This is a genomic window from Ruegeria sp. BF10 (assembly GCF_056538725.1).
The window spans coordinates 164,396-220,387 of sequence record NZ_JBQFTR010000001.1 but is presented as its reverse complement, the minus strand read 5'-3'; the positions used below and the strand labels follow the sequence as shown (position 1 = coordinate 220,387).

Genomic DNA, 55,992 nt, shown 5'->3' with positions numbered 1-55,992 from the left:
CAGCAGGTAAAGCGGCTGTCCGGGGCCGAAATTGGCCAGCAGCCAAGACATGACGGGCCCGTTCGCGGCACCTGACGAGAAGGTCGAGATCGTGACCGGCAGCAGCAGCAGCGAGCTGGCGAAGATCGCCGGAATGACACCTGCGGGGTTGACCTTGACCGGCAGGTGGCTTGAGCCGCCTTCGTAGATTTTCATACCGGCCTGACGGCGCGGATACTGAATGTGGATCTTGCGCAATGCACGTTCCATGAACACCACGAAAGTGATGACCGCGATCACCATGACGATCACGCCAACGATGACGGCAGGGCTGATTGCACCGCTGCGGCCGCTTGCAAAGAACTGCGCCAGAGCAGCCGGAACCTCGGCAATGATGCCGACAAAGATGATCAGAGAGATGCCGTTGCCGATACCGCGCGCGGTGATCTGCTCTCCCAGCCACATCAGGAACATGGTGCCGCCAACCAGCGTTATCATGGTCGACATCCGGAAATAGAGACCCGGATCAGTCGCCAGATCGCCCGATTCCAACGAAACGGCCAGGCCATAAGCCTGAACGGTGGCTAGAGCCACGGTGCCGAACCGGGTGTACTGGTTGATCTTCTTGCGCCCTTGCTCGCCCTCTTTCTTGAGTTGCTCGAGCGCGGGAACCATCGATGTCAGCAGCTGAACGATGATCGAGGCCGAGATGTAGGGCATGATGCCGAGGGCAAAGATACCCATCCGCCCCAGCGCCCCGCCGGTGAACATCGAAATCATGCCGCCGATGCCCTGCCCCGCCTGCTCCATGAATTCGCGCAAAGCTGCTCCGTCGATCCCCGGCACCGGAATGAATGTGCCCAGACGATAGACGATCAGCAAACCCAGCGTGAACAGGATGCGGTTGCGCAGATCGGTGGCCTTGCCCAGAGCAGCCCAGCTTGTGTTGGCTGCCATTTGTTCTGCTGCTGATACCATAAATCGGTCTCTCTTATGCAAACGCCGCCCGGAACCGTTTTCCGGCTCGGACGGCGTCTTGGAAAACTCTGAGGTCTATGTAAGCGGGTCTTTGCCCGCTCACAAGCGATTACTCTGCCGCAGCAGCTTTTGTGACCTTCAGTGAACCGCCCGCTTTCTCGACTGCCTCGACGGCAGATTTCGAAGCACCGGTCACTTCCAGGTTCACCTTGGCGCTGATTTCGCCTTTGGCCAGAACGCGGATACCGTCCAGCTTGCGGCGAACCAGACCGGACGCAACCAGAGCGTCTTCGGTGATCGCAGCCGAAGCGTCCAGCTTGCCCGCTTCGACGAATTTCTGGATCAGACCCAGGTTGACAACGGCGAATTCCTTGCGGTTCGGCTTGTTGAAGCCACGCTTGGGAAGACGCTGGTACAATGGCATCTGACCGCCTTCATAGCCATTGATGGCCACACCCGAACGGGATTTCTGGCCTTTGATACCACGGCCACCCATTTTACCTTTGCCGGAACCCGGACCACGGCCAACGCGGGTGCGTTTCGGGCTGGCGCCGGGATTGTCGCGCAATTCGTTCAGTTTCATGTCGCTTCTCCTAAGCCGGATATGACCCCGAAGCGTGATGGGCCAAACACGGCATTTCTTGGTTTTGATTCTCGTGGCGGAAAGCCACCGCAGGCGTATAGGCCCGATAAACGCACTTGACAAGCCTGTAGATTGCCCTGCGCCCTGAAGTTCCGGCATGGGGACCCGAGCCAAGTGTTACGCAAAGGGCACCTCTGCCGGCCCTTGACCGAAAAGTGACCGTAAAATGCAGCGACTTTTACAAAAACCGCTTGCTATGTCGGGGTGGTCGTCTATCCGGTGGCCTGCAAACACTTGACTGGCAGGCGTATGACTGAACCCTCTCCCTCGCACCGGGTAAAGCCGGAGACCACCGCCGCACGTGACTGGGTAACAACGCTTGCCAGATATCGCGAACCGGACCAAATGCGCAGCTCTTTTGAGCTGGGCATAAGCATTATCCCCTTTTTCGCGCTGTGGGCTTTGTCCTGGATGTCACTGTCGGTCAGCTATTGGCTGGCCTTTGCGCTTTCCGTCCTCAATGCGGCCTTTCTGCTTCGCTTGTTTGCCATCCAGCATGATTGCGGGCACGGCGCGTTCTTCAAGAATCGGACCGTCAGTGACTGGATCGGGCGCGGCATCGGTGTTCTGACACTGACCCCATATGATGTCTGGCGCCGCACGCACTCCGCACACCACAACAGTTCAGGCAACCTGGATAAGCGCGGGATGGGCGATATCCATACCCTGACCGTGGCCGAATATCGGGCCAAAACACCACTGAACAGGTTCTGGTATCGCGTGTACCGGAACCCGATCACTTTGTTCGTACTTGGCCCTGGCTATCTGTTTTTGTTTCAAAACCGCCTTCCGCTGGGCCTGACAGACAGCGTCAGGTTCTGGGTCAGCGCGATGGCGACCAATCTTGCCATTCTGATTGCACTGGTGGCCATCTACTATTTTGGCGGGCTGATGCCGATGTTGCTGATCTTTCTGCCGTCGACACTGATTGCCGCAACGGCCGGAGTGTGGCTGTTTTATGTACAACACCAGTTCGAGAACACGCATTGGGACGCCGATGCAGACTGGCAACTGCATGAAGCGGCGCTGCACGGAAGTTCACACTATATACTGCCCTCGGTGTTGCAGTGGTTCAGTGCCAATATCGGCATCCACCATGTACACCACCTCTACAGCCGCATTCCGTTCTACCGCCTGACCGAAGTGCTGCGCGATCATGAAGAACTGGCGAACAGCAACCGGATGACCATTCGGGAAAGTCTTGCCAATGCGCGGCTTCACCTGTGGGACGAGAAGAACCGTCGTCTGCTGTCCTTCGCCGAGGCCCGCGCACTTTACAAGTAACGGGCATGCCTGCCAGCTTGTTGCCTGAAATCGCAGCGTGTCCCTTGCGCCGACGACAGGGGCGTGTGGCGCGGGATTCTCTCCATCCATCGCGACCTGCATTGCTGCGAAAAGGGCGCGTGACCATCTGCCGACATGAACACCACTCTGCACGGTTTCTGTTATGACCAAATGCAGCCGTTCAACCTGTTCGTCGATTCTGGGCAAGGCTGCGGCACCTTGAAAGAATACGCGGCCCCCGGGCATGTGGGCACGGCGGAAATCGCTCATACCCATGTACAAATCCAACAAAATCTCTTGTCACACCCCCGCCCCGATGCCATATGAAAAGAGCTTACGTTTATCTATTCGACCTACTGTCTCCTTCATCGGCAGTCAGTCTATCGATACAGACCGACGACGCCAGGCTGCCGCAACTCCGTGGGCAGCACTCAAACAGGAGACACGGATATGCCTACAGGCACCGTAAAATGGTTTAACACCACCAAAGGCTTCGGCTTCATCGCACCGGAAGAGGGCGGCAAAGATGTATTCGTGCACATCTCGGCTGTCGAGCGTTCGGGCCTGACCGGTCTGGCCGACAACCAGAAAGTCACGTACGAGCTGCGTGCCGGCCGTGACGGCCGCGAAAGCGCCGACAGCATCCAGCTGGCCTGAGCTTGAGATCGGGTGAGGGGATCCCCCCTCGCCCCTTTCCCGCCGCGACCTTCCGGTGGCAGGCAGGACACATCACGACCACGTGATGTCTGCCCTAGAATTGACCAAATATCATATCATGATGAAATTGGTTTTAGTTTCATTGGTCATTCGACGAGGGTTTCGATGTTTACACGCCGTATTTTTCTGGCCGCAACAGCAGCCAGCATGTTGCCGGGCATCGCCAGCGCCAAAAAGGCGGTCGAGTATGATCCGGCACCGCAATTCGTGCGCATCAAAAAACAGTTTGTACCAGGTCAGCTGCTGGTCGCGCCCCGGTCGTTCTATCTCTATTTCGTCACTGAACCTCGCAAGGCGATCCGCTATGGCTGCGGAGTCGGCAAGGCGGGGCTGGAGTTTACCGGCACAGCCACCATCGATGTGAAAAAGGAATGGCCGACCTGGCGTCCGACCGATGAGATGATCGAACGTGATCCCGTCGCTTACGCTAAATTCAAGGACAATGACTATGTCCAACCCGGTGGCGGAGACAACCCGCTGGGCGCGCGGGCGCTGTATCTGTTCCAGAACGGTGTCGATACCTATTTCCGTATCCACGGCACGACACAGCCGCAAACCATCGGTCGGGCAGTGTCCAACGGTTGCATACGAATGCTGAACGAGCATGTGATCGATTTGTACAACCGGGTGCCGATCGGAACTGTCGTTACAGTCGTCTGAGTGCGCATGGATGGGCGCCTATTCCGCTCGATCTGCCTGATCAACCAGCTTCAGAACGGACGGCCCCAGTGATTCAACGATCTTTGCCACCCCGTCCGCGTTTGGATGTATTCCGTCAGGCTGCATGAACTGCGATACCGCACCGGGGTCGCCCTCGGCCGCAAGCCCTTCAAAGAAACTGGCGGCGAAGAGGACATCGAACTCCTGTGCCAGGTCAGGGTACATCCCGTCAAAAGCTTGCTTGTAATCGGCCCCATAGTTGCCCGGAGCCTGCATGCCGATCAGCAGAACCGGTACATTCGCGCCCCGCGCCACGTCCAGGATCTTGCGCAGATTGGCCTTTGAGACGGCCGGATCGATCCCCCGCAACAGATCGTTCCCACCCAAGGCCACGATCATCCCGTCCACATCCGGGGTCAGGGTCCAATCCACGCGCGCGGCCCCGCCCGCCGTGGTATCGCCCGAGACCCCGGCGTTGATTACCCTGACATCCGCCCCCTGCGCGTGCAGCCAACGGTCAAGCTGCGGAACAAACCCGTTCTCCTCCACCAGCCCATAGCCCTGAGTCAGCGAGTCTCCCAAAGCCGCAATCACCACTTGTTCGGCTGTGGCCGCAAAACCGCACCACGTGAAAAGGCCTGCCATCAAAGCCTTGCGCAACGTAGTGATCGCTCCATATCCCAAAAGACCGCTCCTTTTTCGGGTAGACCCATGACGACTGCTGTTCTCGCCCTCCAAAATGCCGCTTTGTCACTGGATGGCAATGCCGGGCGGGTCGATATTCTGCATGACATTACGTTGACCGTGAACAAGGGCGAGACGCTGGGGCTTATCGGGCCTTCGGGCTCGGGCAAGTCTTCGCTGCTGATGTTGATGGGCGGGTTGGAACAGGCCACGCGTGGTCAAATCGTGGCGCTGGGTCAGGACCTGACCGACATGGATGAGGACGCACTGGCCCGGTTTCGGCGCGACAGTATGGGGGTGGTGTTTCAGAACTTCCACCTGATCCCAACAATGACGGCGCTTGAAAACGTGGCGACCCCACTGGAACTGGCGGGGCACAAGGATGCGTTCGACCGGGCCGAGCAAGAGCTGGACGCCGTGGGCCTATCGCACCGTCGCGACCATTACCCGGCGCAACTGTCGGGCGGAGAACAACAGCGTGTTGCCTTGGCACGAGCATCTGCGCCGCGCCCCAAAATCCTGTTGGCTGATGAACCGACCGGGAACCTGGACGAAACCAACGGGGCCGCAATTGTTGATCTGCTGTTTGGTCTGCGTCGGAAATACGACGCAACCCTGGTTTTGGTGACACACAGCCATTCATTGGCCGAAAGATGTGATCGGGTCGTTCGGTTGCGTGACGGCAGGATCGCCGAAGAGACCCGGCAGGAGGCCGCTGAATGAGCCTGCGGATGGCCGGGCGGCTCGCCCGCCGCGAGCTACGCGGAGGCCTGAGTGGTTTTCGGATCTTTCTGGCCTGTTTGGCGTTGGGGGTCGCGGCCATCGCAGCCGTCGGTTCGGTCCGTACAGCCATCCAGACGGGACTGGCTCAGGAAGGAGCCTCGCTGCTGGGGGGCGATGCCGAGCTTGAGTTCACCTATCGATTTGCCGACCCGGCCGAGCGCGACTGGATGCAACAGACGTCCGCGGGCGTTTCCGAGATTGTCGATTTCCGCTCGATGGCCGTCGTGCCCGGCGCGACAGGTCCGGAACGAGCGCTGACTCAGGTCAAGTCGGTCGACGCCGCGTACCCACTTGTCGGCTCGGTACGGCTGGAACCCGAGATCCCGCTGGAAGACGCCCTGAACGGCAGTTCCGGCTTGCCCGGGGCGGTGATGGAACCTGTGCTGATGGACCGGCTTGGGGTGTCCGTCGGTGATCGGTTTTCACTTGGGACGCAAGAGTTCATCCTGACGGCTGCCTTGCTGGACGAGCCCGACAGCGCGGCGGATGGGTTTGGCCTTGGGCCGCGCACTCTGGTACGAACCGAGGCGTTGCAGGCGTCCGGTCTGCTGGAACCCGGAACGCTGTTTTCGACCAAGTACAGGATGACCCTTCCCCGGAACGCAGATCTTTCGGATGTATCCGCAAAGGCTGATGCGGCATTCGAAGGCACCGGGATGCGTTGGACGGACGCGCGCAACGGTGCCCCCGGGATATCCGAGTTCGTCAATCGCCTGAGTGCCTTTCTTGTCCTTGTCGGGCTGTCGGGGCTTGCCGTCGGCGGCATCGGCGTGTCTGCCGCCGTGCGTGCTTATCTGACGCAGAAGACGGAAACCGTTGCGACGCTGCGCACCTTGGGGGCCGATCGCGCCACCATTTTTCAAACCTACATGATTCAAATTGGCGTTCTGTCCGTCTTCGGGATCGTGATCGGCCTGACGCTGGGTGGGTTGGCGCCGCTTGTTCTGGCCCCGCTGCTGGAAAGCCAATTGCCGGTTCCCGCAGTGTTTTCCCTGTATCCACAGCCGCTGATCGAGGCAGCAATATACGGTCTGCTCACAGCGTTCCTGTTCACCCTCTGGCCTCTGGCCCGCACCGAGGATGTGCGCGCCGCGACGTTGTTTCGCGACGCGTTAAGCTCGGCCCGCCCCTTTCCGCGTCTGATTTACGTCGTGGCAACGGGTGTCGGGCTGTTGTTGCTGATCGCCCTGGCGTCATGGTTCAGTGGCTCGACGCGGCTTACTGTCTGGACCGGTGGCGGGCTTGTCGGTGCACTGGCGCTGTTGGCCCTCGCCGCTTATGCCATTCGCAAACTGGCCCGGGCTGGGGCTTCGTTGGCCCGCGGGCGGCCCACCGTCAGATGGGCGTTGTCGGCCATCTCGGACCCACGCGAGGGCGCAGGGTCTGTGGTTCTGTCACTGGGGCTGGGCCTGTCGGTGCTGGCAGCGGTCGGGCAGATCGACGGCACCCTGCGCAACGCCATTTCGGGCAACCTGCCGGATGTGGCGCCGTCGTACTTCTTTGTAGACATCCAGAAAGATCAAATGCCCGGCTTCACCGAACGCCTGCAAAGCGACCCCGCAGTCAGCCGCATTGAAAGCGCGCCGATGTTGCGCGGGATCATCACGCAGATCAACGGCCGGCCCGCTCGGGACGTGGCCGGAGATCACTGGGTTCTGGAAGGGGATCGTGGCGTGACCTATTCGGTTCAACCGCCGCCGAACGCACGCCTGACCGCAGGGGAATGGTGGGCCGAAGACTACGCGGGTGCGCCTCAGGTCAGTTTCGCCGCGGAAGAAGCTGAAGAGATGGGCCTGAACCTGGGCGACCAACTGACCGTCAATATCCTGGGGCGTGACATCACGGCAGAGCTGACGTCCCTGCGCGAGGTGGATTTCTCTACCGCGGGAATGGGCTTTGTCATGTCGATGAACCCCTCTGCGCTGGCCGGTGCGCCGCACAGCTTTATCGCGACGGTCTATGCCGAAGAACAGGCCGAGGCAGCCATCCTGCGGGATCTTGCAGGCCAGTTCCCCAATATCACGGCCATCCGGGTGCGCGACGCCATTGATCGCGTCTCGGGCCTGCTGGCAGGCATCGCCGCAGCAACCTCGTATGGCGCGGGAGTATCCCTGCTGACCGGATTTCTGGTGCTGATCGGTGCAGCGGCGGCGGGCGAACCTGCCCGCAGGTACGAAGCAGCAATCCTCAGGACACTGGGTGCAGACCGCGGCCATATCCTGCGCAGCTTTGGCCTGCGATCTGTTCTGCTTGGGGCCGCCGCGGGTTGCGTCGCGCTGTTCGTTGGTATCCTGGGCGGCTGGGCCGTTGCCACCTACATCTTCGACACAGAGTTCACGGTCATCTGGTCATCGGCCTTCGGCATCGTTCTGGCCGGGATAGGTGTCACGTTATGTGCCGGGCTGGTTTTTGCCCTGCGTCCACTTTCGATGCGTCCGGCGCGCATATTGCGCGCAAGCGATTGAAATCAGCGCACGCAGGCCACAGGCTGCAAGAGCCTCAGCAGCGGATCATTGTCACATACCAGCGCATCCAGGGTAACATCGTCCAGGGACGCATAGAACACCTCTGCCGCGTCCTGAAGCGCAAGCCTCAGCCGGCAGGCATCCGTGAGCGGGCACGTGTTGTCAGCGTCGGCGAAACACTCGGCAATAGGCAAAGCCCCTTCAACATGCCGGAACACCGCACCGATGCGGATCTGATCCGCGGGGCGCGCCAGCGACATGCCACCGTTACGACCGCGCTGCGTGCTCAGATAGTTCAGCTGGCTCAACTGATTGATCACCTGCGCCAGATGGTTTTCGGAAATGTTGCACACTTCGGCGATTTCGGATTTCGTCACCAGCCTGTCCGGGTGAGCTGCGCAATACATCAACAGGCGCACAGCGATATTCGTCCGTTTGGTAATCCGCATGAGGGCCTCCCTAAAATCAAGATGCAACCTTATTGCATGTCCGGGAAAAAAGCGGTTTGACATACATCAATCGACCCAAAGGACACTTCTCGGATGGCCGACCCCTATTTCTTTGGCTATGGCAGCCTCGTGAACCTCGCGACGCATGATTTCCCCGATCCGCGCCCCGCGCGACTGAAAGGTTGGCGGCGGGCCTGGCGGCATACCGATCTGCGACCCGTGGCGTTTCTGACTGCCGTGCCCGCCCCCGAGTCAGAGATCGAAGGCATGATTGCGCATGTTCCAAAAAATGACTGGGCCGCGCTGGATGAACGGGAATGGGCGTATGACCGAATTCCTGCAACGCAGTCGGTTTCGCATCCCCTGACGCACGATGTCGAAATAGCTGTCTACGCCGTCCCTCAGGATCGGCACAGCGAGCCCAGCAATCACCATCCGTTGCTGCTCAGCTATATCGACGTTGTCGTGCAGGGTTACTTGCGGGCATTCGGCGAGGACGGCGCGGATCGATTCTTTGAGACGACAACCGGATGGAATGCCCCGATCCTGAATGATCGCGCCGAACCGCGTTATCCACGCCACCAGCAACTCAAACCTGTCGAACGTGATTTTGTCGATGACCGCCTGACCAGTTTGTCGGTTCGATTTGTGCAACCAGCGTAAACAAAAAAGGGCCACGCCGATGACGTGGCCCAGAATTCTGGTGTGCCACCACGTTAGCCGCGCGCGCGGATCACCTGTAGCAACGGCATCAGCGCTGCCATTTCCGGGCCGCGCTCCTTGCCGGTCAGCGCTTTGCGCAGCGGCATGAACAGACCTTTGCCCTTGCGACCGGTTGCCTCTTTCACGGCTTTGGTCCAGGTGCTCCAGGTCTCACCGTCGAACGGACCTTCGGGCAGCAAAGCCATCGCCTGGGCAATGAATTCCTGATCTTCATCGGCGATCAGGGGATCTGCCCCGTCACGGCACAGTTCCCACCAGCCCTTGAGATCGGCCAGGGTGGTGATGTTTTCACGGGCCATGGCCCAGAAAGGTTCTGCCAATTCATCGGGAACACCGGCATCCGCAACGGCACCGGCCACATCGGACAGCGGCAGCGATTGCAAATACCTGGCGGTCAGCGGGAACAGGTCCTGTACATCGAACTTGGTCGGCGCGGCGCCAAACCGGTTCACATCAAATCCGTCGATCAGCTCGGCCATTTCCGAGCGCAGCTCAACCGGATCAGACGAGCCCAGACGCGCCATCAGGCTCAGCAACGCCATCGGTTGCACACCCTGTTCGCGAAGATCGCGCAAAGCCAGCGTGCCCAGCCGTTTCGACAATGCCTCGCCCTGCGGACCAGTCAGCAGAGAATGGTGGGCAAAACGCGGACAACGCCCGCCCAGCGCCTCGATGATCTGGATCTGCGTCGCCGTGTTGGTCACATGGTCCGAACCCCGTACGACATCAGTTACGCCCATTTCAGTATCATCCACAACCGACGCAATCGTATAGAGAACCTGACCATCGCCACGGATCAGAACCGGATCGGAAACCGAAGCCGCATCAATCGAGATGTCGCCAAGAATGCCGTCATTCCATTCGATACGTTCATGATCCAGCTTGAAGCGCCAGACGCCGTTGCCACGTTCGGCGCGCAAGGTTTCTTTTTCGGCCTCCGACAGGTTCAGCGCAGCGCGGTCATAGACCGGCGGCTTGCCCATGTTCAGTTGCTTCTTGCGTTTCAGATCCAGTTCGGTCGGCGTTTCGAACGCTTCGTACAAACGACCCATCGCGCGCAGCTTGTCGGCCGCTTCGGCATAGCGGTCCAGACGGTCCGACTGACGCTCGACCCGGTCCCAATGCAAACCCAGCCATTCCAGGTCCTGCTTGATGGCATCGACATATTCTTCTTTCGACCGTTCGGGGTCGGTATCATCGATGCGCAGGATGAACGTACCGCCTGCCTTGCGGGCAATCAGATAGTTCATCAGGGCGGTGCGCAGGTTGCCCACATGGATGTAACCGGTGGGCGACGGGGCGAAACGGGTGGTTGTCATGGGTGTCTCCTGTTGGCGCGGCTCTTGTCACATGGGGGCGTTTTTGTCCAGCCGCCGCTTGATCCATCAGGTGATTCAGAATGGTTTCACCGGCCACACCCTGTCGAGGTCGTCCAATCCGGCGCGAATGAGTTCGCCCAAAACGCCCGTATCGATATCCGCCAGTTTGTTGACGTAAAGGCAGGACTTGCCCAGTTTGTGTTTTCCCAATCTGGCCATGAGATCCGCAAAATCTGCGTAACCCGGCATGATGTAAATCACCAAAGCTGATTTGCGCGGCGAAAAACCGGTTGCCAGAAAGTCCCCTTCCCGACCCGATTTATAGCGATAGTGGTAGCGGCCATACCCGACGATCGACGGACCCCACATGAGCGGTTCAAACCCGGTGGTGGCGCGGAACAGCTTGTCAAGCTGGTGCGCGTCTTCGGCACGGCGCGCAGGTTGAACCGTTGTCAGGAAATGCTCGACGCTTTGATCCGTCGGAACTGTCTTGTTGTCTGATCGCGCCATGAACAAAAATTAACACGTAATATTCATCCATGCACCCCATCTGAATGGCGTATACACTGGCAACAGACTCTCGACGCCCTAACTGCAACAATGATGTCCTGACAGGGAGAACGAAGATGACAATGAAACTCACGCGCCGCGCCGCTTTGGGAACTGCCGCCGCCTTGCCGTTTGCAACCGCAGCCGCACCGGTTCTGGCCGCAAGCCCGGAAACCAAAGCAAACTCGACCATCGCCAAGTCATTTCATGTTGGCGACTTCACGGTCACGACCCTGCTGGATGGCAGCTTTCCACGCGACGGAGCCAAAGAGATTTTTGGGGGCGGCGCGACGGACGAAGAATTCGCCAAGGTTTCGGCTGAGAACTTCATTCCCGCAGACGTCGCACAGTTTTTCTTTACCCCCTCGCTGGTCAATACAGGCTCAGAGCTGGTTCTGTTTGATACCGGTCTGGGGCAAGGTGGCATACAGGCCGCGCTGGCAGATGCGGGTGTAACCCCGGATCAGATCGATGTGGTCGTGATAACGCATATGCACCCTGACCATATCGGTGGCATGACCACCGAAGGCGCGCCCACCTTCGCCAATGCGCGCTACGTGACGGCTTCTCCGGAATATGATTTCTGGGCTGCGCAGGACGCAGGCAATCGCGTGGGCGATCTGGTCGCCGAAAAAGTCACACCACTGGCCGAGAAAATGACCTTTGTCGAAGACGGGGGCGAGGTCGCCTCGGGCATTACCGCGGTTGCCGCTTATGGCCATACACCGGGCCACACGGTCTATCATCTGGAAAGCAACGGGCAACGTCTGGTGCTGACGGCGGATCTGGCCAACCACTATGTCTGGTCTTTCGCTCATCCCGAATGGGAAGTCCGGTTTGACATGGACAAGGCCGCAGCAACTGCCGCGCGCCGCAATGTCCTTGGCATGCTGGCTGCCGACAAAGTGCCCATGGTCGGCTATCACATGCCTTTCCCCGGTGCAGGCTATGTTGAGGCACGCGGAGAAGGCTTCCGCTTTGTCCCGGTCAGCTACCAGATGATGGGTTAGGCTGTCAGTACCCCGGATCCGGTCGCACTTTTGAACCGTCGCTGAACCGCGACAGGCGAAAGGCAGCCGGGTCCACGCAAGGCACTGTTTCTGAAACCAGATCAGCCATCAGCCGCCCCGCCCCGGGTCCGATCCCAAAACCATGGCCTGAAAACCCGGTGGCGATGTACATTCCCGGCAGGTCATCCACACCCGAGATGACGGGAATGGCATCCGGCGTCACATCGATCATACCTGCCCAGCTTTGTACGATCTCGCCCGTTTGCACAGCGGGATATCCCTTGCATGCACTGGCCCAGGCGCGTCGCAACGTTTTTTGCGACGGCTCAGGGTCCAGGATCCGGCACTTTTCGAATGGTGTCACATCGGTTGGCAGCCATCTCCGGTCCTGTTTTGCTTCGATCGTCCAGCGTTTGGACAGGCGAAAGCGCAGAGATTTCCACTCCTGCACAAATGCCGGCAGGAACTGCATCGCCAATCGAAAACTGTCCGGCACGATGTCAACGGTATTCTCATGACCGGACGCAATTGTGTAACCGCCATCGGCCCGTTTTCGGATCGCAAAGTCATCCGACCACAACGCCGCCTCAGGCCCCTCTGCGATGGGGGATGTGCGCAGGACCGTATTCAGAACTTTCAGCTGCGGCAGTTCGATCCCCGCATTGCCTGCAAACAGGCGCGACCACGCGCCCCCGGCCAGAACGACGCGCCCGCTGGCAACTCTGCCGCGTTCGGTGAAGACACCGGCGATACGCCCAGCCTGAACGTCCACGCTGCGCACGGCGCAATTCGTCATGATCACCGCGCCCCGAGCCCGCGCAGCTTCGGCAATGGCGGGGGCTGTCCACTGTGGTTCGGCACGACCATCCTGCGGCATGTACAGCGCTGTTTCAAAGCCCGTTTGGTTGCCGCGCAAAAGGTCTGCCAGCTCACCGCCCGAAACCATCCGCGCGCCGGTCTGCAATCCGTCGACATGGTGCAGCCAACGCTCCATGTTCCCCGCATCCCGCTTGCCCGATGCACCAAAAAGAATACCGGATCGGGTGAAACCTGTCTTGCGGTCCAGCCGGTCATCGAGCGTTTGCCAGATGCGCAACGATTCCTGCATCAGGGGAATTTCCCTTGGGTCCCGCATCCCAAGACGGACCCACCCCCAATTGCGAGAACTCTGTTCGGCGGCAATCTGCCCTTTTTCGCACAAAAGAACCGAGGCACCCCGCTCGGCCAGTTCCAACGCGGTTGAAACGCCGATGATTCCGCCGCCGATGACCACGACATCAACGGTTTTAGGCAGGGCAAGATCAGGTTCTACAGGAGTCGGTTTGGGCGCGGTCATCGATAGGCCTTACTCTGTCGCTTGGACCGCTATGGAGACCAAGAGGCAAAGCATAGGCAATACAAACCGTCACCGCGACCACGCGAATTTTGGCATCTGTGACCCAGACGCCTGAGGCTATGAATGCGGGCCGAAGGTTACGCTGCGCCGGACAGTTCCGCCCATTTCTGGCGCAAGATCGAGGACAACCGTTTTTCTTTCAGCGCCGCTTGCGCAGACACATCTTCCTGTGGCAGCAATTGCGGAAACTCTGGCCGCAACATCGCCACTCTCTGATCTTCCGACTGCCGCTGCTCATTCAACAGATCGGCAATTGCTGCATCCAGCTTTTCTTCGTCCAATTCTTGCGGCGGAGATTCCATCGTACGCCACTTCAAAGGCGCATGAAGCGATCTTTCATAATCCTCGTACATTTTAACACCAAACCATTCACTCAGACATTCAACCCCGGATACGCCGCGTTCACCAAAATCAGCTTTGCAACTTCAACAAACAATACGTCGCATCCGCCCCACATTGGGCAACTTCCAAGCAAAAATGTGTCAGAAAAATGTCATCCAAACAAGTCTGGGGTGGCCTTTTTTGCCCCATTTAACAGGCAACACCCCCCGATCTGGGAACAAAGCGCGTAAAGGAAACGTCACTGTTTCCGATCTTGCAGAACTGGCTTCGATTTCAGCGACGTTCGCGCCAGCGATTCACGATCGGGTACCGCCGGTCCAGCCAGAATGCCCGCTTGCTCAAGCGCGTGCCCGGAGCGGACTGGAACCGCTTGTACTCGCTGATATAGATCAGATGTTCGACCCTTCTCGCATCCGCCTCGTCAAATCCGGCGGCGACGCAATCCGCGATGGATCCGTCCTGATCGACCAGAATATCAAGTATCCCATCCAGTACCGGATAGTCCGGCAGGCTGTCGCTGTCCTTCTGATCCTCGCGCAGTTCGGCGCTGGGGGGTTTGTCGATGACGGACGGGCGAATGACCTCTCCGTCAGGCCCCATCATCCAGTCTCGATGATTGGCGTTGCGCCAGCGGCAGGTTTCGAACACGCGGGTCTTGTACAGATCCTTGATCGGGTTGTAGCCGCCATTCATGTCGCCATAGATCGTGGCATAACCCACAGCGACCTCGGATTTGTTGCCGGTGGTCAAAAGCATTTCACCGAATTTGTTCGAGATCGCCATCAGCAAAAGCCCGCGCAGGCGGGACTGGATGTTTTCCTCGGTCAACCCTTCGTCCAACCCCGCAAACAGCGGAGCGAGCGTATTGGTGACGGCAGCCCGGCTTTCAGAAATCGGCACATGGTCATAGTGCACACCCAGCGCCTTGGCGACGGCCTCGGCATCGTCCAATGAGGCTTGGCTGGTATATTCCGACGGCAACATCACACAGCGAACGTTGTCGGCCCCGATAGCGTCCACCGCGATAGTTGCCACCAACGCGGAATCGATCCCTCCGGACAATCCCAGCACTGCTTTTTTGAAACCGGTCTTGCCCATATAGTCCCGCAGGGACTGCACCATCGCGCGATAGTCCTGCTCCCACACATCCGGCTGGGGCACGATCTCAGCCGGCACAATGCGCCAGCCATCATCGCCGCGCTCAAGATCCACCTGCGCAATCACTTCGTCGAATACCGGCATCCGGAAGGCCAGTTCTCCGCCCGGGTTGAGACCGAAGCTGGCGCCGTCAAAGACCTGATCATCCTGCCCGCCAACCATGTTCAAATAGATCAGCGGCAGGCCCGTTTCGACCACGCGCGCGACCATATGGTTCAGACGTACATCGTATTTGTTCCGGAAATAGGGCGATCCATTGGGAATCAGTAGAAACTCGGCCCCGGATTCCTCAAGCGTTTCGGCGACGTCCGGGTGCCAGCCATCCTCGCAGATGGGGCTGCCGATCCGGAAGTTGCCAACCGAATACGGACCGCCCAGAGGACCCGCATCATATAGGCGCACTTCGTCGAAAACAGTCTCATTCGGCAGGTGGTGCTTCAGAACCTTGCTGGTGATCCGCCCCCCCTTCAGGATCAGATAGGCGTTGTACAGCTTTCCGTCATCGACCCACGGACCACCCAGGGCAATCGCGGGCCCTTCGGCGCATTTCTCGGCCAGAGACTCGACCGCATCCATGGCCGCGCGATGAAACACCGGCTTCAGCACCAGATCCTGCGTGTTGTAGCCGGTGATGAACATCTCGGGGAACGCCACCAGATCGGCCCCCGCCGCCTTGCCGTGTTCCCACGCGGCAACGACCTTGGCCGCATTGCCGTCGATATCCCCTACGGTCGGGTTCAGTTGCGCCAGAGTGATGCGGAAACGGTCGGCCATGCTGCCCTCTTGCCTCGTCAGTCCTACTGCCATTTAGCAGATCACCGCGCGAGTAAAAGGCCAATGCGGCAAAACCCGTTGCCCTGCCCTCGACGGTACCCTAGTTTTGCGCACAGGGATGCAACCAACGATGATCCGGCAGGCAGGACCAAAATGAACGTGATCCGAAACTCAATTGGGGCTGTGGCCATGAGCCTGGCAGCAGCGACCGCTTTTGCGCAGGACGGTACGGTTATCGTCAAGGATGACGAAGTGGGCGGCGTCTACGAGGGCACCTATGAAAACGGCCTGCGCCACGGGACGGGTACGTATCGGCTGCCCAACGGGTTCGAATACACCGGCCAGTGGGTGGAAGGCGAAATTCAAGGTCAGGGCGTCACCAAGTACCCGGATGGATCGGTTTACGAAGGCGCGTTCGCCAAAGGTCAGCCGGAAGGGCGCGGCAAGATCGTCTATGCCAATGGCAGCAGCTATGACGGTGAGTGGTCCAACGGATCCATCAACGGCACGGGCGTCGCTGAATTTGCCAATGGCTCGCGCTATGAGGGTGAGTTCAGGAACGCTCAGCGGCACGGCAAGGGCAAACTGACCTTTCCCGACGGATATGTCTACGATGGCGATTGGGTGGACGGCCAGCGACAAGGCAAGGCCACGATCACCTATGCCGATGGCAGCGTCTACGAAGGCGATGTCAATGCCGGCTTGCGCGATGGCACAGGCACCCAGACGATGCCTGACGGAATGATATACGAGGGCGAATGGACACAGGACCAGATCACCGGGACGGGTCGTCTGACCTATGCCAATGGCGATGTGTATGAAGGCGCGCTTGTGGAAGGGCGCCGCCAAGGCAAGGGCAAAGTAACTCACGCGTCAGGGGACGTCTACGAGGGTGACTTTGTCGATGATCGCCGCCATGGCAAGGGCACGTTCACCGGAACCGATGGTTTTGTGTACACCGGCGACTGGAACCAGGGTCAGATAGAAGGACTGGGAGAGCTGACCTATCCCGACGGTTCGGTCTATGTGGGCGATTTCGTGGCCGATCTGGCGGAAGGAAACGGCCGCATCACCTATCCCGACGGCTCCACCTACGAGGGTGAGTGGATCGCGGGCGTCATCGAAGGTCAGGGTACGGCGACCTATGCCACCGGCATGATCTACAAGGGTCAGTTCAAAAACGCGCAAAGCCACGGCAAGGGTGTGATGACCCGCGCGGACGGTTCGATCTATGACGGGGATTGGGTCAACGGGGTCCGTCAGGGAAAAGGCAAGGCGACCTACTCTGACGGCACCGTTTACACCGGAGATTTCATGAACGGAAAACGTCACGGCAAAGGAGAAATCGTGACCCCTGCCGGGTTCAAGTATGTCGGCGACTGGTCCGAGGGCAAAATCAACGGCGAAGGCATAGCGACCTACTCGAACGGCGACGTCTATGAGGGCAACTTTGTCGACAACAAGAGGCAGGGCAGCGGGACCATGCGTTACGCCAACGGGCAAGAAGAAACCGGTATCTGGGAAAACGGTGTGCTGCCGAATCAAACCCCGGATCAACAGGGCGGCGCAGACACTCCGGCACAGCAGACAGACCCGGAGTCAGAGACGGTACAACCAGATCCGTCTAGCGAATGATCGCTCACCAGGGAACAGGTTTTCCGGCCCAGTCAAAGAACCCACCGGTATCTGCCGGGCTTAAACCGCCGATCACGGACAACAGATTGCGCGCGGCTTCCACGGGTTCAACGGCGGGATGCCGGTCCAGGTATTTCCGGGTAAATTCTGTCTTGACCGTACCCGGATGCAGCGCAACACATATCGCCTGTTTATGGGTCCGGGCCAATTCTATCGCCGAAGTATGGACGATTTGATTGACCGCTGCTTTGGCCGCGCGGTAGCTGATCCAGCCGCCCATCCGGTTATCTCCTATTGAACCGACCCGCGCGGACAAAACAGCAAACACCGAACGCCGCTGTCGCGGCAACAATTGATGGGCCCGGCTTAGCACCAGCGCCGGACCAACGGCATTCAGAGCAAACTGGTCCATCATTGCCCTTGCCGAAACAGATCGAATGGTCTTTTCGGGCGCATTGCCTGAAATTTCCAGCGCCCCGGAAGCGACAAGAACAAGATCGAACGGGCCTGAAAGGCGATCAAGCATCCGACTCGCTTGGTCCGGTTCCATCAGATCGAACCCCTCGACAGAGCGCGAAAGGCACGTCACCGCAACACCCTGTGCCTCCAATTGCTCGCGTACGGCCGCACCGATCCCGCCGGACGCACCAATGATCAAAGCAGTATCCATCTGCGACCAGCTAGCGGCATGGACGGATCAATCAAGGGGCGGGAATTTCGACCCCCCTACGCCGCAACTTGTCGAAAATTGGTTCTTTTCATTCCCGGCGGCGTCTGTATAACCTCACACCCATGATCAACTGCGCAGATATCCCTTTTGCCAAAGCCGCCCCTCGCGGCGCGGTTCTGCGTGGCCTACTGATCCTAATCCGCCTCTGAGCGTGCCATCCGGCGCGCCCGCTCAGAGGAGGACGCCAGCGCGCCAACAGGCTTTAGGACAGACAAGAAAGAGATTCCCATGACCAACGTGACCGACCAAGACCGTGTCTTGATCTTCGATACCACTTTGCGCGACGGCGAGCAGAGCCCAGGCGCGACCATGACCCATGACGAAAAGCTCGAGATTGCCGAGCTGCTGGATGACATGGGCGTCGACATCATCGAAGCCGGTTTTCCGATCGCATCCGAAGGTGACTTCAAAGCGGTATCCGAGATCGCCAAGAACGCCAAGAACGCCCGTATCTGTGGTCTGGCCCGCGCCAATTTCGCCGATATCGATCGCTGCTGGGAGGCGGTCAGACACGCGGAACAGAACCGCATTCACACCTTCATCGGCACCTCTCCGCTGCACCGCGCCATTCCGAACCTGACACAGGACGAGATGGCTGACAAAATTCACGAAACGGTCAGCCACGCGCGCAACCTGTGCGAAAACGTGCAGTGGTCGCCGATGGACGCGACCCGGACCGAATGGGATTACCTGTGCCGCGTCATCGAAATCGCGATCAAGGCCGGGGCGACCACCATCAACATCCCCGACACCGTGGGGTATACTGCGCCGCTGGAATCCGCGGACCTGATCAAACGCCTGATCGAAACGGTTCCGGGCGCAGATGAGGTGATCTTTGCCACCCATTGTCATAACGACCTCGGCATGGCGACCGCGAATTCGCTGGCGGCGGTCATCGGTGGTGCGCGCCAGATCGAATGCACCATCAACGGCCTGGGCGAACGCGCCGGCAACACCGCCCTGGAAGAGGTCGTGATGGCAATGCGCACGCGCAATGACATCATGCCCTTCCACACCGGGATCGACACGACCAAGATCATGCATATCTCGCGCCGGGTCGCTACGGTGTCGGGCTTCAACGTGCAGTTCAACAAGGCCATCGTCGGCAAGAACGCTTTTGCCCACGAAAGCGGCATCCATCAGGACGGCATGCTCAAGAACCGCGACAATTTCGAGATCATGCGCCCCGAGGATATCGGCCTGTCGGGCACATCCCTGCCTCTGGGCAAACACTCGGGCCGCGCGGCACTGCGCGACAAACTGGAAACGCTGGGCTTTGAAGTTGGCGACAATCAACTCAAAGACATCTTCGTGCGGTTCAAGGATTTGGCGGATCGCAAGAAAGAAGTGTTCGACGACGATCTCATTGCGCTGATGACCCTGGATGAGGCGGACGACTATCTGCAACTGGTGTCGATGAAAGTCACCTGCGGCACCGGCGGGCAGGCGGAATCGACGGTCGAGCTGGAAGTCGACGGCAAGGACGTCATCGCAACTGAACACGGTGACGGGCCGGTAGACGCGACCTTCAAGGCAATCCGTGCGATTTACCCCAACACGGCCCGCTTGCAGCTGTATCAGGTTCATGCGGTGACCGAAGGCACCGATGCGCAGGCCACGGTTTCGGTCAGGTTGGAAGAAGATGGCATGATCGCCACGGGTCAATCAGCGAACACGGATACCGTCGTGGCTTCGGCCAAAGCCTATATCCACGCGCTGAACCGCCTGATCGTGCGCCGGGAAAAGACCGGCCCGGGCGCCGATGCCCGCGAAATCAGCTACAAAGACCTGACCTGATCCGAATTGGCGCGGCGAGGGGCTCCCGCACCTGCGGTTGCCCGGCTGCGCCGAGCACCCTTGCAGCTTTGGGCCCGGCAGCGCGCCTGCGGCGCGCTGCCGGGCCCAACATGTTTGACGGCATCTCTGATGCGGGCAAACAGGGCGGGAGCATCGGTTGCATTTCTTTTGGCTGACCTCAGAGACCTGCGAATAGCTGCGACAGACGTGTCGTTTCTTCCTCGATGCCGAATGGTGCGTTCAGAATGAACATCCCTGATCCCACCATCCGATGCCCCTCGCGCACCGGTGGGAATGTCACCTCATGACAAATGGCCTTGGGGAAGTTTTGCGCTTCAAGCGTCGCGATCATCCGGGCGTGGCGTTTGTCCGTCAGAACAGGGTACCACAGCGCGACCACCCCGACATTCCATTTCCGGTGCAGTTTGGCAATCACGCCGGGCAGTCGATCGTAATCAGTCTTCACCTCATAGCTTGGGTCAATCAGCAACATTCCCCGTCGCGGCGTCGGAGGCAGCAGGGATTGCGCCAGTTCAAACCCGTCCTGCTGATACACCCTCGCCCCGAACGGCGACATCGCCAAAGACAGCGCGGCATGTTCCTGAGGGTGCAGCTCTGCAAAATGCAGACTGTCCTGATCCCTCAACAGACTTGCTGCAATCATCGGTGACCCCGGATAGGCCGCGTCACCGTGCCGGGCCTGTACGTTTTCCAGAACCCGCGCCATCGGATGTCCGGGTCCGAACCACCCTTCTCGTTTCGCGCGCGCGATCCCTGCCGCTGCCTCGCCCGTCCGCATGGATTCGTCTGCGTCCAACTGGTACAGCCCCCGTCCGGAATGCGTTTCGATATAGCTGAGCGGCTTGTCCTTGCGCGTCAAATAATCCAGCACCCAGGCCAGCAATGCGTGCTTTTGGACATCAGCCAGATTCCCGGCGTGGTAAATGTGTTGATAAGAGAGCATTTTGCCTTCTAAAGTCCCATTCAATAAGGCGGAAAGGTGCTGATTGTCGCGGAATCAGCCCTTTTACCGGGCGTGATGGCACCCTATAAGTCATCCGTCCCGGAACCGTCGAGTCGCGGGCAGTAGAAAAACCGACATACAGGATCAGGGGAAACATGGGGATCTTTGGCAATCTGGGCGGCCTGTTCACAGCGGACATGGCCATCGACCTTGGAACGGCGAACACGCTGGTTTACGTCAAGGGGCGCGGTGTAATCCTGTCTGAGCCTTCGGTCGTAGCCTATCACGTCAAGGACGGCGTGAAGAAAGTTCTGGCTGTCGGCGAAGATGCCAAGCTGATGCTGGGGCGAACGCCCGGTTCGATCGAAGCCATCCGCCCCATGCGCGAAGGCGTGATTGCTGACTTCGATACAGCCGAAGAAATGATCAAGCACTTCATCCGCAAGGTGCACAAGCGTTCGACTTTCTCGAAGCCCAAGATCATTGTCTGCGTCCCCCATGGCGCGACACCCGTTGAAAAGCGTGCGATCCGTCAGTCGGTTCTGTCCGCTGGCGCCCGCCGCGCCGGCCTGATCGCCGAACCGATCGCCGCCGCGATTGGCGCGGGCATGCCGATCACCGACCCGACCGGCAACATGGTCGTCGACATCGGTGGTGGTACAACCGAAGTGGCGGTTCTGTCGCTGGGTGACATCGTCTATGCCCGCTCGGTCCGCGTCGGTGGTGACCGCATGGATGAAGCCATTATCTCGTACCTGCGTCGTCAGCAGAACCTGCTGGTCGGTGAATCCACCGCCGAGCGGATCAAGACGACAATCGGCACGGCCCGGATGCCCGATGATGGCCGCGGCCAGTCGATGCATATCCGGGGTCGTGACCTGTTGAATGGCGTTCCCAAGGAAATCGAGATCAGCCAGGCCCAGGTCGCCGAGGCGCTGTCGGAACCTGTCCAGCAGATCTGCGAGGCTGTGATGACCGCTCTGGAAACCACTCCGCCCGATCTGGCCGCCGATATCGTGGACCGGGGCGTCATGCTGACCGGTGGTGGTGCATTGCTGGGCGATCTTGATCTTGCCCTGCGCGAACAGACCGGCCTGGCCGTGTCCATTGCGGACGAAAGCCTGAATTGTGTGGCTTTGGGCACGGGCAAGGCGCTAGAATACGAAAAACAGCTGCGCCACGCGATTGACTACGAAAGCTAAGGCGCGCACCTTCTAGGGACAGGCTTAATTCGGCACGAGCAGCACGGGAAGGTAACCTGTGGCAAAAGACCGATCACAGCGCGATGACTACACGACCCCTCTGCGCCGCTTGTTGCTGGGGATCGTCATTCTGTGCTTGCTGGGCATCTTTCTGGTCTGGCGGATCGACAGCCCCCGAGTCGAGCGGTTCCGCGCGCAGGTGGTGGACGCGGTCGTACCGTCGATGGATTGGGCCATGGTGCCCGTGACTGCCGCTGTGAACCTTGTGCGCGATTTCCAAAGCTACCAGCGCCTGAGCGAGCAGAACCGCGAGTTGCGCAGCGAACTGCGCCTGATGCGTGCCTGGAAAGAGGCCGCACTGCAATTGGAGCAGGAAAATGCACGGCTGTTGGATCTGAACAATGTCCGCCTCGACCCGCGCCTGACATACATCACGGGTGTCGTGATGGCCGACAGCGGGTCACCCTTCCGGCAGTCCGTCCTGTTGAATGTGGGGGAGCGCGACGGGATCGTCGATGGATGGGCCACGATGGACGGGATCGGGCTGGTTGGCCGCATTTCCGGAGTCGGGCCGGACACGGCTCGGGTGATCCTGGTGACGGACGCGACCAGCGCCATTCCGGCAACGATCCAGCCTTCTGGCCAGACCGCACTGATCAAAGGAGATAACACCCCGGCCCCAGTGGTCGAGTTCCTGGAAAACCGAGAGCTGGTCCGTCCCGGTGATCGAGTGATCACATCCGGCGACGGTGGCGTTTTTCCGGCAGGTCTGCTGATCGGCCAGATCGCCGCGGATCCGGGCGGCCGCCTGCGCGTTCGCCTTTCGGCGGATTTTGAACGGCTCGAGTTTCTTCGTGTTCTGCGCTTCCATTCGCCCCCCCCGATTCAGGATCCGGGTGGGATCGTCGGACCAACGCGACCCGAAACAGCGCTTGTACCGGATGAGGTAAGTGATGGATAGGCCCGCCTCATACAACTGGGCCATGCGCGGCCTTTACGCAGCGCTGGCTTTTGTCGTGCTGTTCCTGCATTTGCTGCCGCTTGACGCGCAACCGGATCGCTGGCCCTTTCCCGATGTGCTGATTGCGCTGACCTTTGCCTGGGTGTTGCGGCGCCCCGATTATGTGCCCACCCTGTTGGTCGCGTTTGTCATGCTGATGGCGGATCTGCTGCTGCAACGCCCGCCCGGCCTTCTGGCCGCGCTGGTGGTGTTCGGCGCAGCCTATCTGCGCGCTGCCGCCCCGGGTATGAAGGACACCGGATTTGTCGGAGAATGGATGTCGGTCGGTGTGGTGATTGCCATGGTGTTTTTGATGAACCGAGTCGTCCTGTCGATCTTGTCGGTCCAGCAGGCCGCCTTGTGGCCAGTGGTGATTCAACTTGTGCTGACAATCGCCTTCTACCCGGTCATCGTGCTGCTGACCCAAAGCGTATTTGGCGTCCACCGCCTGTCTGCTGCGGATGCCGGAGCCGTAGGAGGCAGGGCATGAAGCAACGCAAACCCAAGTCGCCGGGCCTTGCCTATAAACGCCTGCCACGCCGGGCGCTGCTGCTGGGCGGTTTGCAGGCGGCTTTTATCGGCGGGCTGGCCGCACGGATGCGTTTCATGCAGGTGGATCAGGCCGACGAATATCGCCTGCTGGCCGAAGAAAACCGCATCAACATTCGACTGATCCCGCCAACCCGTGGACGTATCTATGACCGCAACGGGCAGATCATCGGTCAGAACTCACCATCCTATCGCATCGTCATCGTGCGTGAAGACGCAGGTGACGTCGACAAGGTGATTGCCAAATTGTCGGAACTCATCCCGCTGAACGATGATGAGATCGAGCGCGCCCGGACCGAAATGCGCCGATCAGCGCCGTTCCTGCCAGTGACTCTGGCGGATCAGGTCACTTGGGAAGACATCTCGAAAGTCGCGGTCAATGCCCCGGCCCTGCCGGGTGTGACGCCCGAGGTCGGCCTGACGCGACAATACCCACGCTATGAGGATTTCGCCCATATCGTCGGCTATGTCGGCCCGGTCAGCGACTATGATCTCAGCAAGCTCGAAGACCCCGAGCCGGTTTTGCGGATTCCCCGGTTCCAGATCGGCAAGGTCGGGTTGGAGGCCAAACAGGAAATTGCCTTGCGTGGCAAAGCCGGCGCAAAGCGTGTCGAAGTCAACGCCACCGGGCGCGTCATGCGCGAACTGGACCGGCAGGAAGGTCAGCCCGGTGCGGACCTGCAATTGACGATCGATGCCGACCTGCAACAATACGCGCAAGCGCGGCTGGCAGGTGAAAGCGCGGCTGCCATTGTTCTGGATTGCGAAACCGGGGATCTGCGCGCCGTCAGCTCTACACCCAGTTTCGATCCAAATCTGTTTGTGCGCGGTATCTCGGTCGCTGATTATCGGGCGTTGACGCAGGACAAGTATCGCCCCCTGGCCAACAAGTCCGTGCAAGGCACTTATCCCCCGGGGTCGACGTTCAAGATGGTCACTGCATTGGCCGCGCTGGAGGCTGGCGTGATAGGTCCCGGCAACACAGTGTATTGCCCCGGGCACCTGAAGGTCGGCAGCCGCCGGTTCCACTGCTGGAAGCGCGGCGGGCATGGCACGGTTGATCTGAACCTGTCGCTGAAACGCAGCTGCGACGTCTATTACTACGACGTGGCCTTGCGGGTGGGCATCGACAAGATATCCGAGATGGCCCGTACATTGGGGCTGGGCGTCAAGCACGATATTCCGATGTCGGCGGTTGCCGCTGGACTTGCCCCCAATCAGGAATGGAAGCAGCGGACACACGGTCAGGATTGGCTGGTGGGCGACACGGCCAACGCGTCCATCGGGCAAGGGTTCATGCTGGCCTCACCGCTGCAACTGGCCGTAATGACGGCTCGTATCGCCACCGGCCGATCTGTGACACCGCGGCTTGTGCGTTCGATCGACGGTATCGAACAGACTTCGGGCGCGGGGGAACCGCTGGACATCAATTCCTACAATCTGGAACAGGTGCGCAAGGCCATGTATTCGGTCTCGAACGACCGGCGGGGGACTGCCTATCGCAGCCGCATCATCGCGGACGAGTTCCGCATGGCCGGCAAAACCGGCACCAGTCAGGTTCGAAACATCACCAAGGCCGAACGTGCCGCCGGCGTGATCCGCAACGAAGACCTGCCATGGGAACGTCGCGACCACGCGTTGTTCGTCTGCTTCGCGCCCTATGACAATCCGAAATACGCGGTTGCCGTGGTCGTTGAACATGGCGGCGGCGGGTCCAAGGCGGCGGCACCGGTGGCCCGCGATATCATGCTTCAGGCGCTCTACAACGGTACTCCGCCGCTTGAGGCATATCCGGTTGCCGACCGCGAGCGCATCAAGGAACAGCAAAAACGGCTCGAGGGCGACCGTCGCCCCAAAGCGCGTCCAGACGGAAAGGACCGCGCATGAGCTATCTAGAATATGCCGTGAAATCCACGCCGTCGGGGTTTCGGAAGTTCCTGTACATGAACTGGCCGCTGACCCTGCTGCTGATCAGCACCGCCAGCGCAGGGTTCCTGATGCTGTATTCGGTCGCAGGCGGGTCGTGGACACCCTGGGCCGAGCCGCAGATGGAGAGGTTCGGGCTTGGCCTGATCGCGATGTTCATCATTGCTCTGGTTCCGATCTGGTTCTGGCGCAACATGTCCGTTCTGGCCTATCTCGGGTCGGTCGCATTGCTGGTATTCGTGGAATTGTTCGGCACCATCGGCATGGGCGCACAGCGCTGGATCGACCTTGGGTTCATGCGCCTTCAGCCCTCAGAGGTCATGAAGGTGGCCCTGGTCATGGTTCTGGCGGCGTATTACGACTGGCTTCCATCGCACAAGACGTCCCGCCCTCTTTGGGTCTTCATCCCCGTGGCCCTGATTGTTCTGCCCACCTTGCTTGTTCTGAAGCAACCGGATCTCGGCACGTCGATCCTGCTGTTGGCCGCCGGTGGCGGGCTGATGTTTCTTGCAGGTGTCCACTGGGCTTACTTTGCAGCCGTCATTGCCGCCGTCGTGGGTCTGATCGCCGCCGTGTTCAACAGTCGCGGGACCGAATGGCAGTTGCTCAAGGATTATCAGTTCCGCCGGATCGACACGTTTCTTGACCCCTCTACCGATCCTCTGGGTGCCGGGTATCACATCACGCAATCCAAGATCGCCCTTGGATCGGGGGGCTGGAACGGGCGTGGTTTCATGCAGGGTACACAATCCCGGCTGAACTTCCTGCCCGAGAAACACACCGATTTCATCTTCACCACCCTCGCCGAGGAGTTCGGCTTTGTCGGGGGCATCACGCTCTTGGTTCTCTATGCCCTGATCCTTGTGTTCTGCATGGCGACCGCGCTGGCCACCAAGGATCGGTTCTCCTCTCTGGTTACTCTGGGCATCGCGCTGAACTTCTTCTTGTTCTTTGCCGTCAACATGTCGATGGTGATGGGCATGGCACCGGTCGTGGGCGTCCCACTGCCAATGGTCAGCTATGGCGGATCGGCCATGCTGGTGCTGATGGCCGCGTTCGGCATCGTCCAAAGCGCTCATATCCATCGCCCCCGCTGATCTGAAAGGCCCCCGATGCCCGTAAACGTTCTGTTTTCCGCGCGCCCTGCCCTGTGGCCCGTGTATGAACCGCTGCTCACTCGATACCTTGCAGAAGCTGGCGTAGAGGCGGAGATCAGTACGGAATTTGACCCGGATCAGGTTGATTACGTTGTCTACGCTCCGAATGGCGGGTTACTGGATTTTTTGCCCTTTTTGCGCCTGAAGGCGGTTCTGAGCCTTTGGGCCGGTGTCGAAAAGATCGCGGACAATGACACGCTGAGCGTCCCATTGGCACGGATGGTGGATCACGGGCTGACGCAGGGAATGACCGAATGGGTGGTGGGCCATGTGCTGCGCTATCATCTGGGAATGGATCGCCACATCACCATCCAGGATGGCGTCTGGGCCCCGGATGCCCCACCTTTGGCGCAGCAGCGCAACCTGTGCATTCTGGGCCTCGGCGCGTTGGGTGAAGCCGCGGCCCGCGCCCTGGCCTCGCTGAATTTCACGGTCACTGGCTGGAGCCGCACCGCCAAGGACATCCCCGGCGTAACCTGTCTGCACGGTCCTGACGGGCTGCGTGATGCGCTTTCCCGGGCCGAGATACTGGTTCTGCTACTGCCTGACACCGCTGCCACGGAAAACGCGTTGAATGCTGAAACGCTGGCCCTGCTGCCCAAAGGCGCGCGGATCATCAACCCGGGTCGCGGGCCCCTGATTGATGACGAAGCGCTGCTGGATGCCTTGAACTCGGGTCAGGTCGGTCACGCGACGCTGGATGTGTTCCGGGTCGAGCCCCTGCCCCCCGACCACCCGTATTGGTCACATCCGAACGTGACCGTGACCCCTCATATCGCGTCCGAGACCCGCCCGGTCACAGCCGCGCAGGTCATTTGCGAAAACATCCGGCGTGGCGAAGCCGGAGAGCCCTTCGTGCACCTGGTGGATCGCACATTGGGCTACTGATTTCAGGCCGCGATCAGACCGCGGCCTTTCAACAGGGCGTCAACCCCCGGCAGTCTTCCCCGGAACGCCAGATACAGGTCTTCTGCCTCGCGCGAACCGCCAGTGGACAGGATGTTGTCCTCCAGCGCCTTGGCGCGTTCCGGATCAAAGGCACCACCCGCCTCTTCAAAGGCGGCAAAGGCGTCGGCATCCATCACTTCGGACCACATATAGCTGTAATAGCCCGAGCTGTAGCCGTCGCCTGCGAAGACATGCGCGAAATGCGGAGTGGCATGGCGCATTCCAATGGCCTTCGGCATCCCCAACCCGGCCAGAACTTCCGACTGTTTCGCCATCGGATCTGCCGGTGCCTCGCCATCGTGGAAGGCCAGATCGACAAGGGCCGAGGCGACATATTCCACCGTCTGGAATCCCTGATCGAAATTGGCCGCTTTCAGCACCTTTTGCAGCATTTCCTGCGGCATCGGCTCGCCCGTTTCGGCATGGGTCGCAAATTCGGCAAGGACCTCTGGCACTTCCAGCCAGTGTTCGTAAAGCTGGCTGGGCAATTCGACGAAATCGCGCGCCACGGACGTGCCCGAGATGCTTTCATATGTCACGTTGGACAGCATCTGGTGTAGGGCATGGCCGAATTCATGAAACAGGGTCCGCGCGTCATCATAGGACAGCAAGGCGGGATCCCCCTTGGCGAAGTTGCAGACATTGATGACAACCGGTGTCTGTTTCTTTGGGAATTTGGCCTGCGCCCTCATCGCGCTGCACCAGGCACCTGACCGCTTGGACCCTCGCGCAAAGTAGTCTCCGATAAACACGGCAATATGCTGCCCGTCGCGGGTAACGTCCCAAGCCCGGCAATCCGGGTGATAGAGGGGTACGTCCAACGGTTTGAATTCCAGCCCGAAAAGCCGGTTGGCGCAGGCAAACGAAGCCTCGATCATGCGATCCAGTTGCAGATAGGGTTTCAACGCGGCCTCATCCAGATCGTGTTCCGCCTTGCGCCGCTTTTCAGCGTAGTACCGCCAATCCCAGGCTTCCAGCGGGCCATTGATGCCGTCTTCCTGCATCATCTGCGTCAGAACACCTGCGTCGGCATCTGCGCGGGACTTGGCCGGTTCCCATACCTGCATCAAAAGCTCACGCACGCGATCCGGCGTGCGCGCCATCTCGGTTTCCAGCTTGTAGTCGGCGAACGTGTCATAGCCCAGAAGCTTGGCGCGCTCTTCGCGCAAGGCCAGGATCTCGGCCGCGATGTCTCGGTTGTCGGTCTCGCCCCCATTGGCACCGCGCGCGGCCCAGGCACGATAGGCTTTTTCGCGCAGGTCCCGGCGGGGCGAAAACTGTAGGAATGGCACGATCAGCGACCGTGACAAGGTGACCACTGGTCCCTTGGCTTTCTTCTCCTGCCCCGCGGCACGTGCCGCGTCCACGACGAAATCCGGCAGGCCGTTCAGATCCTCTTCGGTCAGATCCATGAACCAGTCCCGTTCATCCGCCAGCAGGTTCTGGGTAAACGCCGTGCCCAGCGACGCGAGGCGCGACTTGATCTCTTGCATACGGGCGTCTTCGTCCCCCTCCAAGGCCGCGCCGGCACGCACAAAGCCCCGGTGGGTCAACATCAGCACACGCGCCTGCTCCTCGGTCAGGTCAAGATCATCGCGCCGTGCCCATAGGTCGGCAACACGCTTGAACAGCGATTTGTTTGAAGAAATGCCCGAAAAATGCGCTGAAAGCCTGGGGGAAAACGCGCGTTGCAGTTCTTCCCGCTTTGGGTTGCTGTCCGCGCCCGCAATCGTGAAGAAGACTGACAGGACCTTGTCCAGTTGCCCGCCCGCAGCCTCGAGCGCCTCGATCGTGTTGGCGAATGTGGGGGTATCCGGATTTGCAGCTATCGCATCAATCTCGGCGTTATGCTCTTTCATCGCCTGCTCCAGTGCGGGCGAGAAATCATCATCCGAGATATCGGAAAAAGGGGCGATTTCAAACGGTGTGGTCCAATTGGACAGGATCGGGTTGGTCATGCGGATCTCCTTTGATCCCATAGCTATGTCGCCATGGCCGGGTGTTCCAGAACACCCACCCCGTGTAAAGAAAGGTTAATCGTTTCTCATGCCACAAACAGGGCAATCGTCCCGGCGGGTCAGAACAATCTTGCGGCTTTCGCCATACAGCGCGTCATAGATCAGCATCTCGCCGCGCAGCGCCATGCCGGCGCCCGTTATTACCTTGATCGCCTCGACCGCCATCATCGACCCAACCACGCCCGGCAGCGGGCCGATCACTCCGGCCTCGGAACAGGAAGGGGCCAGACCGGGGGCCGGGGCCTCTGGGAAGATACACTGATAGCAGGGGCTGCCATTGGCCGGGTCAAACACACTCAGTTGACCTTCCCACTGTGACAAAGCCCCCGATATCAGCGGTTTGCCCAGCGCGACGGCGGTTCGGTTGGCCAGATACCGGGTCTCGAAATTGTCGGTCCCGTCAAGGATCAGATCGAAATCTGCAAACAGATCGGTGGCGATTTCCTCGCTCAAACGGCGGTGGTAGGGCAGAACAACGACGTTCGGGTTCTGCGCCTGCATCGCCTGCTGGGCCGAAAAGACCTTGGGCATTCCAATATCCGCGTCGCGGTGAATGACCTGCCGTTGCAGGTTGGCATTCTCGACGACGTCATCGTCGATGATACCAATCGTGCCGACGCCTGCTGCCGCCAGATATTGCAGCGCAGGGGCACCCAGACCACCAGCGCCGATCACCAGAACGCGGGCTTTTTTTAGCTTTTTCTGACCAGGTCCACCCAGTTCACGCAAAACGATGTGGCGGGCATAGCGGTCCAGCTCGGTCTCGGTAAATCGGTCGGACGGCATGTCGGGCTCCGGGTCCGCAGATGAAACTGCACGGTTGCGCAAGGCTTTGAGTACTCTGCCATACAGCAAAGCCAGCGCCACGAAACCCACGAGGATCAGCCACAGCGCCGCAGACCCGCCGGTTGCTTCGCGAAGAGGGTGCCCATCCGGCAAGATCAGATGGGACAGTATGACGCCGGCCAGCAGCACACTCACGGAAACCATGCGCGCTTTTTTCGACGTGCCGGCGATATAACCGACACCCCAAAGCCCCGCAGCCAGGATGAAAACCAACAGCATCAGCCGCGCCCGGTCGAGCCGAAACCGCCAGCCCCGCGATCGGTTTCGCCCAGCGCCTGAGCCAGTTCAAACCTGGCCTGCACCACCGGCGCGACCACAAGCTGCGCGATACGATCGCCGTGGGCGATCTCGAACCGTTCCTGGCCCGCATTCATCACGATCACGCCCAACGGCCCACGATAGTCGCTGTCGATGGTGCCCGGCGTGTTGGGCAGTGTAATCCCATGTTTCAACGCAAGGCCCGAGCGGGGCCGAACCTGAACCTCATACCCTTGCGGGATTTCAATGCGCAGGCCGGTCGGCACCAGCACCCGCTGACCGGGGTCCAGCGTAATCGGCGCGCCGCCGGGCAGATTGGCACGCACGTCCGCGCCGGCCGCCCCCGAGGTTTCGTAAGAGGGAAGCGCCACGGCGGGGTCTGCCCCGTCTTCGCGGATCACCCGGATTGCAACCATGCCCTTGCCTTTCCTTCAGCCTGCCAACGCATCCGCGATTTTCGCCGCCAGACGCCGGGCAACTTCGTCTTTGCCCATGCGGGGCCATTCCTCGGCCCCGTTGTCCGAAATCAGTATGACCGCATTTTCTGACCCGCCCATAATGCCTGTTGCAGGGCTGACATCGTTGGCGACGATCCAGTCGCAGCCTTTGCGCAGGCGCTTGGCCGTGGCGTGTTCGACCACATTGTCGGTCTCGGCCGCAAAACCGACAACCAACGGCGGACGGTTCGCTTCCATCCTGGAAACACGTTTCAGAATGTCCGGGTTTTCGGCGAATTCCAGTACCGGCAGGCCATCGCGGCTTTTCTTCAGCTTCTTGTCCGACGCGCTGGCGACACGCCAATCCGCGACCGCAGCCGCGAATATTCCGGCGTCGACGGGCAGAGCCGCATCAACCGCATCAGACATCTGTTGCGCGGTTTCGACAGGTACGACCCGCACGCCCGCCGGGGGGGGCACATCTGCCGGGCCGGTCACAAAGGTCACCTCGGCCCCCAAATCCGCCAGCGCCCGCGCCACGGCCGCACCCTGAGCCCCGGACGACCGGTTGGCGATATACCGGACCGGATCTATCGGTTCATGCGTCGGGCCGGACGTCACCAGCACTCGCCTGCCCGCCAAAGGCCCCGCAGACAACTGAGCCTCAACTGCCGCAACAATTTCCATCGGCTCGGACATGCGCCCCGGGCCGTATTCACCACAGGCCATGTCGCCTTCGTTCGGGCCCACAAAGCGCACGCCATCCGCTTGCAACTGCTTCAGGTTTCGCTGTGTTGCCGGGTGGGTCCACATCCGCACATTCATCGCGGGCGCACACAGAACGGGCGTGTCCGTGGCCATCAGAAGGGTCGAGGCCAGATCGTTGGCCAGCCCTGCGGCCATCTTGCCCATCAGATCCGCCGTTGCGGGGGCCACAACAATCACATCCGCAGAGCGGGACAGTTGAATATGCCCCATCTCGGCCTCATCGGTGAGGTCAAACAGATCGCGAAAGCCTTTTTCACCTGCCAGAGCCGATACCGACAGCGGCGTCACGAACTCTTCCGCGGCGCGCGTCAATACAGGGGTCACGTCCGCGCCACGCTCGCGCAACCTGCGGATCAGGTCCAGCGACTTGTAGGCCGCGATTCCGCCACCGATAATCAGCAGAATGCGTTTGGATGACAGCATGTTCAGCCCTTCCTGTCCCGGTCGGCCCCGACATTAGGCAAGGCCCGCAGGTAGTTCCAGCGATTAATTCTGAACCTGAAAGGCCGCACAGGGGTCTTCGCGCTCGGCTGTAGGGCTGTCAATCACGATATCGAATTCTCCTTCGATCGCTCCATCTTCGGATTGTCCGACGGCCACGACTTTCCAACCTGGCTTGAGGCGCGCAAGATAGGTCGGTATGCCCCGATCCTTTCGCGCATGACCGTTTCCGGTGATCACGGCAACCGGACCCCCGGTTTCGTCCATCGCACGCACAACCGCACGGGCCAGCACAGCATCGCGCAGGCGCTGGATCGCAACCATCTGGGGCAGAATTTCAGCCGGAAGCGCATCGCAATGCGCCGCCAACTGGTCGGCCTCGCGCGCGGCCTGTTCCTCGGGCGAGAGAGGCACCGTCAGGCCATAACGCGCCGCGTCTGCACCCAACGCCGTGGCGGCCCCGCGTTCCATCGCGGCACGCGCGGCAGCACGCGGAACCATGGCCCCGTAAACCGGCGCGCCTGACGCCTCGAACACCGGATAATACATGCTGAGCGGAGGCCAGCCACTTTCAGCCCATTTCAGAATGCGGCTCAGCTCCTCTGGGTTGGACACAGCTTTCTGCGCGAGCCTTTGCGCGCCCTCTTCGGTGACCATCTCCCAGACGACGGCCGAGGGTGAAACAGCCTCGAGAGCTTCGGCCTGCACCAGATGATGCGTCGGGTTGTCGTGAACTTCTCCCAATATCACGACATCAGCATCCCGCATCACGGACATTGCATCAGCGGGAACAAGTCTTTCTGCCAGCCCCGGTCGCGTTGCCGCAACCGTAAGACCAAGAACACACGCAAGAATCGCAAACTGTTTCATGCGAGGAAGTGTTGCACCTCGCGCGACTGGGCTTCAAGGTTCTTGCGCATCTTCGCAAAGGCTGCGGCCTCAAGCTGTCGCACACGTTCTTTGGACAGGCCCAGCTCTGTTCCAAGGCTTTCCAGGGTTCGAGCGGGGTCTCGCAGCTTGCGCTCGCGCACAATGAAACGCTCGCGATCATTCAAGGCACTCATCGCCGTCAACAACCACTTGCGCAATTGTTCGGTATCGTGGCTGTGCTCAACGGCCTCGGCTGCCTGTTCGCGGTCATCTTCCAGGGCATCGATCCACTCGCGCCCATCCTCATCAGCGGACTGAACCGCATTCAGCGAAAAATCAGAGCCGGACAGGCGGCCTTCCATCATCTCAACGTCGCGCAGCGGCACGCCGATTTCCGTGGCGATCATCTGATGCAACTGATGACGGTCCAGTTCCTGACCTTCGGTGGCGGCTTCGCGTTCCAGCCGGGCCTGAACACGGCGCATATTGAAGAACAGCGATTTCTGAGATGAGGTTGACCCGGTCCGAACCATCGACCAGTTCCGCATCACGTAATCCTGAATGCTTGCCTTGATCCACCAAACGGCATAGGTCGAAAAACGCACGCCGCGATCCGGATCGAACTTGTCCGCGGCCTTCATAAGGCCAAGGCCCGCTTCCTGAATGAGATCATTCATCGGCGCGCCATAGCGCTTGAACTTGGCCGCCATCGAAATCGCCAGACGCATGTAGGCGGTGATCAGACGGTGCAACGCCTTTTCATCACGCTCATCACGCCAGGCATAAGCCAGTTTCAGTTCAGTTTCCGCATCCAGCAACTCGGCCTTCATTGCTTGCCGGGACATCGAAAAGTCCGTCGCATTATCCAGTGCCATAAACCTCTCCCCTGTTTGCAGGTACTGGTCAGACTTGCCTTGCCGACCTATGACCTTTACGCAAAACAGCACCAATCGGATCAACTATAGGTAAGTATTGTGTCGCCGGATTTAACCTTGGTTCTGGGCGGGGCCGCGTCGGGCAAGTCGGTTTTCGCCGAAGAACTGGTTGTTTCTCGGGGGAAAAGCCAAGTTTACCTTGCGACATCACAAGTGTTTGATGACGAGATGCGCCAGAAGGTCGAGCGCCATCTCGCGCAACGCGGCGACGGTTGGACCACGATTGAAGAGCCCTTCGATCCGGGGCCGGTTCTGGCCACGTTGTCGCCCGATCAGATTTGCCTGATTGACTGCGCCACCATGTGGCTGAGCAACCACCTGTTGGCCGAAACCGATCTGGAAGCCGCACAAACCGCCCTGCTTGAAGCATTGCGCGCATGCCCGGCGCAAATCGTGATGGTCTCGAACGAAGTTGGCCACGGCATTGTCCCGGACAACGCCCTGGCCCGGCGGTTTCGCGAAGCCCAGGGGCGGCTGAACATCGCGCTTGCAGCGCAGGCCGATCTGGTGGTGCAGATCACCGCCGGGTTGCCTTTGGTTCTGAAAGGGCAATTGCCGTGACGCGTCTTCACCTTGTCCGACACGGGCCGACACATGCGAAAACCATGGTCGGCTGGTCCGACCTGCCCGCTGACCTGAGCGATACAGCCGCACTGAACCGACTGCACGACCATTTGCCGCCCGAGGCCTTTGTGATCTCGTCCGATCTGTCACGGGCAGTTGACACGGCAACGGCCATCCAAGGCCAACGTCAACGTCTTCCTCATCACCCGGGCTTGCGGGAAATCCATTTTGGTCGCTGGGAGTTGCGCGGGTTTGCCGAAATCGAAGCCGAAGACCCGGAACTGGCCTTTGCCTATTGGGACAACCCCGGCGATGTCCGCCCGCCGCTAGGTGAAAGCTGGAACGAGGTCCGCAATCGGGTCGACGCGGCGATCGACACGCTTGTTTCAGCACATTCAGGCCGCGATCTGGTCATCGTTGCGCATTTCGGCGTTATCCTCACCCAGGTACAGCGCGCCCTTGATCTGGATGGACAACAGACCTTTTCACACCGAATCGACAACCTGTCGGTGACGGATATCCTGATCGACGCAGGCAGGTGGTCCGTCGGTACAATCAATCACCTTCCGTGAACAGACCCCGCACAAATCACTGTTTTACCGGGCTGTGAACCTGCGGCATCGTCTGCGTATGACGTATGATTTGTATATCGGCGACCGCCTCTTCTCCAGCTGGTCAATGCGTGGCTGGCTGATGCTTGAGAAATTCAACCTGCCCCATAGAAGCCACATGATTGGCCTGTATTCGGGCACCATGGCACAGGATATGGCTTCCCTGGCTCCAGCGCGACTTGTACCTGCCCTGCGCCTGCCGGATGGAACTGTGGTCGGCGAAAGCCTGGCCATGGCTGAAACCCTGGCCGAGCACCACCCTGATGCCGGGTTGTGGCCATCAGATCCCGCCGCCCGGGCAACCGCCCGCTGGCTGTGCGCCGAGATGGTGGCAGGGTTCGGTGCCCTACGAGGCGAATGCCCGATGCAATTGCTGCATGTCTGGCAGGGTTTCGACCCATCGGATGAAACACTGGCAAATCTGGCTCGTATCGAAACACTCTGGGACCATGCGCGCACAGTGTCCGGTGCGGAACAAGGCCCGTTGTTTGGCACGTATTCGCTGGCGGACGTGTTTTACACACCTGTCGCAGCGCGGATCATCGGATATGGACTGCCAGTTTCAAGGGCCAACCGAACCTATTGCCTGGACCTGTTGTCAGACCCCGCCGTCAGACAATGGCGCGCAATGGGCCTGACCGTCAGATACGACCCTTTTCCCTATCGTCAGGACTTGCCGTCCAAGCCCTGGCCGATCGGAGGGGTTTCAACCGCCAAGCCGGTCTCCGGCCCGTCAATCAACCAAGTTTGCCCCTATTCCGGCAAACCCGTCGTGGAGTTTTTGGAGTTGGACGGCAAATGCTGGGGCTTCTGCAATCCGTTCTGCCGCGACAAAACCGTTGCAGATCCCGACGCGTGGCCCAAATTCGCTGCCTTGCGCGCAACCGTTAACGACTCTTAAACCACAACCATGGCAGCAACGTCCTGTTAACCAAGAACAGGACTGCCATGGTTGCCCGCGCCCACACTGTTGCCTTTCAAGGGGTCGAAGCCCGCCCGGTCGAGGTGCAATGTGCCGTATCGCCCGGCTTGCCGGCCTTTTCCATCGTGGGCCTTCCCGACAAGGCCGTATCCGAAGCCCGCGACCGTGTCCGCAGCGCGCTGAGTGCGATGGCCATCGCCCTGCCCTCGAAACGAATTACGATCAACCTGTCTCCTGCGGATCTGCCCAAGGAAGGCAGCCACTTCGACCTGCCCATCGCGGTCGCGCTGTTGTCTGCGCTCGAAATCATCCCGGCCGATGCCGCCGAAGGAACGGTTGCACTGGGAGAGTTGTCGCTTGATGGCTCTTTGGTGCCTGTTGTCGGCGCCCTGCCCGCGGCCATGACGGCAGCGTCCGAGGATCGCATGTTGCTATGTCCCAAAGCCTCCAGCGCCGAAGCGGCATGGGTCGACGCCACTCAGGTTATCGGCGCGGGTTCCCTGGGCGATGTCGTCCGCCATTTCTCGGGACAGTGCCCTTTGCCAGCGGCACAACCCGGCGAGGTGAATCTGACGCCCAGCGTGCGGGATCTGCGCGATGTAAAGGGACAGGAACGTGCCAAGCGCGCCCTGGAAATCGCGGCAGCCGGGCGTCACCATCTGATCATGATCGGTACGCCGGGATCGGGCAAATCCATGCTGGCTGCACGGCTTCCGGGCATCTTGCCTCCGCTCACGGCGGTCGAAGCGTTGGAAACTTCGATGATCCAGTCCCTGTGCGGGTTGCTGGACGAAGGCGGCATCAACCGCACCCGTCCTTTTCGGGAACCGCATCATACGGCGTCGATGGCAGCCATTGTCGGCGGTGGCAAAGGCGCCAAACCCGGTGAAATCTCACTGGCGCATAACGGCGTGCTGTTCATGGATGAGTTCCCCGAATTTCCGCGTACGGTTCTGGAAACCCTGCGCCAGCCAATTGAATCCGGCGAAGTCATGGTGGCGCGGGCCAATGCCCATGTGAAATACCCCTGCCGTTTCATGCTGGTGGCCGCTGCGAACCCATGCAAATGCGGCTACCTGACGGATCCATCGCGAGCCTGCTCTCGCGCACCCGGCTGCGGTGAGGACTATCTGAACCGTATCTCGGGGCCCCTGATGGACAGGTTCGACCTGCGGATCGAAGTTCCGCCTGTGGGCTTCACCGATCTTGATCTGCCCCCATCCGGCGACAGCTCGGCGACAGTTGCCGCGCGGGTTGAAAACGCCCGCGCCCTTCAGGCAGAGCGGTTTCGGGGAATGCCAAACCTGCGCCAGAATTCCGACGCCGAAGGCAAGGTTCTGGAACAGATCGCAACACCTGACGCCGAAGGAAAAGCGGTTTTGCTGAAAGCAGCCGATCGGTTCGGGTTATCGGCACGTGCCTTTCACCGCATCCTGAGGGTGGCGCGGACGATCGCCGACCTGGACGGTTCAGCCGACATCCGCAGACCACATGTGGCAGAGGCGCTGAGCTTTCGCATCAGCGCCCGGGTCATGGCTTAGACCTTGGCTTCAATCGCCTGCCAGATCTTCTCGGCGATGTTCACGCCGTCGAACCGTTCCAGCTCCTGAATACCGGTGGGCGAGGTCACGTTGATCTCGGTCAGGTAGTCGCCAATGATGTCGATCCCGACAAAAATCTGACCTTTTTCTTTCAGCAGCGGCCCGATGGCGGCGCAGATCTCCAGATCACGCTGTGACATACCGATCTTTTCCGGGCGACCGCCCACATGCATGTTTGAGCGCGTTTCGCCCGCGGCCGGCACCCGGTTGATCGCGCCGACAGGTTCGCCATCCACCAGGATCACCCGCTTGTCGCCATTGCTGACATCCGGCAGGAATTTTTGCACGATCAGAGGCTCGCGCGAGAACCCCGTGAACAGCTCGTGCAGAGAGGTCAGGTTGCGATCATTGGCATCCAGGCGGAACACGCCCGCGCCGCCATTGCCATAAAGCGGCTTGAGGATGATGTCGCCGTGCTTTTCCTTGAACGCCTTGATCGTTTTTATGTCACGGGCAATCGTTGTCGGCGGGGTCAGGTCGGGAAAATCCAGAACCAGCAGCTTTTCAGGATAGTTCCGAACCCAGAACGGGTCGTTGACCACCAGCGTTTGCCCTTTCAGGCGGTCCAGCAGATGGGTCGACGTGATGTAATGCATGTCAAAGGGTGGATCCTGACGCAGCCAGACCACGTCGAAATCCGCCAGGTCAACTTCACGTTCGGGGCTCAGAACCGCCGGATCGCCGGCGACCCGCTGTACGGTCATGTCATGGCCGCGCGCCGTGATACGACCTTCCTGATAGGCCAGCTGATCCGGCCCATAGAAAAACAACGAATGACCGCGCGCCTGCGCCTCTTCCGCCAGACGGAATGAGCTGTCGGCGTTGATGTCCACGGCCCCGATTGGGTCCATTTGAAAGGCGATTTTCATGGCGTGTCCCTCAGTTTCACGCAAGATACATGGCCCAGCAGGCCTGAGGGTTCAATGGGGCTTAGGCGTGACCGAAGGCGTTTTCGATGATTTGAACCGCGCCAGTGCCATCGACCAGTGCCGCATCAAAACGGACATCTGTTAGCTGTCCACCCGGTTCGTTTTCCAGATATTGCGCGGCCGAGGCACAGATTCGGTCAATTTGTCTTTGATTGATCCGGGCCGCAGCCTTTTCGAAACTGGAGCTTTTCTTGACCTCGATGAACACAAGCCCGTCACCGTCCCGCGCAATCAGATCGATTTCGCCACCGGCGCCCCGCCACCGGCGATGCGCAATTGCAAAGCCCCGGCGCTCGTAGTCCGTGGCGACCCGAAGTTCGGCCGACTGCCCCGCCTGATGGGAAACCAAGCCCTGAATTGCACGCCGCCCCATGTCATCCCTTTCCCAGTTTCAGAGCTTTCTGGTAGATCGGACGGCGCGGCAGATCATACATTTCTGAAACAAGATCCGCTGCGTCCCGAACCGAGTGGGTTTCCAAAGCTCGCTTCAAAGCCTCTTCTACGTCGGCTTCGTTAACACTTTGCGAATGGCTGCGGTCTACCAGCAGAACAATCTCGCCCTTCACCGGTTTTTCCTGAATTTCTGCCGCCAGATCGGCAAGGCTTTCACGGCGGATTTCTTCGAACTTTTTCGTCAGTTCACGACACAAAGCCGCCTGACGGTCTGCCCCCAGGCATTCGGCAAGATCTGCAAGACTGGCCGAGACGCGTTTCGGGGATTCATAGAACACCAAGGTGCCTGGTATGTTTTTCAACGCCTCAATCCGGGTCCGGCGTGCGCCCGATGCATTGGGCAAGAAACCTGCGAAAAAGAATGAATCCGTAGGCAGACCCGCCAGGGTCAGCGCTGTTATGGCGGCGGATGCCCCGGGCGCACAGGTCACCATATGCCCGGCTTCGGCCGCCTGCTTGCCCAGATCATATCCCGGATCAGCGATCAGAGGCATACCCGCCTCGGATGCATAGGCGACCGATTGCCCCTGTGCCAGGGCATCCATAAGTCTGCCACGCGCCCCGGCGCCGCTGTGATCATGGTAGGCCTGGATATGCCGACCCTCCAGCGGGATGCCATGGATTTCCATCAACCGCCGCAGGCTCCGGGTGTCCTCCGCCGCTATCACATCGGCCGATGCCAGAACATCCAGCGCCCTGAGCGTAATATCGCGCGCGGCTCCGATCGGAGTGGCAACAAAATACAGGCCCGCAGCCAATCTGATCTTTTGGAAATTCAAAGCTGGACCCTCACAGCGTGACGTTTATTATCGCGGCGCAACAGAACAGAAGCAATCACAGCCGCCGGATCAGGGAGTTTTCATTTAGATGTTTACCGTTTGCAAGCCCGTAAGCAAGCTGGCGAAAGCCGCCATTGCCCTGACGACAGCAGCATTTCTGGCCGCTTGTGAACCCGGCGGCGTTGGGGGTGGCCCTTCGATTGACACGTCGAACCCTGTTCCGGTTGCTTTGCTGGTTCCCCGCTCGGGCGACGCCGCGCTGGCGCAGAGCCTTGAGAATGCGGCCCGTATGGCGATGTCCGATCTGCCCAACGTCAAAATCGACCTGCGTGTTTACGATACCGCAGGAAACCCGACCACGGCGACGGCGGTGGCCCAGCAGGCCGTTGCCGAAGGGGCCAAGATCATCGTCGGCCCTGTCTACGCCCAGGCGGCAAACGCTGCCGGACTGGCGGTGCTGAACAAAAACGTCAATGTTCTTTCGTTCTCGAACAACACCAGCATTGCGGGTGGCAACGTATTCGTGCTTGGGCCGACCTTTGAAAACACCGCCAACCGGCTGGTCAGTTTCGCAGGCCGGCAAGGCAAAGCAAACATGGTTATCGTGCACAGCAATGATGCTGCGGGGCAAGTGGGACAATCTGCCATCGCCAATGCTCTGGCAAACAGCCGCGTCAACAATGCCGGAACCGTCGGATATGACCGGTCGCAACAGGGTGTCATCAACTCGGTTCCCACCATCAAGGCCACCGTCGATTCGACAGGGGCGGACTCGATTTTCATGACGGCCACGACTGCGGGTGCCTTGCCGCTTTTCTCGCAATTGCTGCCTGAGGCAGGCGTTTCACCCGCGACGACACAATTCATCGGCCTGACCCGTTGGGATATCCCCCCGCAGACGCTGGAACTGCCGGGCGTGCAGGGGGGGTGGTTTGCCCTGCCCGACCCATCCAAGGCACAAGCCTATCGTCAACGGTACAACGCGACGTATGGCGAAGCGCCTCACCCGATCAGCGGTCTGGCCTATGACGGCATAGCGGCGATCGGTGCCTTGGTCAGTCAGGGCAAGTCCAATGCCCTGACCGGTGCAGCCTTAACTCAGAATGCCGGTTTCCAGGGCGTTGGCGGTATCTTCCGCCTGCGTCCAAACGGCACCAACGAACGCGGCCTTGCCGTAGCGACGATTCAGAATAAACAGGTGGTTGTGATTGACCCTGCCCCGCAAAGCTTCTCTGGTGCCGGTTTCTGAGCGATCAGGCGAGACCATGGCGCCGGATGGCGCGCTGATTTGCCCTGCCGAAAACATCTTTGACAGCGTCAGCGTCAATGATGCGCTGGCCGAGGTGTTCGAGACCTGCTCTGACAACAGCAAAATGCGCTCTGAAACAGTGCGCATTCTGCGCGACGCTCAGAAAGCGGGTCGCAAAGCCATTGCCGATGCCTTCAGCGAGCGTCCGTTCGACGCGCGTGCGCTGACCCGTTCCTATACCTACCTGACGGACCAGCTGGTCGGAACCGCGATGCTGGTCTCCAGCACGCGCCTGCATCCGATTGCGACACCAACTCAGGGTGAAAAGATCGCTGTTCTGGCCGTTGGCGGGTACGGGCGCGGTGAAATGGCGCCGTCCTCCGATGTCGATCTGCTGTTTCTGACCCCCTACAAAATCACCGCCTGGGCCGAGAGCGTCATCGAATCGATGCTTTATATCCTTTGGGATCTCAGGCTCAAGGTCGGGCATTCCTCGCGCACGATCAAAGACTGCCTTCGGCTGGGCACCGAGGATTTCACGATCCGTACCGCAATGCTTGAACAACGCTATCTGGCGGGCGACAAGGCGCTGGCCGACGAGCTTGAGCGACGGCTGAAAACCGAGCTGTTCAAGGGAACTGAACGGGAATTCATCGAAGCCAAGCTGAATGAACGCGATGAACGGCACCTGAAACAAGGGGAGCGATACAAGGTCGAACCCAACGTGAAAGAAGGCAAAGGGGGGTTGCGCGACCTCCAATCCCTCTACTGGATTGCAAAGTACATCTATGGCGTTCAGGACGTGGCCGAACTTGTGCCTTTGGGTCTGTTCACCCCGGAAGAGTTCAAGACCTTCGTTCAGGCCGAAGAATTTCTTTGGGCCGTTCGTTCGCATTTGCATCTGGTGACAGGCCGCGCCACCGAACAGCTGACCTTTGACATGCAGGTCGAGGTCGCAGCGCGCATGGGCTATGAGGATCGAGCCGGTCGCCGTGCGGTCGAAGTATTCATGCAACGCTATTTCCGCGAAGCCACACGTGTGGGCGAGTTGACGCGGATTTTTCTGACAAAGCTTGAGGCGCTGCACGTGAAAGGCGCGCCATTGCTGGAGCGCATTTTCCGCAGACGCCGGCGGGTCAAAGCCGGATACAAGGTTGTTCACGGCCGTCTGGACGTAGCAGACCCTGACAAGTTTCTGTCCGACAAAGTGAACCTTCTGCGCCTGTTCGAAGAAGGCTTGCGAACAGGAATGCTGATCCATCCGGATGCCATGCGTCTGGTGGCGGCAAATCTGCATCTGATCGACGACGAAATGCGCAACGACAAAGAGGCGCGGCGCATCTTTCTGGACTTGATGCTGAAACACGGAAATCCGGAACGGGCTTTGCGGCGGATGAACGAACTGGGTGTGCTGTCCGCCTTCCTGCCCGAGTTCGAGCCCATCGTGGCAATGATGCAGTTCAACATGTACCACAGCTATACGGTGGACGAGCATACCATCCAGTGCATCGTGAACCTGGCCCAGATCGAACGCGGAGAGTTGATTGAATCCCTGCCTCTTGCCTCGTCGATTCTGCAAGGTGGGGTCAATCGCAAGGTGCTGTATGTCGCCCTGTTGCTGCATGATATCGCGAAGGGGCGACCCGAAGATCACTCGATCCTTGGGGCACAGATCGCACGCAAGGTCGCGCCACGATTGGGTCTGAACAAAGCGGATTCGGAGACGGTGGAATGGCTGGTGCGCTATCACCTGCTCATGTCCGACATGGCACAGAAACGTGACATTTCAGACCCCCGCACAGTGCGTGATTTTGCCAAAGCAGTCCAAACAGTCAAACGGCTGGACCTGTTGACCGTTCTGACCGTCTGCGACATTCGCGGCGTGGGGCCGAATACCTGGAACAACTGGAAAGCCACGCTGCTGCGTGCCCTACACGCTGAAACCAAGCGGGCGCTGGAAACCGGGATGGAGGACCTCAACCGCGCCAATCGCGGGGCCGAGGCAAAAAAAGCCCTGCGCGCCGAACTTGCAGCCTGGTCCAAGGCCGACCTCAAATCCGAGACAGGACGCCACTACGACCCGTATTGGCAGGGTCTCAATCTGGCTACACATGTCGAGTTTGCGAACATGCTGCGTGCGCTGGAACAAAGCGGCGACCCCGGCGCGATGGAGATCCGCCTGCAACCGGACGAGGATCGCGACGCAACCCGAGCCTGTTTTGCGATGGGCGATCACCCCGGTATCTTTGCCCGCATTGCCGGCGCGCTGGCCCTGGTCGGCGCGAATGTCGTGGATGCGCGCAGCTATACCACCAAAGACGGCTATGTCACCGATGCCTTCTGGATTCAGGACGCCGAAGGGCACCCGTTTGAAGCCTCGCGCCTGCCACGTCTGACGCAGATGATCCACAAGACACTGCGCGGCGAAGTCGTTGCGAAGGAGGCGTTGAAATCCCGCGACAAGATCAAGAAACGCGAGCGTGCCTTCAACGTCCCGACGCATATTACCTTCGACAATGACGGTTCTGAAATTTACACGATCATCGAAGTGGACACCCGCGACCGGCCGGGCCTGCTGTTTGATCTGACCCGCACCCTCGCCGCAGCCAATGTTTACATCGCCAATGCGGTGATCGCGACCTATGGCGAACAGGTGGTCGATACGTTTTACGTCAAGGATATGTTCGGCTTGAAGTACCATTCGGAAAGCAAGCAACGTGGGCTCGAGGCCAAGCTGCGCAATGCGATCACCGAAGGCGCCGAGCGTGCTGCGTCATGAAGCAAATACGCTTGGTCTCGGGCCTGTTCACGGTCGGTTTCTGGACGCTGGCCAGTCGAATACTGGGGTTCCTGCGGGAAATTCTGCTGACCGCCTTCATCGGCCCCGGGCCGGTGATGGATGCTTTCGTGGCGGCCTTTCGCCTGCCGAACATGTTCCGCCGCTTTTTTGCCGAAGGCGCGTTTAACGCAGCCTTTGTGCCCATGTTCTCGAAACGGCTGGAAGCGGATGAGAATCCACAGGGCTTCGCGCAGGATGCGTTCAACCTGCTGGCCGTGGCCGTTCTGGCGCTGGTCGGGCTGGCCATGGTCTTCATGCCCGGCCTGGTGTGGCTGACAGCCGAAGGGTTTTATGGCGATGAACGGTTCGATCTGGCCGTAGACTATGGCTATGTCGTGTTCCCGTATATCCTTTTCATGTCCTTGGCGGCCCTGTTCTCGGGCGTATTGAACGCAACCGGCAGGTTCGCCGCGGCCGCAGCGGCACCTGTTTTGCTGAACATCTTTGCCTGCACCGCGCTGATTGCCGGGGCCATCTCCGGCGGTGAGGTGATACGATGGCTGATCTCGGTCATTCCGGTCGCCGGCGTCGCACAGCTGGTACTGGTCTGGGTAGCGACCGAGCGTGCCGGTATCCGCATACGCCCCGGCCTGCCCCACCTGACGCCCGAGATGCGCCGGATGGTTCGCATCGCGGTTCCGGCCGCCTTGGCCATGGGGGTTACGCAGGTCAATCTGGTGGTCGGGCAATTGGTGGCGTCCAAAACTGAAAAAGCCGTGAGTTGGCTGTTTGCCGCGGATCGCCTGTACCAACTGCCTTTGGGTGTGGTCGGAATCGCCATTGGCATTGTCCTGCTGCCCGACCTGTCCCGCCGTCTGCGCGCCGACGACAAGGAAGGAGCCCGCAACGCGTTTTCCCGCGCCGGGGAATTCATGCTGCTGTTGACGCTGCCCTCGACCGTGGCGTTCCTGATCATCCCGAACCCGCTGGTTTCGGTGCTGTTCGAACGGGGACAGTTCAGCCCCGAGGATACCGCTGCGACAGCGCTGGCGGTCGCGATCTATGGCATCGGTCTGCCTGCATTCATGCTGCAAAAATTGCTGCAACCACTTTTCTTTGCACGCGAGGATACGCGTTCCCCGTTCCGATATGCGGTGGTCGCAATGGTGGTGAACGCGGCACTGGCGTTTGGCCTGTTTCCGCTGGTGGGCTGGATCGCCCCTGCGATTGCCGCGTCAACTGCCGGCTGGGCCATGGTTGTTCTTTTGGCGATCGGCGCACGCCGCATGGGCGAAGAAGCGCGTTTCGATGACCGTTTCAGGGCACGTGCGGGCCGGATCGTTCTGGCCTCGGTCGGGATGGGCGCGGTCTTGTTTGCAGCGACCCACTTTTATGGTTGGACGCTGGACATTCCCGGCTGGCGCTATCTTGCGCTTTTGACCCTGATCGTGGTCGCCGCCGTTTCGTATCTCTGCCTGGGTCATGTCCTGGGCGCGTTCAAACTGTCAGAGTTCAAACGCGCCTTGCGCCGGTCCTGATCAATCACGGCGGATGCGCCCGACAATCCGGGCCCAGGCTCCGGGTGCCACCAAAAACGACATGCCAAAGCCGGTGGCAAACCCGCCCAGATCAGCAACCCATTCCGCGTTGCCGCCGAAGATCAGACCAAACAGGAACTGAATGCCCATCAGAACGGCGATCAGTTGGAACGCCCTTGCCTGATTTGCCCCCACAAGCGACAGTTTGCGCCACAACAACCACGTGAATGCTCCGATCAGCCCGTAAACAGGTGGGAACCCTCCGATCAGGGGATAGCGAGGATCAAGGAGAACGGCATAGGTCAACGCACCGCCAATCCCCGAGACGACGAAGATCAGCAGCATGGGAAAGCCCCCGAATACCTCTCCGACCATCTTGCCCATCGCCAACACAAAGACACAGACAAAAACCGCCTGCGTGAAATTGGCGGATACAAAGGGATAAGTCACGAACCGGATCACATGGTCGAACGGCCAACGCCCGTTCAGCACCATCCAGTCGAAAATATCCGCCGAGAAGGCATAATGCTGTATCGCGTCCAGGCGCCAGCCGACTGCCGCTGCCCCCCCGACCAGCCCCCGCGCGCCCAACGTGAAGACAAGCTCAATGCCGATGATGAACAGAACCAGCGCCACCACGACCGGTGGCAGGGGGTTCACAGGCGGTGTGTAATGATCGCTGCTCATTGGGCTGGCCTTTCGCGGCTGTTGACGTCCCTTTGCCTCATGGGTAAGCGACGGAGGCTAGTTTTTCCAGATGGGAGTTCCCTTCGATGACCGAGACCCATTTCACGCCGCGCGTGTTTTCCGGCGCACAGCCTTCGGGCAACCTGCACCTCGGCAATTATCTCGGTGCGCTTCGGAACTGGGTGAGAATGCAAAGCGAGGAGTTTGAAACCATCTATTGCATGGTCGATCTTCATGCAATCACGGTCTGGCAAGATCCAATCGAGTTGCAGCATGCAACGCGGGAGCTTTGTGCCGGTTACATCGCTTCTGGACTAAACCCCGAAAAATCGATTTTGTTCAATCAAAGCCAAGTGCCGGAACACGCGCAACTGGCTTGGATATTCAACTGTGTTGCGCGTATGGGTTGGATGCAGCGCATGACCCAGTGGAAGGACAAGGCGGGCAAGAACCAGCAGAACGCTTCGCTTGGCTTGTTTGCCTATCCTGCCCTGATGGCAGCCGACATTCTGATCTATCACGCAACCCACGTGCCGGTCGGGGAAGACCAGAAACAGCATCTTGAGCTGACCCGCGACATCGCCATCAAGTTCAACAATGATTTCGGCGTCGATTTCTTCCCCGTCACCGAGCCGGTGATCGAAGGTGCGGCCACACGGGTCATGAGCCTGAGGGACGGATCCAAGAAGATGTCGAAATCCGATCCATCGGATATGAGCCGGATCAACCTGACGGATGACGCCGAAGCAATCGCCAAGAAAATCCGCAAAGCCAAGACCGACCCCGATGCTCTGCCGTCAGAAGCCGAAGGGCTGGAGGGCCGCCCCGAGGCGCGTAACCTGGTCAATATCTACGCGGCCCTGAGCGATCAAAGCATCGAGCAGGTTCTGGCCGATGTTGGCGGCAAGCAGTTCGGTGACTTCAAACCGATGCTGGCCGATCTGGCAGTGGCGAAACTGGCCCCGATCTCGACCGAAATGTCACGTCTGATGGGGGATCAGGCCGAGATTGACCGGATTCTGGCCCGCGGTGCCGAGCGCGCACGTGAAATCGCGGCTCCGATCCTGCAAAAGACCTACGAAATCGTGGGCATGGTCGGCGCTGCATCACGCTGATTGCGCTGGACCTTCGCCTGACGCCCTCCTAGGGTTTGCCTGAATCAAAGGAGGGCGTCATGGCAACCGGCACGAACATCCGGACCTATTTTCAAGGCCAATGGCATGAGGGCGACGCACCCATCATGCGCGCGGCGGATCATGGCGCCTGGCTGGGATCTTCGGTCTTTGACGGCGCGCGGTATTTTGACGGGGTGGCCCCGGATCTGGAGGCCCATTGCGCGCGGGTGAACCGGTCAGCCGAAGCCTTGATGCTGACGCCGACCATGACGACCGAACAGATGGTCGAGTTGGTACGCGAAGGGTTGCAGGCCTACAGCCCGGACACAGCCGTTTACATTCGCCCGATGTACTGGGGGATCGATGGTGACAGCACGGCCATAGTTCCGCAGGAAAACAGCACAGGTTTTGCAATCTGCCTGGAAGAAATCCCAATGGCCCCCGAAACCGCGTCGGCCACTCTGTCGACCACGCGCTTCCGCCGCCCGGTTCTGGAAAGCGCGGTCGTAAACGCCAAGGCCGGGTGCCTTTACCCCAACAACGCCCGCATGCTGCAAGAGGCGCGCTCGAAAGGCTTTTCCAACGCCCTGGTGGCCGATGCGATGGGGCATGTGGCGGAAACGGCGACGGCCAACATCTTTATGGTGAAGGACGGCGAAGTCTTTACACCGATCCCGAACGGAACTTTCCTGGCCGGCATTACCCGAGCACGGCATATCAAAAACCTGCGCGCGGATGGCGTAAAGGTCCACGAAACGGTTCTGAGCTTCGAGGATTTCCACGAGGCCGACGAGGTCTTCATGTCCGGCAACATGAGCAAGGTCACACCGGTAACTGCGCTGGAGGACACGCAATTTCAGGTGGGTCCTGTTGCTCGCCGTGCCCGCGCGCTCTATTGGGATTGGGCTGCAAGTGAACGCTAGCGCAATGCCCCAGGCTTGCCCGAGTTGCCAGCGCGCGATCGGTCGGGCATGATCCCGGAAACCTAAAGAGGATACCCATGCGTAAGTTCCTAGTCGTTCTGGATGACAGCCGCGAATGCCTTAACGCGATGCGGTTTGCCGCGATGCGGGCTGCCCATACCGGAGGTGGTGTGACGGTCCTTTCTGTCATCCCGCCTGACGAATTCAATCACTGGATCGGGGTGGCCGAAACCATGCGTGAAGAGGCCCGCGAACGTATCCACGCGCATTTCGAAGTGTTTGCCAAATGGATGCGGGACAAACAGAACGTGGAACCTGAACTGGCCATTCGCGAAGGTGATCCCGTGCCAGAGATCATCGAACATGTTCAGTCCGATCCCGAGATTGGCGTTCTTGTTCTTGGGGCGGGGACCGGCAAGAAAGGTCCTGGTCCGTTGGTGACTCAACTGACAAAGAACTCGGGTAGCCTGCCGATTCCGATCACGATCGTTCCGGGCAATCTGAGCAAAGAGAAACTGGAAGAAATTACCTGAGGAGCGGCGATGGCGATGACGATACAGTTCTGGTTCGAATTCGCCTCGACCTATTCCTACCTCAGCGCGATGCGGATCGAAGCAGCCGCGCAAGACAAGGGCGTCGCCATTGAATGGCACCCGTTCCTATTGGGTCCGATTTTCGCGGATCAAGGATGGCGCACCTCGCCTTTCAACCTGTATCCGGCCAAAGGGCGGTACATGTGGCGCGATATGGAACGCCTGTGCAAGGCGCGCGGGCTTCCTTTCGCAAAGCCTGATCCGTTTCCGCAGAATTCGCTCAGGGCAGCGCGTCTGGTTCTGGCCATCGAGGATCATCGGGAACGGGCGGCGTTTGTTCGGGCTGTCTACAGCGCCGAATTCGGCGCCGGGCAGAATATCTCAGAGGACAGCGTACTGACCTCCTGCCTCGACGAGGCAGGGTTGCGCGGCAGCGTGATGAACCGCGCAGGGGACAAGGACATAAAAGAGGCCCTGTTCGAACAATCTGCCCGCGCCAAGGCGCTTGGCCTGTTTGGTGCACCAAGTTTTCTGGCCGGGGAAGAGTTGTTCTGGGGCGATGACCGTCTGGATGACGCGCTCGAATACGCCTCGACAATTTAGAATCGTTCCAAATCTTGACTTCCCGTGCGCCTGCGCGCATATCAGAAGCACATCAGACGGAGCGCCCTCATGTTCATCCAGACCGAATCCACCCCCAATCCGGCCACGTTGAAATTCCTGCCCGGCCAAACGGTGCTGGAAGCTGGAACAGCGGATTTCCCAACTGCGGAAGCGGGCGAAAAATCCCCGCTGGCCAAGCGCATATTTGCAGTCAACGGTGTGGCTGGCGTGTTCTTCGGCAATGATTTTGTCACCGTCACCAAAACGGAAGACGTACAGTGGGACCACATCAAACCGGCCATTCTTGGCGCGGTGATGGAACATTATCAATCCGGCCAGCCCGTTATGGGCGCAGATTCCGCCGGGGCCACGGGCCATGCCGAGCACTCTGGTGAGGACGCTGATATCGTCAACCAGATCAAGGATTTGCTGGACAGCCGTGTGCGCCCTGCTGTGGCTCAGGACGGGGGTGACATCACGTTCCACGGATTTGATCGCGGCGTGGTCTATCTGCACATGCAGGGGGCCTGCGCAGGTTGCCCGTCTTCGACATTGACCCTGAAGATGGGTATCGAAAACCTTCTGCGCCATTACATTCCGGAAGTGACCGAGGTTCGCCCTGTTGCCGTCTAACCCTACGATTCTGGCGTTTGACACATCGGCCGCGCATTGCGCGGCCGCTTTATTGCGCGATGGCAAGATCGTGACGTCCCATGCCGAAGCGATGTCACGCGGACAGGCCGAACGATTGATTCCGCTGTTGGAAGACGTTCTGGCTGAAGCCGGATGTGACTGGGCTGGTCTGGACGCAATCGGCGTTGGGATAGGGCCCGGCAACTTCACCGGCATTCGCATTTCGGTCTCAGCCGCGCGGGGTCTTGCACTTGGGCTCGAAATCCCTGCGGTCGGGGTATCCGGCTTCGATTCCCTGCATGAATTGGCGAAAGAAGGGCAGATACCGGCGATCCCCGCCCCGCGCGACCAGGTTTATGTGAAAATGCCCGGTGCCGATCCGTGTCTCTTGCCCCGGGCCCAAGCGGAACTTGGCGGGCCGTTGTTTTCCTGCTCTGACCCTGCCTTGCTGGCACAATCCATCGCCCTTCTGGCCGCGCGGCGCTGGGATCGTACCAGTTTGCCGCCGGCACCTTTGTACGTCAGGCCTGCCGACGCGGCTCCGTCCCGTGATACACCCCCTGTGCTGCTGAACGAATGACACCGCACGAGATGGCATCGACTCATGCCGCTGCGTTTTCGCAATCGCGCGGCTGGACAGAAGATGAATTCGCCGACCTTCTCGAAAACCGCTTTACTCATGTGGTCGGAGATTCCCGGTGTTTTGCCTTGTTTCAGGTGATAGCGGGCGAAGCCGAGTTGCTGACAATTGCGACCCACCCTTCGTTTCAACGGCAGGGCCTGGCACTTCGACTCATGCAGGAATGGCATGATCAGGCAATCGTTTTGCAGGCAACGCGTGCCTTTCTGGATGTCGCGGCCGACAACATTGCGGCCATTTCCCTGTACAATCGATGCGGATATCGGCAGTGCGGGCTGCGCAAGGCGTACTATGCGCGCGAAACGGGCCAAAAAACTGATGCACTTGTAATGGAATGCTGCCTGCCCCAACGGCAATCGCCCGTTTCTTAGACCATTTGGTCAGAATTCAGTTGACCATGGTGGTTGCAAACCCCCTTAATACCCGCCATCACAACAGTTATGCTCGCTAAAAGTGGGTGAACGGGGCTAATCTGACCCTGTGCCAACAAAATAAAATTGGGAGACTGAAATGACCCTGATGAAATCCTTGATGGGTGCTGCCGCTGCGGTCGCAATGTCAGCCGGAGCGGTTCTGGCCGAGCCGGCGGTGATCTTTGACCTGGGCGGCAAGTTCGACAAGTCCTTCAACGAGGCCGCCTATAACGGCGCGCAGCGCTGGGCGAATGAAACCGGCGGCAAGTATCTGGAAATCGAAATTCAGGCAGAACCGCAGCGCGAACAGGCCCTGCGCCGTTTTGCGGAATCCGGTGCAAATCCGATCATTACCATGGGGTTCGGAATCGCTGACGCCCTGGCCGCTGTTGCAAGTGATTACCCCGACACCAAATTCGTCGCGGTTGACGTGACTTGGCTGGACGCTCCAAACATCCGCCAGATCGGCTTTGCCGAGCACGAAGGTTCTTACCTGGTCGGCATGATGGCCGCCATGGCGTCGAAAACCGGCACCGTTGGTTTCATCGGAGGCATGGACATCCCGTTGATTCGCCACTTCGGCTGCGGCTATGCCCAGGGTGCGAAGGCCGTGAACCCGGACATCAATGTTGTCGCCAACATGACTGGTACGACTCCTGCCGCCTGGAACGATCCTGTAAAAGGTTCGGAGTTGACGAAAGCACAGATCAGCCAGGGTGCTGATGTGATTTACGCCGCGGCCGGCGGAACCGGCGTTGGCGTTCTGCAAACTGCGGCTGACGAAGGCATCCTGTCGATTGGTGTGGACAGCAACCAGAACCACCTGCACCCAGGCAAGGTGCTGACTTCGATGCTGAAGCGTGTGGACGTTGCTGTTTATGAAGCGATGAAAGCAGGCGAAAACGTCGAAACCGGCGTTTTCATCATGGGTCTGGCCGAAGATGGGGTCGGCGTTGCCATGGATGAAAACAACAAAGAGCTTGTTTCGGTTCGCATGAGCGACGCTGTCGACGAAGCCCGCAAGGCGATCATCAACGGCGACATCGAAGTTGTAAGCTATTACGAGAACGACAGCTGCCCGGCACTGCAGTTCTGATAACGTGCGGGGCGGGAGAGTGCCTTCCGCCTCGCCACCCACTTGGCCATCCGAGCGGACAGCCGGATGGCTTTCTCGGCAGTTGAGGGCAAGACATGACCGTCCCAGCCATTGAGCTCAAAGGGATATCCAAGGCCTTTGGGCCAGTTCAGGCCAACAAAGACATCTCGATCAGCGTTGCACCCGGTACGATCCATGGGATCATCGGTGAAAACGGCGCAGGCAAATCCACGTTGATGAGCATTCTCTTCGGCTTTTACAAAGCCGACAAAGGTGAGATCTGGATCAATGGGACCAAGACCGACATCCCGGACAGCCAGGCGGCCATCGCCTCGGGCATCGGGATGGTGTTCCAGCATTTCAAGCTGGTGGAAAATTTCACCGTTCTGGAAAACATTGTACTGGGCGCCGAGGATGGCGGGCTGCTGGCGCCATCACTGGCAAAAGCCCGCAAAGAGCTGAAAGAGCTCGAGGAAGAGTACGAACTGTTCGTCGATCCCGACAAGCGTATCGACGAGATCGGCGTGGGGATGCAGCAGCGGGTCGAGATCCTGAAGGCGCTGTACCGCAAGGCCGAAATTCTGATTCTGGACGAACCGACCGGCGTGTTGACCCCTGCCGAGGCCGATCAGCTGTTCCGCATCCTCGACCGGCTGCGGTCCGAGGGCAAGACGGTCATCGTGATCACCCACAAACTGCGCGAAATCATGGAAAACACCGACACGGTATCGGTTATGCGGCGCGGGCAAATGACGGCGACTGTCAAAACATCCGAGACCAGTCCCGAGGAGCTGGCCGAACTGATGGTCGGCCGCAAGGTTCTGCTACAGGTCGACAAGGTGCCCGCGACGCCCGGCAAACCCATCCTCGAGATCGAAAATCTCAGCGTTTTTGATTCGGCTGGCGTTGAACGGGTCAAAAATATCGACCTGACCGTGCGCGCAGGTGAGATCGTCGGCATCGCCGGCGTGGCCGGCAATGGTCAATCCGAACTGCTGGAAGTTCTTGGCGGAATGCGTCCCGGACAGGGCACGATCAAGCTGAACGGCGAACCGCTGGCACTGAGTGGGGCCGGATCAGATGGTCAGGCCCGCCGCGCGCAACATATCGCCCACGTGCCCGAAGACCGGCAGCGCGAAGGCCTGATCATGGACTTCCACGCCTGGGAAAACGTGGCCTTCGGATATCACCGCGACCCGGCCTACAAACGCGGTATCTTCATGGACAACGCGGCGTTGCGCGCCGATACCGAAGCCAAGATCCAGAAATTCGACGTCCGCCCGCCCAATCCCTGGTTGGCAGCCAAGAGTTTCTCGGGCGGCAACCAGCAGAAAATCGTTGTCGCGCGCGAGATTGAACGCAACCCTGACCTGCTGCTGGTCGGGCAACCCACGCGGGGCGTGGACATCGGCGCCATCGAGTTCATTCACAAACAGATTGTTGCGCTGCGTGATCAGGGCAAGGCAATCCTGCTGGTATCGGTCGAGCTGGAAGAAATCTTCTCGCTCTCGGACCGGATCGCGGTGATGTTTGACGGACATATCATGGGAGAACGCCTGCCCCATGAGACAGATGAAAAAGAACTGGGCCTGCTGATGGCCGGTGTTGCGGGAGAGGCCGCGTAACATGGAAAAAATGCCTAAATGGGCCGATGTCATTCTGATCCCGCTGATCAGTCTGATACTGGCCGCAATCCTTTCGGCGCTGGTCATCCTCGCCATCGGCGAAAACCCTGTCGAAGCCGTCAAACTGATGGTCACCGGTGCGCTGGGATCGACCTATGGCTGGGGCTATACGCTCTATTACGCGACAAACTTCATGTTTACCGGTCTTGCGGTGGCCGTCGCCTTCCATGCCCGTATGTTCAACATCGGGGGCGAAGGCCAGGCGATGCTGGGCGGGCTGGGCGTGGCCATGGTCTGTCTGTATGTCGACTGGCCGCATTGGAGCATTGCCTTGCTTGCCGCCTGCGCGGCATCGATGCTGTTCGGCGCGCTCTGGGCGGCCATTCCGGCCTATCTGCAAGCAAAACGCGGCAGCCATATCGTGATCACCACGATCATGTTCAACTTCATCGCCGCTGCTTTCCTGAACTACATGCTGGTCAATGTCATGCGCCCCCAAGGGTCGCAGGACCCGGCCACCGCGCGGTTCTCTGAAAGCGTGCATCTGCCCTCTTTCCAAGAAATGTTCTCGACCGCAGAGAACGTTGTTTTCCGAGGCGCCCCGGCGAACATCACCTTCTTCATCGCGTTGCTTGCCTGCGTCGTAGTCTGGGCACTGATCTGGCGCACGCGTCTGGGTTATGAAATCCGGGCTTATGGCCATTCCGAGACCGGCGCTGTCTATGCCGGTATTTCACCTGTGCGCATCACGATTGTTGCGATGCTGATTTCCGGCGGGCTGGCGGGGCTGATGGCCATCAACAATGTCATGGGCGAAGCCGAGCGACTTGTTATGAACTCGACTGAGGGCGCGGGTTTCATTGGCATCGCCGTGGCTCTGATGGGGCGTTCACATCCGTTCGGTGTGTTTCTGGCCGCGCTCTTGTTCGGGTTTCTGTACCAGGGGGGCGCCGAGCTGGCGCTGTGGGCTTCGATCCCGCGGGAACTGATCGTGGTCATTCAGGCCCTGGTCATCCTGTTCACCGGCGCATTGGACAACATGGTGCGAATGCCGCTTGAAAAACTGTTCCTGGGTATGCGGAAGAGGGCTGAGTGATGGAAATCTTTGTTACCCTCATTCAGGTTCTGGATTCGACCATTCGCCTGTCTACGCCGCTGCTGCTTGCCTGTCTGGCCGGTCTGTTTTCAGAACGGGCCGGGATCTTTGACATCGGCCTCGAAGGCAAGATGTTGATGGCAGCGTTCTTTTCGGCTGCCATCGCTGCTGTTACTGGGTCGGTTTGGCTGGGCTTGCTGGCTGGTATTGCGTCCTCGTTGTTGCTGTCGGGTCTGCATGGGCTGGCATCTATCACCTTCCGGGGCAACCAACTGATATCGGGTGTGGCCATCAACTTTCTGGCCTCGGGGCTGACTGTTCTGGTCGCCCAAAGCTGGTTTCAGCAGGGTGGGCGGACACCATCGCTGTTTGGCGGCGGGCGGTTCGAACCGATCAACTTCCCATTCGCCGAGTCCCTCAGCGGTGTGCCGATTATCGGCCCCATCTATTCCGAACTGCTCTCGGGCCACTCGATCCTGGTTTATGTCGCGTTCCTGATGGTTCCGGCCACCTGGTGGATTCTGTATCGCACCCGGTTCGGTCTGCGCCTGCGGGCGGTGGGTGAGAACCCTGCCGCAGTGGACACTGCCGGTGTTTCAGTGATTGGCCTGCGGTTCGCCGCTGTCGCCATCTGCGGTGTGCTGTGCGGTATTGCAGGCGCCTATCTGGCCACGGCCTTGCAGGCAGGGTTTGTCAAGGAAATGACCGCCGGTCGTGGCTTTATCGCCTTGGCCGCGCTGATCTTTGCCAAGTGGCGCCCGTGGCATGCCATGTGGGCCTGCTTGCTGTTCGGTCTGCTGCAAGCGATC

At 59.7% G+C, this 55,992-nt stretch carries 55 protein-coding genes (2 of these 55 only partly in view); 34 read left to right on the top strand and 21 right to left on the bottom strand.

Features of this window, described 5'->3' with window-relative positions:
• Both secY and rplO read right to left on the bottom strand, forming a co-directional pair.
• Window positions 1–957 carry the 5' portion of a preprotein translocase subunit SecY gene (secY, locus tag ACR0DJ_RS01175; protein ID WP_170346438.1) on the bottom strand. The gene continues 408 nt to the left of window position 1, outside the view, so 957 of the gene's 1,365 nt are visible here — the first part of the coding sequence; the start codon lies at window positions 955–957; the stop codon falls past the left edge of the window.
• A 109-nt stretch (window positions 958–1,066) separates the two neighbouring features.
• A complete protein-coding gene (rplO, locus tag ACR0DJ_RS01170; RefSeq protein WP_170346437.1) occupies window positions 1,067–1,540 on the bottom strand; it encodes a 50S ribosomal protein L15 in 474 nt (157 codons plus the stop codon).
• 309 nt (window positions 1,541–1,849) lie between these two features.
• On the opposite strand from rplO, the gene ACR0DJ_RS01165 reads away from it, so the two are divergent.
• The 4 genes from ACR0DJ_RS01165 to ACR0DJ_RS01150 all read left to right on the top strand — a co-directional run bounded on the left by ACR0DJ_RS01165 (window position 1,850) and on the right by ACR0DJ_RS01150 (window position 4,261).
• Window positions 1,850–2,884, top strand: a complete 1,035-nt coding sequence (locus ACR0DJ_RS01165) for a fatty acid desaturase (protein WP_170346436.1) — start codon at window positions 1,850–1,852, stop codon at window positions 2,882–2,884.
• A gap of 135 nt (window positions 2,885–3,019) precedes the next feature.
• Window positions 3,020–3,211, top strand: a complete 192-nt coding sequence (locus ACR0DJ_RS01160; protein WP_480686218.1) for a hypothetical protein — start codon at window positions 3,020–3,022, stop codon at window positions 3,209–3,211.
• A 123-nt stretch (window positions 3,212–3,334) separates the two neighbouring features.
• Complete coding sequence (locus ACR0DJ_RS01155) at window positions 3,335–3,541, top strand: cold-shock protein (protein WP_170346435.1); 207 nt, start codon at window positions 3,335–3,337, stop codon at window positions 3,539–3,541.
• Between the two features lie 165 nt (window positions 3,542–3,706).
• Window positions 3,707–4,261 carry a L,D-transpeptidase gene (locus tag ACR0DJ_RS01150; RefSeq protein WP_480683605.1) on the top strand — a complete coding sequence of 185 codons (555 nt, stop codon included), beginning with the start codon at window positions 3,707–3,709 and terminating at the stop codon, window positions 4,259–4,261.
• An 18-nt stretch (window positions 4,262–4,279) separates the two neighbouring features.
• On the opposite strand, the gene ACR0DJ_RS01145 is transcribed toward ACR0DJ_RS01150, so the two are convergent.
• Window positions 4,280–4,906, bottom strand: a complete 627-nt coding sequence (locus ACR0DJ_RS01145; protein ID WP_170346433.1) for an arylesterase — start codon at window positions 4,904–4,906, stop codon at window positions 4,280–4,282.
• Window positions 4,907–4,972: 66 nt separating this feature from the next.
• Between ACR0DJ_RS01145 and ACR0DJ_RS01140 the strand changes: the two genes are divergently transcribed.
• Window positions 4,973–5,668 (top strand): ABC transporter ATP-binding protein, encoded by a 696-nt coding sequence (locus ACR0DJ_RS01140; RefSeq protein WP_170346432.1) that lies wholly within the window; start codon window positions 4,973–4,975, stop codon window positions 5,666–5,668.
• Complete coding sequence (locus ACR0DJ_RS01135; RefSeq protein WP_480683604.1) at window positions 5,665–8,193, top strand: ABC transporter permease; 2,529 nt, start codon at window positions 5,665–5,667, stop codon at window positions 8,191–8,193. The genes ACR0DJ_RS01140 and ACR0DJ_RS01135 overlap by 4 nt, the downstream gene beginning before the upstream one ends.
• A gap of 2 nt (window positions 8,194–8,195) precedes the next feature.
• Here the strand turns inward: ACR0DJ_RS01135 and ACR0DJ_RS01130 are convergent, their stop codons facing one another.
• The gene (locus ACR0DJ_RS01130) at window positions 8,196–8,642 is read right to left on the bottom strand and encodes an RrF2 family transcriptional regulator (RefSeq protein ID WP_170346430.1); all 447 of its coding nucleotides are present in this window, start codon (window positions 8,640–8,642) and stop codon (window positions 8,196–8,198) included.
• A 93-nt stretch (window positions 8,643–8,735) separates the two neighbouring features.
• On the opposite strand from ACR0DJ_RS01130, the gene ACR0DJ_RS01125 reads away from it, so the two are divergent.
• Window positions 8,736–9,305, top strand: a complete 570-nt coding sequence (locus tag ACR0DJ_RS01125; RefSeq protein WP_480683603.1) for a gamma-glutamylcyclotransferase family protein — start codon at window positions 8,736–8,738, stop codon at window positions 9,303–9,305.
• Between the two features lie 53 nt (window positions 9,306–9,358).
• Here the strand turns inward: ACR0DJ_RS01125 and gltX are convergent, their stop codons facing one another.
• On the bottom strand, window positions 9,359–10,684 hold the full coding sequence (gene gltX / locus ACR0DJ_RS01120) for a glutamate--tRNA ligase (RefSeq protein WP_480683602.1): 1,326 nt from the start codon (window positions 10,682–10,684) through the stop codon (window positions 9,359–9,361).
• A gap of 75 nt (window positions 10,685–10,759) precedes the next feature.
• Window positions 10,760–11,194, bottom strand: a complete 435-nt coding sequence (locus ACR0DJ_RS01115; RefSeq protein WP_425078902.1) for a DUF1801 domain-containing protein — start codon at window positions 11,192–11,194, stop codon at window positions 10,760–10,762.
• Between the two features lie 116 nt (window positions 11,195–11,310).
• Between ACR0DJ_RS01115 and ACR0DJ_RS01110 the strand changes: the two genes are divergently transcribed.
• Window positions 11,311–12,243, top strand: coding sequence for an MBL fold metallo-hydrolase (locus ACR0DJ_RS01110; protein ID WP_480683601.1), 933 nt, complete (start codon window positions 11,311–11,313; stop codon window positions 12,241–12,243).
• 4 nt (window positions 12,244–12,247) lie between these two features.
• Here the strand turns inward: ACR0DJ_RS01110 and ACR0DJ_RS01105 are convergent, their stop codons facing one another.
• From ACR0DJ_RS01105 to ACR0DJ_RS01095, 3 genes are all read right to left on the bottom strand, one after another.
• Window positions 12,248–13,579, bottom strand: coding sequence for an NAD(P)/FAD-dependent oxidoreductase (locus ACR0DJ_RS01105; RefSeq protein ID WP_425078903.1), 1,332 nt, complete (start codon window positions 13,577–13,579; stop codon window positions 12,248–12,250).
• A 137-nt stretch (window positions 13,580–13,716) separates the two neighbouring features.
• Entirely contained in the window at window positions 13,717–13,941 is a 225-nt protein-coding gene (locus tag ACR0DJ_RS01100) for a hypothetical protein (protein WP_254440028.1), read from the bottom strand.
• 313 nt (window positions 13,942–14,254) lie between these two features.
• Window positions 14,255–15,913 carry an NAD+ synthase gene (locus ACR0DJ_RS01095; RefSeq protein ID WP_480683600.1) on the bottom strand — a complete coding sequence of 553 codons (1,659 nt, stop codon included), beginning with the start codon at window positions 15,911–15,913 and terminating at the stop codon, window positions 14,255–14,257.
• Between the two features lie 153 nt (window positions 15,914–16,066).
• Here ACR0DJ_RS01095 and ACR0DJ_RS01090 point away from each other — a divergent pair, with 153 nt between their 5' ends.
• Complete coding sequence (locus ACR0DJ_RS01090; protein ID WP_480683599.1) at window positions 16,067–17,548, top strand: MORN repeat-containing protein; 1,482 nt, start codon at window positions 16,067–16,069, stop codon at window positions 17,546–17,548.
• A 4-nt stretch (window positions 17,549–17,552) separates the two neighbouring features.
• On the opposite strand, the gene ACR0DJ_RS01085 is transcribed toward ACR0DJ_RS01090, so the two are convergent.
• A complete protein-coding gene (locus tag ACR0DJ_RS01085) occupies window positions 17,553–18,218 on the bottom strand; it encodes an SDR family NAD(P)-dependent oxidoreductase (RefSeq protein WP_480683598.1) in 666 nt (221 codons plus the stop codon).
• Window positions 18,219–18,506: 288 nt separating this feature from the next.
• Here ACR0DJ_RS01085 and ACR0DJ_RS01080 point away from each other — a divergent pair, with 288 nt between their 5' ends.
• Window positions 18,507–20,075, top strand: coding sequence for a 2-isopropylmalate synthase (locus ACR0DJ_RS01080; protein ID WP_425078907.1), 1,569 nt, complete (start codon window positions 18,507–18,509; stop codon window positions 20,073–20,075).
• A gap of 178 nt (window positions 20,076–20,253) precedes the next feature.
• On the opposite strand, the gene ACR0DJ_RS01075 is transcribed toward ACR0DJ_RS01080, so the two are convergent.
• On the bottom strand, window positions 20,254–21,039 hold the full coding sequence (locus ACR0DJ_RS01075) for a 23S rRNA (adenine(2030)-N(6))-methyltransferase RlmJ (RefSeq protein ID WP_425078908.1): 786 nt from the start codon (window positions 21,037–21,039) through the stop codon (window positions 20,254–20,256).
• 155 nt (window positions 21,040–21,194) lie between these two features.
• Between ACR0DJ_RS01075 and ACR0DJ_RS01070 the strand changes: the two genes are divergently transcribed.
• Genes ACR0DJ_RS01070 through ACR0DJ_RS01045 form a run of 6 tightly spaced genes read left to right on the top strand, consistent with a single transcriptional unit; the run spans window position 21,195 to window position 27,761 of the window.
• The gene (locus ACR0DJ_RS01070; protein WP_039523195.1) at window positions 21,195–22,241 is read left to right on the top strand and encodes a rod shape-determining protein; all 1,047 of its coding nucleotides are present in this window, start codon (window positions 21,195–21,197) and stop codon (window positions 22,239–22,241) included.
• 58 nt (window positions 22,242–22,299) lie between these two features.
• Window positions 22,300–23,202, top strand: coding sequence for a rod shape-determining protein MreC (gene mreC / locus ACR0DJ_RS01065; RefSeq protein WP_170346418.1), 903 nt, complete (start codon window positions 22,300–22,302; stop codon window positions 23,200–23,202).
• Window positions 23,195–23,731: a rod shape-determining protein MreD gene (locus ACR0DJ_RS01060; RefSeq protein ID WP_480683597.1), complete on the top strand. Its 537-nt coding sequence runs from the start codon at window positions 23,195–23,197 to the stop codon at window positions 23,729–23,731. Before mreC ends, ACR0DJ_RS01060 begins: the two co-directional genes overlap by 8 nt.
• Window positions 23,728–25,677, top strand: a complete 1,950-nt coding sequence (gene mrdA, locus ACR0DJ_RS01055; RefSeq protein WP_480683596.1) for a penicillin-binding protein 2 — start codon at window positions 23,728–23,730, stop codon at window positions 25,675–25,677. Before ACR0DJ_RS01060 ends, mrdA begins: the two co-directional genes overlap by 4 nt.
• Window positions 25,674–26,813: a rod shape-determining protein RodA gene (gene rodA, locus ACR0DJ_RS01050; RefSeq protein WP_170346415.1), complete on the top strand. Its 1,140-nt coding sequence runs from the start codon at window positions 25,674–25,676 to the stop codon at window positions 26,811–26,813. Before mrdA ends, rodA begins: the two co-directional genes overlap by 4 nt.
• Before the next feature lie 15 nt (window positions 26,814–26,828).
• The gene (locus tag ACR0DJ_RS01045; protein WP_480683595.1) at window positions 26,829–27,761 is read left to right on the top strand and encodes a 2-hydroxyacid dehydrogenase; all 933 of its coding nucleotides are present in this window, start codon (window positions 26,829–26,831) and stop codon (window positions 27,759–27,761) included.
• Between the two features lie 2 nt (window positions 27,762–27,763).
• Here the strand turns inward: ACR0DJ_RS01045 and ACR0DJ_RS01040 are convergent, their stop codons facing one another.
• The 6 genes from ACR0DJ_RS01040 to ACR0DJ_RS01015 form a co-directional block, all read right to left on the bottom strand.
• A complete protein-coding gene (locus tag ACR0DJ_RS01040; protein WP_480683594.1) occupies window positions 27,764–29,779 on the bottom strand; it encodes a M3 family metallopeptidase in 2,016 nt (671 codons plus the stop codon).
• 75 nt (window positions 29,780–29,854) lie between these two features.
• Window positions 29,855–30,904: a HesA/MoeB/ThiF family protein gene (locus ACR0DJ_RS01035; protein WP_480683593.1), complete on the bottom strand. Its 1,050-nt coding sequence runs from the start codon at window positions 30,902–30,904 to the stop codon at window positions 29,855–29,857.
• On the bottom strand, window positions 30,904–31,359 hold the full coding sequence (gene dut / locus ACR0DJ_RS01030; protein ID WP_480683592.1) for a dUTP diphosphatase: 456 nt from the start codon (window positions 31,357–31,359) through the stop codon (window positions 30,904–30,906). Before dut ends, ACR0DJ_RS01035 begins: the two co-directional genes overlap by 1 nt.
• Before the next feature lie 15 nt (window positions 31,360–31,374).
• Window positions 31,375–32,571 (bottom strand): bifunctional phosphopantothenoylcysteine decarboxylase/phosphopantothenate--cysteine ligase CoaBC, encoded by a 1,197-nt coding sequence (gene coaBC / locus ACR0DJ_RS01025; RefSeq protein ID WP_480683591.1) that lies wholly within the window; start codon window positions 32,569–32,571, stop codon window positions 31,375–31,377.
• Window positions 32,572–32,634: 63 nt separating this feature from the next.
• Complete coding sequence (locus ACR0DJ_RS01020) at window positions 32,635–33,459, bottom strand: ChaN family lipoprotein (protein ID WP_170346409.1); 825 nt, start codon at window positions 33,457–33,459, stop codon at window positions 32,635–32,637.
• Window positions 33,456–34,334: an RNA polymerase factor sigma-32 gene (locus ACR0DJ_RS01015; RefSeq protein ID WP_170346408.1), complete on the bottom strand. Its 879-nt coding sequence runs from the start codon at window positions 34,332–34,334 to the stop codon at window positions 33,456–33,458. The genes ACR0DJ_RS01020 and ACR0DJ_RS01015 overlap by 4 nt, the downstream gene beginning before the upstream one ends.
• A 99-nt stretch (window positions 34,335–34,433) precedes the next feature.
• On the opposite strand from ACR0DJ_RS01015, the gene cobU reads away from it, so the two are divergent.
• Genes cobU through ACR0DJ_RS00995 form a run of 4 tightly spaced genes read left to right on the top strand, consistent with a single transcriptional unit; the run spans window position 34,434 to window position 38,032 of the window.
• Complete coding sequence (gene cobU / locus ACR0DJ_RS01010; protein ID WP_425078915.1) at window positions 34,434–34,955, top strand: bifunctional adenosylcobinamide kinase/adenosylcobinamide-phosphate guanylyltransferase; 522 nt, start codon at window positions 34,434–34,436, stop codon at window positions 34,953–34,955.
• On the top strand, window positions 34,952–35,530 hold the full coding sequence (locus ACR0DJ_RS01005; protein ID WP_480683590.1) for a histidine phosphatase family protein: 579 nt from the start codon (window positions 34,952–34,954) through the stop codon (window positions 35,528–35,530). The genes cobU and ACR0DJ_RS01005 overlap by 4 nt, the downstream gene beginning before the upstream one ends.
• A 58-nt stretch (window positions 35,531–35,588) precedes the next feature.
• Window positions 35,589–36,470 carry a glutathione S-transferase gene (locus tag ACR0DJ_RS01000; RefSeq protein WP_480683589.1) on the top strand — a complete coding sequence of 294 codons (882 nt, stop codon included), beginning with the start codon at window positions 35,589–35,591 and terminating at the stop codon, window positions 36,468–36,470.
• 47 nt (window positions 36,471–36,517) lie between these two features.
• Window positions 36,518–38,032: a YifB family Mg chelatase-like AAA ATPase gene (locus ACR0DJ_RS00995; RefSeq protein WP_480683588.1), complete on the top strand. Its 1,515-nt coding sequence runs from the start codon at window positions 36,518–36,520 to the stop codon at window positions 38,030–38,032.
• Here ACR0DJ_RS00995 and gshB read toward each other — a convergent pair.
• The 3 genes from gshB to rsmI all read right to left on the bottom strand — a co-directional run bounded on the left by gshB (window position 38,029) and on the right by rsmI (window position 40,253).
• The gene (gshB, locus tag ACR0DJ_RS00990; protein ID WP_257599971.1) at window positions 38,029–38,961 is read right to left on the bottom strand and encodes a glutathione synthase; all 933 of its coding nucleotides are present in this window, start codon (window positions 38,959–38,961) and stop codon (window positions 38,029–38,031) included. The two genes, ACR0DJ_RS00995 and gshB, sit on opposite strands and share 4 nt — an antisense overlap.
• A 61-nt stretch (window positions 38,962–39,022) precedes the next feature.
• The gene (locus ACR0DJ_RS00985) at window positions 39,023–39,394 is read right to left on the bottom strand and encodes a YraN family protein (RefSeq protein WP_480683587.1); all 372 of its coding nucleotides are present in this window, start codon (window positions 39,392–39,394) and stop codon (window positions 39,023–39,025) included.
• A gap of 1 nt (window position 39,395) precedes the next feature.
• Window positions 39,396–40,253 carry a 16S rRNA (cytidine(1402)-2'-O)-methyltransferase gene (rsmI, locus tag ACR0DJ_RS00980; protein ID WP_480683586.1) on the bottom strand — a complete coding sequence of 286 codons (858 nt, stop codon included), beginning with the start codon at window positions 40,251–40,253 and terminating at the stop codon, window positions 39,396–39,398.
• An 88-nt stretch (window positions 40,254–40,341) separates the two neighbouring features.
• Between rsmI and ACR0DJ_RS00975 the strand changes: the two genes are divergently transcribed.
• From ACR0DJ_RS00975 to murJ, 3 genes are read left to right on the top strand one after another with little or no spacing between them, the layout of a single operon-like run.
• Window positions 40,342–41,502, top strand: coding sequence for a penicillin-binding protein activator (locus tag ACR0DJ_RS00975; protein ID WP_170346400.1), 1,161 nt, complete (start codon window positions 40,342–40,344; stop codon window positions 41,500–41,502).
• Complete coding sequence (locus ACR0DJ_RS00970) at window positions 41,462–44,281, top strand: [protein-PII] uridylyltransferase (protein WP_425078921.1); 2,820 nt, start codon at window positions 41,462–41,464, stop codon at window positions 44,279–44,281. Before ACR0DJ_RS00975 ends, ACR0DJ_RS00970 begins: the two co-directional genes overlap by 41 nt.
• Window positions 44,278–45,819, top strand: a complete 1,542-nt coding sequence (murJ, locus tag ACR0DJ_RS00965; RefSeq protein ID WP_425078922.1) for a murein biosynthesis integral membrane protein MurJ — start codon at window positions 44,278–44,280, stop codon at window positions 45,817–45,819. The genes ACR0DJ_RS00970 and murJ overlap by 4 nt, the downstream gene beginning before the upstream one ends.
• Here the strand turns inward: murJ and ACR0DJ_RS00960 are convergent, their stop codons facing one another.
• On the bottom strand, window positions 45,820–46,506 hold the full coding sequence (locus tag ACR0DJ_RS00960; protein WP_480683585.1) for a rhomboid family intramembrane serine protease: 687 nt from the start codon (window positions 46,504–46,506) through the stop codon (window positions 45,820–45,822).
• 86 nt (window positions 46,507–46,592) lie between these two features.
• Here ACR0DJ_RS00960 and trpS point away from each other — a divergent pair, with 86 nt between their 5' ends.
• From trpS to ACR0DJ_RS00905, 11 genes are all read left to right on the top strand, one after another.
• On the top strand, window positions 46,593–47,621 hold the full coding sequence (gene trpS, locus ACR0DJ_RS00955; protein WP_480683584.1) for a tryptophan--tRNA ligase: 1,029 nt from the start codon (window positions 46,593–46,595) through the stop codon (window positions 47,619–47,621).
• A gap of 59 nt (window positions 47,622–47,680) precedes the next feature.
• Window positions 47,681–48,544 carry a branched-chain amino acid aminotransferase gene (locus ACR0DJ_RS00950; RefSeq protein WP_170346396.1) on the top strand — a complete coding sequence of 288 codons (864 nt, stop codon included), beginning with the start codon at window positions 47,681–47,683 and terminating at the stop codon, window positions 48,542–48,544.
• 77 nt (window positions 48,545–48,621) lie between these two features.
• The gene (locus ACR0DJ_RS00945) at window positions 48,622–49,077 is read left to right on the top strand and encodes a universal stress protein (RefSeq protein WP_170346395.1); all 456 of its coding nucleotides are present in this window, start codon (window positions 48,622–48,624) and stop codon (window positions 49,075–49,077) included.
• Window positions 49,078–49,086: 9 nt separating this feature from the next.
• A complete protein-coding gene (locus ACR0DJ_RS00940) occupies window positions 49,087–49,680 on the top strand; it encodes a 2-hydroxychromene-2-carboxylate isomerase (protein ID WP_170346394.1) in 594 nt (197 codons plus the stop codon).
• A gap of 69 nt (window positions 49,681–49,749) precedes the next feature.
• Window positions 49,750–50,313: a NifU family protein gene (locus ACR0DJ_RS00935; protein WP_480683583.1), complete on the top strand. Its 564-nt coding sequence runs from the start codon at window positions 49,750–49,752 to the stop codon at window positions 50,311–50,313.
• On the top strand, window positions 50,303–50,893 hold the full coding sequence (gene tsaB / locus ACR0DJ_RS00930; protein ID WP_480683582.1) for a tRNA (adenosine(37)-N6)-threonylcarbamoyltransferase complex dimerization subunit type 1 TsaB: 591 nt from the start codon (window positions 50,303–50,305) through the stop codon (window positions 50,891–50,893). The genes ACR0DJ_RS00935 and tsaB overlap by 11 nt, the downstream gene beginning before the upstream one ends.
• Window positions 50,890–51,324, top strand: coding sequence for a GNAT family N-acetyltransferase (locus ACR0DJ_RS00925; RefSeq protein ID WP_480686217.1), 435 nt, complete (start codon window positions 50,890–50,892; stop codon window positions 51,322–51,324). The genes tsaB and ACR0DJ_RS00925 overlap by 4 nt, the downstream gene beginning before the upstream one ends.
• 139 nt (window positions 51,325–51,463) lie before the next feature.
• On the top strand, window positions 51,464–52,462 hold the full coding sequence (locus ACR0DJ_RS00920) for a BMP family lipoprotein (protein ID WP_170346390.1): 999 nt from the start codon (window positions 51,464–51,466) through the stop codon (window positions 52,460–52,462).
• Window positions 52,463–52,557: 95 nt separating this feature from the next.
• Complete coding sequence (locus ACR0DJ_RS00915; protein ID WP_170346389.1) at window positions 52,558–54,087, top strand: ABC transporter ATP-binding protein; 1,530 nt, start codon at window positions 52,558–52,560, stop codon at window positions 54,085–54,087.
• 1 nt (window position 54,088) lies between these two features.
• Window positions 54,089–55,183 carry an ABC transporter permease gene (locus ACR0DJ_RS00910; RefSeq protein ID WP_152456858.1) on the top strand — a complete coding sequence of 365 codons (1,095 nt, stop codon included), beginning with the start codon at window positions 54,089–54,091 and terminating at the stop codon, window positions 55,181–55,183.
• A protein-coding gene (locus ACR0DJ_RS00905) for an ABC transporter permease (protein WP_170346388.1) crosses the window boundary here: on the top strand, window positions 55,183–55,992 show its 5' portion. The gene runs 159 nt beyond the window's last position; only the first 810 of its 969 coding nucleotides appear in the window; the start codon lies at window positions 55,183–55,185; its stop codon lies beyond the right edge, outside the window. Before ACR0DJ_RS00910 ends, ACR0DJ_RS00905 begins: the two co-directional genes overlap by 1 nt.

What these genes read in the sequence shown, in the direction of transcription:
- rplO (WP_170346437.1), bottom strand. Translation starts at nt 1,540, where the DNA reads ATGAAACTGAACGAATTGCGCGACAATCCCGGCGCCAGCCCGAAACGC.
- ACR0DJ_RS01165 (WP_170346436.1), top strand. Translation starts at nt 1,850, where the DNA reads ATGACTGAACCCTCTCCCTCGCACCGGGTAAAGCCGGAGACCACCGCC.
- ACR0DJ_RS01160 (WP_480686218.1), top strand. Translation starts at nt 3,020, where the DNA reads ATGAACACCACTCTGCACGGTTTCTGTTATGACCAAATGCAGCCGTTC.
- ACR0DJ_RS01155 (WP_170346435.1), top strand. Translation starts at nt 3,335, where the DNA reads ATGCCTACAGGCACCGTAAAATGGTTTAACACCACCAAAGGCTTCGGC.
- ACR0DJ_RS01150 (WP_480683605.1), top strand. Translation starts at nt 3,707, where the DNA reads ATGTTTACACGCCGTATTTTTCTGGCCGCAACAGCAGCCAGCATGTTG.
- ACR0DJ_RS01145 (WP_170346433.1), bottom strand. Translation starts at nt 4,906, where the DNA reads ATGGCAGGCCTTTTCACGTGGTGCGGTTTTGCGGCCACAGCCGAACAA.
- ACR0DJ_RS01140 (WP_170346432.1), top strand. Translation starts at nt 4,973, where the DNA reads ATGACGACTGCTGTTCTCGCCCTCCAAAATGCCGCTTTGTCACTGGAT.
- ACR0DJ_RS01135 (WP_480683604.1), top strand. Translation starts at nt 5,665, where the DNA reads ATGAGCCTGCGGATGGCCGGGCGGCTCGCCCGCCGCGAGCTACGCGGA.
- ACR0DJ_RS01130 (WP_170346430.1), bottom strand. Translation starts at nt 8,642, where the DNA reads ATGCGGATTACCAAACGGACGAATATCGCTGTGCGCCTGTTGATGTAT.
- ACR0DJ_RS01125 (WP_480683603.1), top strand. Translation starts at nt 8,736, where the DNA reads ATGGCCGACCCCTATTTCTTTGGCTATGGCAGCCTCGTGAACCTCGCG.
- gltX (WP_480683602.1), bottom strand. Translation starts at nt 10,684, where the DNA reads ATGACAACCACCCGTTTCGCCCCGTCGCCCACCGGTTACATCCATGTG.
- ACR0DJ_RS01115 (WP_425078902.1), bottom strand. Translation starts at nt 11,194, where the DNA reads ATGGCGCGATCAGACAACAAGACAGTTCCGACGGATCAAAGCGTCGAG.
- ACR0DJ_RS01110 (WP_480683601.1), top strand. Translation starts at nt 11,311, where the DNA reads ATGACAATGAAACTCACGCGCCGCGCCGCTTTGGGAACTGCCGCCGCC.
- ACR0DJ_RS01105 (WP_425078903.1), bottom strand. Translation starts at nt 13,579, where the DNA reads ATGACCGCGCCCAAACCGACTCCTGTAGAACCTGATCTTGCCCTGCCT.
- ACR0DJ_RS01100 (WP_254440028.1), bottom strand. Translation starts at nt 13,941, where the DNA reads ATGGAATCTCCGCCGCAAGAATTGGACGAAGAAAAGCTGGATGCAGCA.
- ACR0DJ_RS01095 (WP_480683600.1), bottom strand. Translation starts at nt 15,913, where the DNA reads ATGGCCGACCGTTTCCGCATCACTCTGGCGCAACTGAACCCGACCGTA.
- ACR0DJ_RS01090 (WP_480683599.1), top strand. Translation starts at nt 16,067, where the DNA reads ATGAACGTGATCCGAAACTCAATTGGGGCTGTGGCCATGAGCCTGGCA.
- ACR0DJ_RS01085 (WP_480683598.1), bottom strand. Translation starts at nt 18,218, where the DNA reads ATGGATACTGCTTTGATCATTGGTGCGTCCGGCGGGATCGGTGCGGCC.
- ACR0DJ_RS01080 (WP_425078907.1), top strand. Translation starts at nt 18,507, where the DNA reads ATGACCAACGTGACCGACCAAGACCGTGTCTTGATCTTCGATACCACT.
- ACR0DJ_RS01075 (WP_425078908.1), bottom strand. Translation starts at nt 21,039, where the DNA reads ATGCTCTCTTATCAACACATTTACCACGCCGGGAATCTGGCTGATGTC.
- ACR0DJ_RS01070 (WP_039523195.1), top strand. Translation starts at nt 21,195, where the DNA reads ATGGGGATCTTTGGCAATCTGGGCGGCCTGTTCACAGCGGACATGGCC.
- ACR0DJ_RS01060 (WP_480683597.1), top strand. Translation starts at nt 23,195, where the DNA reads ATGGATAGGCCCGCCTCATACAACTGGGCCATGCGCGGCCTTTACGCA.
- mrdA (WP_480683596.1), top strand. Translation starts at nt 23,728, where the DNA reads ATGAAGCAACGCAAACCCAAGTCGCCGGGCCTTGCCTATAAACGCCTG.
- rodA (WP_170346415.1), top strand. Translation starts at nt 25,674, where the DNA reads ATGAGCTATCTAGAATATGCCGTGAAATCCACGCCGTCGGGGTTTCGG.
- ACR0DJ_RS01045 (WP_480683595.1), top strand. Translation starts at nt 26,829, where the DNA reads ATGCCCGTAAACGTTCTGTTTTCCGCGCGCCCTGCCCTGTGGCCCGTG.
- ACR0DJ_RS01040 (WP_480683594.1), bottom strand. Translation starts at nt 29,779, where the DNA reads ATGACCAACCCGATCCTGTCCAATTGGACCACACCGTTTGAAATCGCC.
- ACR0DJ_RS01035 (WP_480683593.1), bottom strand. Translation starts at nt 30,904, where the DNA reads ATGCTGTTGGTTTTCATCCTGGCTGCGGGGCTTTGGGGTGTCGGTTAT.
- dut (WP_480683592.1), bottom strand. Translation starts at nt 31,359, where the DNA reads ATGGTTGCAATCCGGGTGATCCGCGAAGACGGGGCAGACCCCGCCGTG.
- coaBC (WP_480683591.1), bottom strand. Translation starts at nt 32,571, where the DNA reads ATGCTGTCATCCAAACGCATTCTGCTGATTATCGGTGGCGGAATCGCG.
- ACR0DJ_RS01020 (WP_170346409.1), bottom strand. Translation starts at nt 33,459, where the DNA reads ATGAAACAGTTTGCGATTCTTGCGTGTGTTCTTGGTCTTACGGTTGCG.
- ACR0DJ_RS01015 (WP_170346408.1), bottom strand. Translation starts at nt 34,334, where the DNA reads ATGGCACTGGATAATGCGACGGACTTTTCGATGTCCCGGCAAGCAATG.
- ACR0DJ_RS01000 (WP_480683589.1), top strand. Translation starts at nt 35,589, where the DNA reads ATGACGTATGATTTGTATATCGGCGACCGCCTCTTCTCCAGCTGGTCA.
- ACR0DJ_RS00995 (WP_480683588.1), top strand. Translation starts at nt 36,518, where the DNA reads ATGGTTGCCCGCGCCCACACTGTTGCCTTTCAAGGGGTCGAAGCCCGC.
- gshB (WP_257599971.1), bottom strand. Translation starts at nt 38,961, where the DNA reads ATGAAAATCGCCTTTCAAATGGACCCAATCGGGGCCGTGGACATCAAC.
- ACR0DJ_RS00985 (WP_480683587.1), bottom strand. Translation starts at nt 39,394, where the DNA reads ATGGGGCGGCGTGCAATTCAGGGCTTGGTTTCCCATCAGGCGGGGCAG.
- ACR0DJ_RS00975 (WP_170346400.1), top strand. Translation starts at nt 40,342, where the DNA reads ATGTTTACCGTTTGCAAGCCCGTAAGCAAGCTGGCGAAAGCCGCCATT.
- murJ (WP_425078922.1), top strand. Translation starts at nt 44,278, where the DNA reads ATGAAGCAAATACGCTTGGTCTCGGGCCTGTTCACGGTCGGTTTCTGG.
- ACR0DJ_RS00960 (WP_480683585.1), bottom strand. Translation starts at nt 46,506, where the DNA reads ATGAGCAGCGATCATTACACACCGCCTGTGAACCCCCTGCCACCGGTC.
- trpS (WP_480683584.1), top strand. Translation starts at nt 46,593, where the DNA reads ATGACCGAGACCCATTTCACGCCGCGCGTGTTTTCCGGCGCACAGCCT.
- ACR0DJ_RS00950 (WP_170346396.1), top strand. Translation starts at nt 47,681, where the DNA reads ATGGCAACCGGCACGAACATCCGGACCTATTTTCAAGGCCAATGGCAT.
- ACR0DJ_RS00945 (WP_170346395.1), top strand. Translation starts at nt 48,622, where the DNA reads ATGCGTAAGTTCCTAGTCGTTCTGGATGACAGCCGCGAATGCCTTAAC.
- ACR0DJ_RS00940 (WP_170346394.1), top strand. Translation starts at nt 49,087, where the DNA reads ATGGCGATGACGATACAGTTCTGGTTCGAATTCGCCTCGACCTATTCC.
- ACR0DJ_RS00935 (WP_480683583.1), top strand. Translation starts at nt 49,750, where the DNA reads ATGTTCATCCAGACCGAATCCACCCCCAATCCGGCCACGTTGAAATTC.
- ACR0DJ_RS00925 (WP_480686217.1), top strand. Translation starts at nt 50,890, where the DNA reads ATGACACCGCACGAGATGGCATCGACTCATGCCGCTGCGTTTTCGCAA.
- ACR0DJ_RS00920 (WP_170346390.1), top strand. Translation starts at nt 51,464, where the DNA reads ATGACCCTGATGAAATCCTTGATGGGTGCTGCCGCTGCGGTCGCAATG.
- ACR0DJ_RS00915 (WP_170346389.1), top strand. Translation starts at nt 52,558, where the DNA reads ATGACCGTCCCAGCCATTGAGCTCAAAGGGATATCCAAGGCCTTTGGG.
- ACR0DJ_RS00910 (WP_152456858.1), top strand. Translation starts at nt 54,089, where the DNA reads ATGGAAAAAATGCCTAAATGGGCCGATGTCATTCTGATCCCGCTGATC.